The sequence below is a fragment of the Ancylobacter tetraedralis genome, from assembly GCF_014195655.1.
In the GTDB taxonomy this organism is placed as follows: Bacteria; Pseudomonadota; Alphaproteobacteria; order Rhizobiales; family Xanthobacteraceae; genus Ancylobacter; species Ancylobacter tetraedralis.
This window is the reverse complement of sequence record NZ_JACICD010000010.1, coordinates 57,672-110,586: the sequence shown is the minus strand read 5'-3', so window position 1 is coordinate 110,586 and position 52,915 is coordinate 57,672. Positions and strand designations below refer to the sequence as shown.

Here is a 52,915-nt window from a genome sequence, read left to right as displayed (position 1 = left end):
GTCATCCCCAGCACGTCGCGCAGCACCCAAAGCAGAGGCATCTCGGCCGGAACATCAACGCTGTGACGAGCGCCATTGATGGTGAGATCGGTCATTCGCCCCTCTTGACCTGAAATGTTGCGGGAACGCGCGATGTCATCGCTGGCGCAGAAGAAAATATCCGCGCCGGTAAACCGTCACTTTATTGATATGCACGTGGAGGCAGCGCTGATGGCGGCGCCCTTGTTCAATCAAGTTCGCTTGATTTCAAATATTACAGTTTATCAACACAGAGAAATATTCGACGTTCGCGCCATGCGGATCGGCTTTCCGGCCAGAATCGAGACGGATTCGCCCCGCCGTGATACGAAGCCATAGCCCCGCTGAGCCGTTGGACGAGAGAGCCACCGCTCTCGCCGCCCTCTGGATCGCTGGCGCGTGGCAGATTTCATGCCGCCCACGTGTGGGGAGGGCGATGCGCGGATCATTGCAGCCGCGGCGCGCGCCGGACAGGACATACATGTCATTATTCGCGCCATCCGGCTGGCGAAGCGCGGCACCGGCGCCCATCTGCCCGCCGCAGGATGACGAGGAGCGACGATGAGGATCGGTCTGGTCGTAGGCCCGGATTTCCAGATGATCGGACTGTCCGCCATCGCGGCATTCGAGGTCGCCAACAAGCGCGCGGGCCGGGCGCTCTATGAACTCGATGTCGTCTCGGAAGAGGGCGGGATGATCCCGTCGTCCGCCGGGATGCAGGTGCTGACAAAGCGGCTGGACGAGGGCGCGTACGACACCCTGATCGTCAGCGCGGGCCTTGAGATACCGACCGCCTCTCCCGGTCTCGTGAGGCTGCTGCGCTCCTCCGCCCAACATGCGCGTCGGATCGCCTCCATCTGCCTGGGAGCCTTCATCCTGGGAGACGCCGGGCTGCTGAGCGGCCGGCGCGCGACCACGCATTGGCGCTACGCTACCGCGCTGAAGGAGCGCTTCCCGAGCTGCCGGGTCGACATGGACAAGATCTTCATCGAGGACGGCACCATCTGGACCTCGGCTGGAATGACAGCCGGGATCGACCTTGTGGTCGGAATGATCGAACGCGATCAGGGAAGCGAGCTCGCGCGGACAGTGGCCAGGAGCCTGGTCATGTATCACCGCCGATCCGGCGGACAGTCCCAGCATTCCGTCCTTCTGGAGCTGAACGCCCGCGAGGACCGCGTGCAGCGGGCCCTCAACTTCGCCCGGGCCAATCTCAAGGCCCGCCTCGGTATCGAGGAGCTTGCCCTTGCGGCGAGCCTCAGTCCCCGCCAGTTCACCCGCCTTTTCCGGGCCGAAACCGGGACGACCCCGGCGAAGGCCGTCGAATTGCTGCGCGTGGAGGCCGCGAAGCTGATGCTCGAACAGTCGCGCCTGCCCATCGAGGAAATCGCGCGTGAAGTGGGTTTCGAGAACCGGGAACGAATGAGGCTCGCCTTCACGCGGGTCTATGGCGATATCCCGCGATCGGTTCGGAACGATGCCGGCCCGCTCGCCACCCTCTAGCCGTCGTTCAGGAGAGGCGGATGTTCGACAGGTCGATGGAGACCACCAGCGGCTCCGTGCCGAAGCTGTCGTCCGGCTGCCGCGCATAGATGCGCCGGCGGCTCGGGAAGCGGATGCCGGAGACCTCGACATAATCGCCGACGAGGTGAGCCCCGGGCGTGTTGCCAGCGATCTCGACATTATAGTCATGCCGCTTCAGCAGCCCGTCGCCATCGAAATAAAGCGTCTGCAGCGTGCTATGCGTCGCGATGGTCGGGGGAAAACGCACGGCGAGACGGCGCCAGTCGCCGCTGTCGGTCGTCCAGGGCTCCAGTTCCTCCGACTCCACGCCCGGCCAGGCGAGCAGGAACGGCAGGGTCAGATAGGTCCACATCGCGCAGCCGGCAAAATAGGCCAGTTGCAGGTCGGTCCACGGCGTCTGGAGGGTATGGCCGGCAAAGCTCTGCCGCGGCGCCGCCAGTTCCTCCAGCCGCGTGCCGTCCATGCTCTCGAGCGCGACGCGCCCCGGCTCGAAGCGCGAGCGGCGCCGATCGGTCCCGAACGGCGCGTGGGAGGCCCATTCACTGCGGAGACCTACCGTGACATTGGTGCGGCTCAGCGTGTCCGGCTGGCCCTTCAGGCCCCAGAGCACGCCACCCTGGTGAAGGTCCGCCGAGACTTGCTCGAACTCCTGCCAGCGCGGCAGGCCGCCATGGGCGTCTATGACGAAATCTCTGAGGCGGCTCATGGCAGACTCCGACAGAACAGGGCCCTTGGGGCGACGGTCGATGTCGGATATTAAGGGACCGATCCCCGACCGTAGAATGCCATAGATGCCTTGTTTACGGCCATCCGACACAGAACTGCGACGAAGTCTTCTGTCACTGCCAATGTCTCGTAACTAGTCTATTCACGCAAGGTAGCCAGAGGTCCGAATTGCGTAGTCACGGGGATGTCGGCTCTCGGCGCAGCGCCGGCAGCAGCCCTCCTGCTCATCGCCAAGCCGCTCCGTACTCGTCAATCAGGCGTTCGCCCCTCGCCAATTCCACCGAGTGGACGAGCCAGAACCAGCAATCTCTACGGCCGTGAGGGGCCGCATCGAGGAGGCGCCTAACCCCTCGCGGGAGTACGCCTTCAACATGCTCGCGACGTCGTGCAGGTGGTCCGCAGTCACCGATACCGACACTCACTTGAAGTGGCGGTATAGAGGTGCGGAAACCCGGTATGAGGTTGCGTTGCTCCTACCCGCCGCGCCTTGGCAATTCCTCGATCTGAAGCGATGAACCGGTCTGGCATCGGCACGGTCGGCTCGACAGGACCCGCGATCGACGGGCCGGCCTCACCGGCGAGCGCTTCAGCATAGGCAGAGCAACTCCGCTGCAGCGGCACGGGCGGGTACGGGCTTGTCGTCCGACAGCGGGCCGAGCTTCAACTTTGCCATGGTCAGCGCCTGTCGGATTCGAGCACAAGATGGCGTCATGGCGCGTTGCTGGCGGATAAAGCCGGCACGTCTCGGCAGAGCATGGTCCATGCTCTGCGTTTTCGCCGAAGCGCATGGCGACCGCGCGAGAGTCACGGGGCAGGCGCCAACGCTAGGTGTTGTATCGACCGGGTTCCCACCGGCGCCTGGCTTTCCAGTCGCGCGGGAGCGTGCTGAAGCGGGACAGGCCCAGCGCTTCTATCGGCAGCGAGGTGCGGCGGTGCTGCGCCAGCTCGCTGATCGCCAGCCCGGCGCTCGGAGCCATGCCGAAGCCGTGGCCCGAACAGCTTGCGACGATCAGGCCATCGGGATCGGACAGGCGCTCGAGTATGGTCATCTGATCCGGCGTGACCTCCAGCACCCCCGCCCAGCTGCGCAGCAGCGGAATGTCCCGAATGCCGGGCATCAGTTCGGCCAGGCGCCGCGCGATGTTGCGCAGGATCGGGGTGTTCGGCTTGGCAGGTTCCTCGGTGAGTTCGACATCGACCCATTCATGCGGGCCGCCGTTGAAATGGATATTGCCGCGCCGTGTCTGGCGCAGCGACAGGCCGCCGCCGACCATCGCCACGTCGAACAAAGGCGGCAGCGGCGCGGTCACGCAGGCTTCGAGACGCACCGTGGCGGTGGGGACCTCCACATGCGCGAGCGCGGCGACCTTCGAGGTCTGCGCGCCGGCCGCCACCACCACGACGCCGGCGCTTATGTCGCCGGCCGGGGTGGCGACACCTGTCACCTTGCCTCCCGCGACATGGATGCCGGTCACCGGCCGCTCCTCGATGATCGCGCCGCCGCGATCGCGTAGCGCCCAGGCGAAAGCCTGCGTGGTCCGCTGAGGGTTGGCGTGGCCGGAGCGGGGCGTATGGATGCCACCGATCACCGCCGGGCTGAGGCTGGGCGCGATCTCGCGGCACCGCTCGCCGTCAATGCGCTCGAACGGAATGCCGGTATTGAGGAAGCCGCGGTATTTCTCATCGAGGGCGTCACGCTCGTGCTCGCCGAGCGCGACCCATAGCCGCCCCTTCTGCCGCCACTCGGTGGGGTAGCCCAGTTCCTCGTCGAGTGTGTTCCAGAGCCGTTCGGCGGCGAGCGCGAGAGGGGCTTCAAGCGGCTCCTCGCCGCGGAGGCTCAGGAACCCGGTGGCGCGCGAGGACGATTCCTGGGCGGCGCGGCCCTTGTCCAGCACGACGACCTTCGCGCCCGCCTTCGCCAGCCAGTAACCGGCCGAAAGACCGATGATTCCCGCGCCGACGATCACGACATCCGCCGTTTCCATGTTCGTTCCGATGCCCGTTCGTGTGATTCTCGGAAGGTCGGCTCAGTGGCCGGTCTCTTCGGCGACCGGATGCAGCCACACCGGCCAGTCGGCCCGCATCTGCGCGCTCTCGTCCGCCGGCGCGATGACGCCGAGCGGGATCGGCCGCACCGGTATCCGGTAGCTGCCGGTCACCACGTCGGCGAGGTCGACGCCAGCCGCCCGTGCGAGCAACATGGCCGAATGCTCGCGGCAGCGCTTGCCCTGGCAATGGCCCATCCCGGCGCGAGTGAGGCGCTTCAGCGAATCCTGGCTGGGATGGCCATTCACGGTCAGCATCGTGACGGCATCGGGAGCGATCTTTTCCGATGCCCGGAGATAAGCTGGAGGGGCGACCGTGACGAGATCACGGCGCGAGACCTCCTCGCACTGGCACACGAGCACATCCATGCCGCCGCTTGCGGTCAGCGATGACAGCCAGAGATCGGGCGGGAAGTGCGTCGCCGCGCTGGCGGTAGGCCGAGGCGGCGCGTCTGCCGGCGCGGCGCGCAAGCCCTCGCGCATGGCGATCGACGCTGCCGCCCTGTGCGCCTGCGCGACGGCGCCAGCACTGTCCAGGCACCCGGCTTCGCTGACGCCCGCCGCGTCGCCGACGACGAAGATGCCCGGCAGGGTCGTCTCCATGTTCGCGTCGACCATGGGCGCCCAGCCGCTGCGCGCCGGGTCGAAGCCGATCGCGCAGCCGGCCACCGCCGGCAGCTCGACATTCGGCACCATGCCGAAGGCGAGGCAAATCGTATCGCACGGCACATCGATGGTCTGGCCCGGGCGATCGCTGCCGTCATGACCGGCGAGCCTGGCGCCGCTCACCGAGCCCTCGCCGAGGGCGCGCTGGATCGTATGGCCGAGATAGAAGCGCGCGCCCGCCTCTTCCAGCTCGCGCGCGAGCGCGGCATCGCCCTGCACCTGCGGCGCCGGCTCGGCGATGCCGGCAATCGTGAGGCCCGCGGAGAGAGCATCGCGGGCGAAGGCGAGGGCGGCATTGCCGCTGCCCAGGATCAGCAGGCTGCGGCCGCCGAGGGCCTCGTAGCTGCGCAGCAGCATGCTGGCACCCATTACCCCCAGCACGCCGGGCAGTTCCCACCCCGGAAAGGACAGCACGAGGTCGCGCGCGCCGCTGGCGATGACGAGATAGTCGAACGGCAGCATCCAGCTCCGCTCGCGATCGGCAACGCCAACCTGATCGCCCGCGAGGTGGCGGCTGTTGGGCCCCGACCGGAACACTCCCCAGGCGCTGGTGCCCACGAGGACCTCGACACCGGCGTCGAGGCATTCCATCAGCCCCTCATTGGCACCTAGGACGCGGTCGGCGATCTCGCCGTCATTGGACAGCACCGGCGCGAGCCGCGACCCGTAGAAATAGGGCGCGTCGAGGCTCATCGCCGACACCGCCTGCGGATGCTCGTCAACGAGCGTGACGTCAAGACCGTACCCGGCGGCGGCAAGGGCGGCGGCGCAGCCGGCAGGGCCGGCACCGATCACCATGACCTTCTTCGATGCCTCGGACATGGCGCATCACCCCTGCTTGCGAAGTTCGGTCAGGCGTTGAAGAAAAGCCGGCACGACAAGGCGGGCGTCGCCGACGACGCCGAAATGCGCATGGCGGAAGATGACGGCGTTCGGATCGGAATTGATCGCCACGATCGTCTTCGCGCGGGCGAGGCCCGCCATGTGATGCTGCGCGCCGGAGATGCCGATCGCCACATAGAGCTCCGGCGCTATCTTCGCCCCGCTGAAGCCGACCTGCCGCGCGGATGGCGCCCAGCCCATCTCGACGGCCGCTCGGCTCGCGCCGACCGCCGCGTGGAGGGCGGACGCCGCCGCCTCCACAAGCAACCAGTTGCCGGAATCGCCGATGCCAAGCCCGCCCGCGACGACGATCCTCGCATCCTTCAGTTTCGGACCGTCGTCGGCGTCGTTCGCCATATCCGCCAGCCATTCGACGCGCGGCGTGAACAGGGGCAGGGCGAGCGAGACGACTTCGCCCGGCGGCGCTTGCCGTCGTCCTTCCGGCAGCGAGCCGGCGAAGGTGACCATCTGTAGCTCGCCCTCGATCGCATAGCTTGCCTCGATACAGCCGCCGCAAACCGGCTTAACCGCCAGCAGCCGGGCGTTTTCCGCCGAGAGACCGCTGCACGCCGTCACGAGGCCGCAGCCGAGGCCGGCGGCGAGGCGGGGCACCCATTCGGACGTGTCCGTGCTGTGCGGAAAGATCACCAGCCTCGGCTGCACCGCGCCGATGATCGCCTGTGCCGCGGCGATGTAGGCTTCGCTCGTATAGGCGGCCAAAGAGGGGTGTTCGATCAGCATGATCCGATCCGGTCCGCCGGCGGCCCAGATCGCGGCGGCGGCGGACACGTCGCTTCCGACGAGAGCGCCGGCCACCGGCGCGCCGCCGAGCTTGCGGGCCAGTTCGTCAGCGAGGTTGCCGAGCCCCCAGGACGCGGGATCGAGGGCGCCGCCCGCGCCATTGCCGAAGACAAGGATGCCGTTCATCGGACGAACTCCGCTTCCACCAGACGTTCCGCCAGCCGGGCGCCGGCCTCTGCTGGGCTGCCGGCGATGATTTCGATGTCGACGGGCACGTTTTCTCGCGCGGACAGGCGCTGAAGCGTGACGGCCGGCGCTGTTTCGACCGAGAGATCGGCACTGTTCCAGATCGTGAGCGGCGCCTTCTTGGCGGTCATGACACCCTTGAGGCTGGGTGGGCGCGGGGTGTTCGCCTCGTTGGAGACCCCGAGCACGCATGGGAACGCCGACTTCAGGCGCTGCACGCCACGATCGGACAGGCGCTCCACCACGATGTGGTCCTCCGCCGAACTCAGCACGGCGCTGACGGGAAGGATCAGCGGTGCGTCCAGGGCAGCGGCGACGATAGCGGGAACCTGCCCGGCATCGGTGTCCGACGAGGCGCGGCCGCAAAGCACAAGATCGGCCTTCGGAAGGCGCTTCAGCGCGGCCGACAGCAACGCGGCGGTGAAGGTCGCGCCCTGACCAAGGCCGGCAGGCGCGACGACCAGAACGCCGGCATCCGCGCCCAGCGCGAGGGCCCGGCGCACGACGGTGCTGGCCTGTTCCTCGCCGAGGCTGATCGCCGTGACCGAGGCGCCATGGCGCTCCTTGAGCCGTATCGCCTCTTCCAGGGCATTCGCGTCGTAGCCGTTCATCACCGGCGTCAGGCCGGCACCGACCGAGATCGAACGGTGGTCGGCGCCGATCGCGATGCGATCGGGAGGGGTGCTGGGGTCGAAAACTTGTTTCAGCAGGACGACGATATGCAAGGGAGCACCGCTGTTGATGAGCGCCGCATCCATGGGTCATGCCCGTGGATGCCGACGGAAACGCGAGAAGGGCATCGCGGCGACAAGGCCAACGGGGGCTGCAAGTTCGACCGGAACCGCATTCCCGTCGTCACATGGCTACCACTCAATCGCGCCGTTGAGGTATTGCGAAGATCGACCTACAGTGGTTCGTCAGCGAACCACTGGGGGCGGCCTTGGCACAGAGGCGATCGCCAAAGGCGGGAAGCGTCGCGCGGGATGGAGGAGAGGCGGCGCTGCCGCCGCTGAATCTCGTCCGCTCCTTCGAGGCGACCTGTCGGCTGGGGTCGATGCGGCGCGCGGGAGACGCCATCGGCATCAGCCACAGCGTCGTGAGCCGCAACATCCGCTATCTGGAAGACTGGATGGGGGTGAAGCTGCTTCTCGCGGGGCCGCGCGGCATTCACCTGACCCCCGAGGGCCTCTCGCTGTATCAGACGCTGCGCAAGGCGTTCGGCCTCATCGCCGCGACGACCGAGGAACTGAGGGCAGACCGACAAGGCGGGCCGCTGCGCATCGGCGCGGTCGCTGGCCTTGCCGGAAAATGGCTGACCCCGAGGCTGCCGCTCATCCAGGAGATTTTCGGTTGGCCCGAGGTCCGGCTGCGCACGGTCGATCCGATTCCCGCCGCCGATCTGGTCGATATGGACCTGATGATCACCTACGCGACCTTCGACAGGATGCCGGGGGACGTCACGCCGCTCATATCGCCGCGGGTGTTTCCCTTGGTAAGCCGCCGGTGGATTTCCCGGTTCGATGGCATCGACCAGCCTGGCCGGCTGGCCGAAATGCCGCTCATCCACGAGGAGAGCCGCGAGCAGTGGAAACTATGGCTGGAGCAGGTCGGAGCAGGGGGTGACCACCGGCTCACCGGGCCAATCCTGTCGAATGCCACACTGGCCTACGACGCCGCCGACACCGTGCCCAGCCCCGTACTGGCGACGCGCTTCACCCTTCCGGGCGGGGCCGGAGATGGGCGGCTGGTGGAACTGTTTCATACCGACGTCCGGCTCGGCTGGTATGTGCTCTTTGTCGCCCCACGCTTCGCCCAGCATCCGGCTGCCGCCGCCTTCATCGACTGGCTGAAGCAGGAGATGGCCGCGACGGAGGCCACTCAGGATGGAACGCAACGAACGGACCCCGCCGGAGACGGGGCCTGAGGTACTGGTCCGGAACCGTTCGACGCAAAAGGGCCGGACATGCATCCGGCCCTCCGCTTTTCGCGTGTGTTTGCGAGATCTGAAGCCTGCCGTCGGCTGGGCTCACTTGACCATGCGCGGCTCGCCGACGTCGCCGACCTTGGCATCGAAGCCGGCGGCCTGCAGGGCCTTCACGATGCTGCCGTCCGCGTGCTGCTGCGTGATGCTGAGATCGAGCGCCTTGCCGAGGGCGGCATTGCCCTTGGTGTAGAGGATGCCGGCCTGGGCAGGCTGCACCGAGGCCTGAACGCGCTCGTCCGGCTTGGAGAGGACGATGACAACGCCTTTGTAGCCACCGGTCGTCTTCTGCAGGAAGATGCCGGAATTGTAGCCATCGACGCCGGCATCGATGCGGCCGGCTTCCAGATCCTGGGCGAGAGCGATCGGCGTGGGGTAGAGCTTGAGGCTCGGGCCGAACAGCTTCTGCAGTTCGCCGACCCAGAGATAGCCGGTGACGGTGCCGACCGTCTTGCCCTTGAGCGCTTCGACGCTGTCGAAGCCCTCCTTGCTGAAGATGCCCATCGGGTCGAGATAGGTCGGGCCCGAGATGTCGAGCACGGCGGCGCGCTTCTCGGTGCGGTTCCAACTGCCGATCGCGACGTCGGCCTTGCCGGTGATGACCGCCTGGATGGTCGCCGCCGGATCCATGATCATCGGCGCCACTTCGAGGCAGTTCTCCTTGGCGGCCCGTGCGACGATATCGGCGTCGATGCCGCCGATCTTGGTGCCCGGGCCGGTAACGCTGAAGGGCGGATAATCATAGGCCGCGACCGTCAGCTTGCCCTTTTCGACCGTGGGAATGGTCGGCGTGCAGGCCATCGCCTGAGCGATGCCGAGCTGCGCCAAGACAATGACGGCGGCGGTGCTGAGAAGATGTTTCATGGTGAAGTTCCCCTTTAGGTCGATCTCTGTTGTGTTTTTGGTCTAGGCGGTGTGCCGGCTTAGTTCTCGCTCAATTGAAGCCACCGCAAGCGACGCGGGAATGCAGATGGCAGCGTACAGAGCTCCTGCGAGACACAGGATCGGCATGTATCGGAATGTATTCGTTCCGATGATGTAGGCCTGCGACAGCAGTTCAGGCAAAGCGATGGCGAAGCAGAGCGAGGAGGCCTGCAACATGAGAACGGCAAAGCCGAGCAGCGCCGGCGCGGCTATGCGCATCGCTTGCGGCACGATGACGAAGCGCAGTCCGTCGATATGGGTCATGCCGACGGCGACCGCCGCCTCGCGTTGCCCGCGCGGGACCGCCTGCAACCCTGCGCGGATGATCTCGCTGGTATAGGCGCCGGTCGTCCAGGCCAGCGCCATCGACGCGGCCGCGAAGGAAGAAAGGCTGAGGCCGGCGGATGGCAGGCCGAAATAGGCGAACTGGAGGAGGATCAGCGCCGGCGCCCCCCGCCCGATCTCGACGATCGCCAGGGAGGGGTAGCGGATCGACGAGGTAGGCGACTGCACGCCCAGGGCGAGCGCCAGCCCCAGCGGAATCCCCAGGGCCAGCGCTACGCCGGTTATCCGGAGGGTCACCTCCAGCCCGTCCAGCAACTGCGGTACGGAATCGCGCCAGAAGTCGAGCAGATCGATCATTGCGCCACGCGCTCCCTCAGGCGGCTGTCCAGTTGGCGGGACATCGCGGCGATCGGCAGGCTGATGAGAATGTAGACAAGGCCCGCGACGGCGAAGACCTCGAGCCCCTCGAAGGTCCGCCGGGAGATGTAGTTGGCCTGGAACGCGATCTCGCCGACGCCAATGGTCGAGGCGATGGCCGAATCCTTGAGGAGCCCGATGAAGAACGTCACGGAGGACGGAAGCGCCATCCGGCATATCTGTGGCGCGAGGACGTCGCGGAAGCGCGCCCACGGCTTCATGCCGAGGGCGGTGGAGGCCTCCCATTGGCCCGAGTGAACGCCGCGCAGGGCGCCCCGATAGATCTCCGCCATGTTGGCGGCGGTGATCAGCCCGAGCGCTGCCACGGAGGCCTCGACCGGGCCGACCCGGAGAAAGCCCGAGCCGATGCCGAAATAGAGCAGGAACAGCCAGACGATAGGCGGGATCGACCGGAGCAGCATGATGATGGCGACGGCGGCCAGGTGCAGCGTGGACGAGCGCGACACCCGCAGAGCGCACAGCGGGATGCCGAGCACCGCGCCGAGCGCGAAGGCCCCGGCTGTCACCGCAAGTGTCAATGGAATGCCGCTCGCGATGAGCAGGACCGCGTCGAGCGTCATCGGTTCTTCACCGCGTTGAGAAAACGTTGCGCTCGCTCGGTCGTGGGCCGGCGCATGACCTCAGCGCTCGGCCCCTCCTCGATGATCCGTCCGTCGGCCATGATGATGATGCGGTCGGAGACGGTCTCGGCAAAGTGCATCTCGTGCGTGACGACGATCATCGTCATGCCGGCCTCGGCGAGTTCCTGCATCACCGCCAGCACTTCGAGGCCCAGTTCCGGATCGAGCGCCGAGGTCGGCTCGTCGAACAGCATGATCTTCGGATCGAGAGCCAGCGCGCGCGCGATAGCGATGCGCTGCTGCTGGCCGCCGGAGCAGCGGTTGGGATACTGATCGGCTTTCGCCTCCAGCCCGACGCGCGACAGCAGCGCGCGCGACCGCTCGTCGGCCTCCTTCCGGCTGCGTCCGAGCACCCGCTCCTGCGGCAGGCTCACATTTCGCAGCACGCTCATGTGCGGAAAGAGGTTGAAGGACTGGAACACCATTCCGGCAGAGCGCCGCAATTCGGTGAGTTGCTGGCGCGTGGCCGGCTTCGCGGCATCAATGGTGATGCCGGCCAGCGTCACGGAACCCTCGCTCTGCGTTTCCAGCTGGTTGAGGCAGCGGAGCAGTGTGCTCTTGCCGGAGCCGCTGGGGCCGATGATGGCGACAACTTCGCCCGACCTGACCGCAAAGTTGATGTCGTCGAGCGCACGGTGCGGGCCAAATGACTTTCCAAGACCTTCGACGCGCACGTATTCGCGGCGCGACACGAGGGCATCGGCACGCTCTTCCCGTGGAGAGACCGACAACATGGGTCAGTATCCCGCCAGATGGACTTCACGTACGACAGGGCGTCGTGCGTTCGACAGCTTGGATGAGGCCAGCGGATGCAACGCTCAGTTCCTCCTTGATTTCCGGCAGCGCAATTCATGCGACAGACCAATCGGTCTTTTTAACATACCGGCGCGTCCGTATTTGTGCACACTCCGTCGTTCTTGACAAGCGCGGCCAGCGGTCCGCCGGAGGTAAAGTGCCGCGGCGTCGGGGTGACGGCGGCAGGCGGCGCCAGCGCGGTTGCCGTCGACGCGAGAGGGGTGGCGGCCGCCTCTGCCCGCCCGGGGGGCTGCGTCAAACGGCCGGGTCGGCGGGAGGTCGAGAAGTGCGCGAGTACGCAGAGTAGACTTGAGGGTCAGATTATTTATATTGGCGCGAAGTGTGTTGCGGTGCCCGGCCGGGCAAACGGGGTTTACGCATTTCAATGAAGCAGTCGTTTCGCGAGGAGCTGAAGGCCAAGAAGCAGGCCTATGTTCAGGAAGAGATTACCGCTGCGGCCGCGGAGCTTTTCGCCTCCGCCGGGTATCGGGCCGTCACCATCGATGAAATTGCGGCTCGCCTCGGCTACACAAAATCGGTCGTGTATTACTATTTTCAGAATAAGAACGAAGTTCTGTGGACGATTTTCGAGCAGATCAACGAAGCTTGGGCGCATGACATGGATGACATCATTGCCAGTGGTGTCACCCCGCGTGAGATGCTATGGTCTATGGTCCGAAAACACGCCCTGAACGTCCTTGAGAGGACGTCGTGGACAGCGATCTATTTTCGTGAACAGGGCAACCTGACGGACGATCAGATGAAGATCGTGGATGAGCGCAAGAGCGTCTACAATGACCGCTTCCGCGTGGTTTATACGCGCGGTGTGCAGCAGGGTGAGTTCAAGGACATCCCGCTACCGCTGATCGTCGGCGGCATCATCGGCATGTGCAACTGGACGCATGACTGGTTCAAGAAGGGCGGGCCGCTGAAGCCCGAGGAAATCGCCACCCATTTCGCCGATATCGTGGTGAATGGCTGCGTGAAGCGCTGAGCCGGCTCAGCGCCCACGCGACGCGGCCGCTCAGCCCGGCAGGCCCAGATAGTCGCGCTCGTAATCGCCCTGCATGCGGCGGAAGATCACCAGCCGGTTGATGTCGTTGGTGCCTTCGCCGATCGTGTAGAGCAGAGCTTCGCGATACAGGCGCTCGACCGTGTATTCGCGGATGTAGCCGGCGCCTCCATGGATGCGCACGGCATCCTGCACGATTTCGACCGCCATGTCGGATGCGAACATCTTCGCCATGGCGCCGATCATGTCGCTGCGGCGACCGGTCTCCTTCTCCCACGCCGCCTCCATCGCCATCAGCCGCGCGGCGACGAGCTTTGTCGCCATGTCGGCGAGCTTGAGCTGGATGGCCTGGTGGTGGTCGATGGTGACGCCAAAGGTGATGCGCTCCGACGCGTAGCGCCTGGCTTCCGAAAGAGCGTTGGCGGCGAGGCCGACCGCGCTGATGGCGATGGCGATGCGCCCCACCTCCAGCGAATCCATCAGCTGGCGGAAACCGGCGCCTTCCACGCCGCCGAGCAGGTTGGCGCGTGGCACCGCGACGTCGTCCATCTCGATCTGCATCGTGTCGACGAGGTCGAACGCCATCTTGTGGAAGGCGGACGTCACCTGGACGCCGCCGAACGCCTTCTCCACCAGAGCGAGGCTGAAGCGCGGCTTGGTCTCGCCGTCCTGCGCGGGGTGGCGGGCGAGCGTCAGCAGCAGGCTCGCCCGCGCGCCATTGGTGACATAGGTCTTGGAGGCATTGAGCCGATAGCCGTCCGCGTCGGCGCGCAGCGTCCCGCGGATCGACTGCAGGTCCGAGCCGCTGCCGGGTTCGGTGAGGCACAGCGCGCCGCGATGCTCGCCAGTGGCGAGGCCCGGCAGATAGGCGCGCTTCTGCGCCTCGGTACCGTGCGTGGCGATGGCATAGGCGACGGTCGCGTGGCTGTTGGCATAGGCCGCGATGGTCGTCCAGGCGGCGCTCAGCTTCTCGAACACGGCGGCGAAAACGGGCAGGCGCAGCCCCAGGCCGCCATATTCCTCCGGCACCGCGGCACCGAACAGGCCGAGCGCGCCCATCTCGGCGATGAGCTCCTCGGGAACGGTGCCGTTCGTCTCGTAATCCGCGACCTTCGGCCGGACTTTCTCCTCGGCGAAACGCTCGACGGTCCGCACGATCTCGATCTCGACGTCGGTGAAGTTCTCGTAGCGCATGATGTGCGGCGTCCTTGATCGTCCGAACGGCGGGAGAGGGGCGGTTGGCTCAGAGCCGGCTCGACGCTGCGGGGAAGCTCTTGCCGAGGTCGCGCAGGATCTCGCGGGCGGCATTGTGGCCCGGAACGCCGGTCACTCCGCCGCCGGGATGGCAGGCCGCGCCGCACATGTACATGCCCTTCACCGGCGTACGGTAATCGGCGTAGTGGGCGATGGGCCGGCGGAAGAACACCTGGTCGAGGCTCATCTCGCCATGGTGCACGTGGCCGTCCGCCATGGCGAACATCTCCTCGATGTCCCTGGGCGTCAGCACCTGCGCATCGATTATCTCCCGGTCGAAGCCGGGCGCGTAGCGGCAGATCTGGGCGAGCACGATATCGACCAGTTCCTGCTTGGCGGCGGCGTCCCACTCCCGCCCTTCCAGCGTGTAGGGCACATGCCCGCCCATGATCTGGACGACGTGCTTGCCGGGAGGAGCGACCGTGGCGTCGAACGCGCTCGGCGTGGTGATCCACAGATAGGGTCGCGGCGATATCCGGCCCTGCAGGGCGGAGTGGAAGGCGTCTTCCAGTTCCTCGGAATTCTCGGCCAGCACGATGCCGCCGGGATCCGGCGCATTCAGCCGGCGCTGGTCGTAGGCGGTCCAGCGCGGCAGGGCATGGGTGGCGAGGTTGATCTTGAAGGCGATCGACGTGGTCCGATGCCGCTGCACCTGGCCGATGACCTGCCCGGTCAGATGCTCGGGGCCGATGATGTCGAAATAGGTCGCCTTGGCGCCGGCGTTGGAGATGATGACGGGGGCGGCGATCTCCCGGCCGTCGTCGAGCCGGACACCGGCGGCGCGGCCGTCGCGGACCAGCAGCTTGTCGACGGTCCGGCCGGTGATGAGTTCGGCTCCATGCGCGGTGGCCACTTTCAGCATGGCGTCGGAGATGGAGCCCATGCCGCCGCGTACCAGCCCGCCCGGGCCCATGTCCGTGGTGTTCTCGCGCAGGAAGGGGCGCGCCAACACATAGGCCGAACCCGGGCTCTTCGGGCTGAGCATGCCGGCCGAGCCGGAGGCATAGCTGCCGAAGATGGTGAGCACCTTGTCGCTCTCGAACCAGCGCGTGAGGAAGTCATGGGCGCTCAGCGTCAGCAGGTCCCAGATGTCGTAGATGTCCGGTGCCGCCGCGCGGTTGCGCCAGCCCAGTCCCGCGGCCTTCAGGAGATCCCCGAGCGTCATGGTCGAGGGGTCGACCGGGGTCTCGAAGACCAGCCGGCGGATATGCCCCACCAGCCGCTCCATATGCGCCTCATAGGCTGGATAGGCTGCCGCATCGGCGGGGGAAATGCGCTCGATTTCCTCCAGCAGGCGCTTCTGGTCCGGCCAGAAGATCACGCTCTGCCCGTCGTCGAAGGGTTGGAAGGTCGGCGGCACGGGGATGACGTCGACGCCGTTGTTCAGCAGGTCGAGGTCGCGCATGATCTTCGGCTGGAGCAGCGACATCCAGTAGGACGCCACCGACACCTTGTAGCCGGGGAAAATCTCGCGCGAGATCGCCGCGCCGCCGACGAAGGGCTGGCGTTCCACGAGAACCACCTTGAGGCCGGCCTTGCCGAGATAGGCGGCACAGGTGAGCCCGTTATGTCCCGCGCCGATGATGACTGCGTCGTAGGTTTTCCGCATGGGGTGTGTTCCGCAGCCGCCGAATCCTCGGACCGGCATTGTCAGGCCCTGGAGTGCCACGTTGGTAGGTCCGGGCGACGGATGAGCCGTGCAGCGCGGGCCTCAGGGAACCACGCCGATCGCCTCGATCTCGATCCGGAGCCGTGGATCGTAGAGCGCTACAACCTGCACCAGCACGCTGGCCGGCGGCGCATCCGGGTTGAGGTAGCGCGCGCGCACGCGCCGCAGCGTGTCGATCATCGCCGGATCGCTGTCGGTGACGAAGGCGGTCAGGCGTCCGACATGCTCGAACCCAAGCCCACCGGCTTTGAGGGTGTTCCTCAGGTTCTCGAACAGGGCGACGATCTGGTCCTCCAGCGAGGAGGTCACGGGCTCGCCCTGCGCGTCCACTCCGACATGGCCGGTCAGCAGGAAGATGCCGCTGCCCCTGAGCATCGTTCCCTGCGACAGGCCCGGCCAGCTGGCGCCGGGCGGATTGAAGGCGGTGATCGGCGCGGATGTCATGCCGCCATCTCCTCGCTCAGGCTTCCGGCCGGCAGAAGAACATGACCTTCCACTCGCCGTCCTGGCAGACCTCCCCACGCTGGTTGCGCAACTCGACCCAGAAAGTGACGATGCCGCGGCCGCCCTTGGACGTGGGCCGCAGGCCGTCCACGCGCTGATAGACGTGGATCGTGTCGCCGATCCGGATCGGCGCCTTGAGGTTCCAGTTCATCCCAAGGAAGGCGACGGCGGTGCCTTCCTTGATGCCGAGCCGGCTTTCAAGCCCGGTGGCCACTGCAAAGGCTGCGGGGCCATGGAAGATGCGCCCGCCGAACGGGGTGGTCTTGGCGAATTCCTCGTCGGTGTGGATCGGGTTGAAGTCACCGGTGAGACCGGAGAACAGCACCAGATCGGCTTCGGTGATGGTCCGACGCGGGGTGATCCATTCCTCGCCGACGACGAAATCGTCGAAATACCTGGCGTTGGGCCCGATGCCGGCGGCGCGGCTGTCGCTCATTCGATCTCACTCCTGATGTTCCGGTTCCGAACGCCGAGCGCAGCCGGAAGGCACGGTTTCAACAAACGTACTATTGAGTATATTTATCGTACGAGAACGTCAATATCTTCATTCCTGGCGACCCCACCCGCGCGGGCGGGCAGGCGCCCGACCCAGGGCGCGAGGCTCTCCAACTGGGCGGACAGGCGCAGCACGCCGCTTTCGTCGCCAAAGCGGCCGACCAGCTGGATCCCGACGGGAATGCCCGACGCCGTCCAGTGCAGCGGCACGCTGGCGGCGGGCTGGCCGGACGCGTTGATGATGGCCAGGAAGGTGGTGTACCGCCCGACTTTCCGCCGAAACGAGCGGAAATCGTCCGCCATGGAGATCTCCCCGAGCCGGGCCGGGAGCTGCGTCAAGGTCGGCGTCAGGATAAAATCGTAGTCGCTCAGGTAGATGGCGAGCTTGCGGCCGATACTGTGGAAACGATTGATCGCCAGACCATAGGTTTCGGCGCTGATCCGCTTGCCCTGTTCCAGCGCGTCGAAGATCGCCGGCTCCAGAGCCTGGGCCGGATCGATCTCGGGATGGGCGCGCAGATAGCCGTTCACCGTCAATGTGACGCTGGCGGCCATGATATCGATCATCGCGTCGAGAAACCTGGCAAAGCCGAGATCGGGCAGGGGAGCCTCGATCACCTCGTGGCCGAGATCGTCGAGCGCGCGTGTCGCGGCATCGACGGCGGCCAGGCACTCGGGGGCGAGGGCAATGTCGTCAAAGGCGCTCGACCAACGGGCGATGCGCAGCGGCCGATCGAACGGCCGGGGCAGTTCCGCCAGATAGGACGCCGGTCGGGGTGGCGCCGCATAGGGCGCGCCGAGATCCATGCCCGCAATGGCGTCGAGGGCCGCGGCGGTGTCGCGCACCGTGCGCGACAGCACCCCGTCCGAGGCCAGCCCGGCCCAGCCTTCGCCGCGTTGCGGCCCGAAGGGAACGAGGCCGCGCGAGGGCTTGAGCCCGAAGACGCCGCAACAGGAGGCGGGAATGCGGATCGAGCCGCCCCCGTCGCTGCCATGGGCGATCGGCACCACGCCGGTTGCCACGGCGACCGCGGCCCCGCCGCTTGAGCCGCCCGCCGACAGTTCCGGATCCCACGGATTGCGCGTCGGCCCTCCGTTCTGCACCGCCTCCGTGGTCGGAGCCATGCAGAATTCCGGCACGGTGGTGCGCGCGAAGGGCAGGAATCCCGCCGCGAGGAAGCGCGTGGTGAGATGTGCGTCGACGCTCGATCTCATGCCGGCAAACAGCCTCGATCCGACGGAGCCTTGCAGCGCCGTGGAGGCGAGGCCGGTATCTTTCAGCAGAAAGGGAAGTGCGCCGAACGTGCCGTGCGGCCTCGCACCGGCGGCGGCCTCGCGCGCCGCGTCGAAACGGGGGTAGCACAGGATGTTCAGCCTCCGATGGACCTGCTCGGCAAGCCCGATGGCGCAGTCCATCAATTCGCTGGCCGTTACCTGTCCCGCCTCCAGCAACCTCGCCAGCGCCAGCCCGTCTTGGGCTACGAAGTCCTGCTCGTGCATCGCCTATGCCCGCCCGTCGCCGGTGTTAAGCTCGTGCCACCGCCGGCGCAGCGCAGACTTGTCCACCTTGCCGGTTTTGCCGAGCGGGAAGGACGCCTCGAGGAGGATTGCGGCAGGTACCTTGAAGGCCGCCAGCGAACGGCCGGCATGTTCGGCCAGTTCGTCGGCGGTGGCCGTCTTGCCCGCCCGCAGCACCACGAAGGCGACCGGCACTTCGCCGAAGACCCTGTCCGACACGCCGAGCACGGCGGCGTCCTGCACGGACGGATGCGATGTCAGCGCCGTCTCCACCTCGGCCGGGGAAATGTTCGCGCCGCCACGAATGATGATGTCCTTGATGCGGCCGGAAATATAGTAATATCCGTCTACGTCTCGATAGCCGAGATCGCCGGAGCGAAAATATCCGTCGGTCATGACCTGCGCGGTCTGTTCGAGGTTTTTGTAGTAATATTTGAGAGTCGCGGCGCCGCGCACGAGGATCTCGCCTTCCTCGCCCTCGGCGCACGGGCTGCCGTCGGCGCGCACGATGCGGATGTCGGCCAGCGGCGCTGCCCGGCCGATGGCGGCGTCCGGCACCGGGCGCGGATCGTCGTGATAGGCGCCGAAGATCGGCGTCACTTCCGTCATGGCGTAGTAATTGTCGATCCGCTTGCCGAAGCGTGCGGCGAAGCGCTCCTTCAGCTCCGGGCTGAGCGGGGCGCCTGCGGCGACCAGCGCGCGCATGAAGGACAGGTCGAAGGTCAGATCGCGCTGCTCGCTGTATTCCAGCATCATCGAGAACATGGTCGGCACGCCCTGGAAAACCTGAGCGCGCCATTTCACGAAACCTTCCAGGACATCGCGCGGGTGGAAGCGGGGCAGCAGCGCGACGCGCGCGCCGGCCTGAAGGGCGACGGCGCTCGCCGTCGAGAGGCCATAGAGGAAGCCCAGCGGCAGCGCGACGAGCACCGTGTCGGTCTCGCCTATGCCCCACATCCGGGCCAGCGCCTTGGCCGCGTTGGCCTGGCCGCCCTGGGTGAGCATGACCGCCTTCGGCGTGCCGGTCGTCCCCGAGGTGTACATGATGAGGAAGTCGTCATCCGGCGTGACGCTGACGTCGCCCTCGTTTCCGTCCGTGGCGTCCGCGATAGGCTCGGCAAGGGTGTCGATGTGAATCCGCATCGCCGCCGGCACCACCGCACGGGCCGCCTCGCCGACGCTGTCGTCGAAGTAGAGCTTCGAGGCGCCGCTGTGCTGGAGGGTGTAATCCACCTCCGCCGCGGTGAGAGCCGAATTGACCGGCACGAAGATCGCGCCGAGCCGGGCTGCTGCGTAGTAGCCGAACATGATTTCCGGCGAGTTCTGCCCGTACATGGCGACCGCCACCCCCGGGCCGATGCGCGCCGCGCGGAAGTGGGTGGCGGTGCGGTCGACGCCGCCGAGAAAATCGGCATAGGTCAGCGTTCGATCCTCGAAGGTCATCGCAACCTTGTCGGGCTGGCGCGCGACGATTTCGAGAAGGGCGCCGTAGACGGGGGACGGGCGAGCGGTGGTCATGAGCAGTTCCAGCAATATCTGAGGGCGGCGTGCCCGGTCGTCGCGGCGGCCATCGGTTTCGCTAGCCCGAGCCGAGAAGAGGAAGCCGTTGGCGGCGCGCCTCGTCGGCGACGGTGGAGAACCGCACCCCGTCGCTCGCCCGCATATGGCGTATCAGCGCGTCGAGCATGGCGATGCGCGGACCGCGGCCGATGATCTGGGGATGCAGGGTGAGGGTGAAGACGCCGGCGAGGGAATGGCAGAAGTCGAACTCACCCTGCCAAATCTCCAGCACCTCGGCCGGCGCGCGGAGCCCGGAATACATCGGACGATTGAGGAAGGCGAAATAGGGGAAGTCGTCGAGTTCCCAGGCGACGGGGATTTCCACCACGCTCGATGGAGTGCCCGGCTCGAAGCCGTCCTCGTCGGCATGGTGCCCTTTGCGGGCGAGATAGGGGTGGAAGTCGCGCGCCATCATCGAGCTGTCGTAGATCAGCCCCCGCTCCTCGAGCAGCTCGATGGAGGAGGAGGAGAGGTCCCAGGCCGGGGAACGGTAGCCGGCGGGGTGGAAGTCGCGCCCCACGGCGCCGCACAGCTTGTCGATCGACCGATCGAGCAGGCTCGCTTCTTCCTCGCGGCTGAGGCCGACGGGCGTCTCGTGGCAATAGCCGTGCAGCGCGATCTCATGGCCGGCATCGCGTATCGCGGCCAGGGCTGCGGGGAACGAGACGGCACTGTGCGCCGGCACGAAGAAGGTCGCGGGGATGGCGTGGCGGGACAGAAGATCGAGCACGCGCGGAACGCCGACCTCGGCGCCGAACACCCCGCGTGAAACCGGGGTGGCCGTCGTCTGCTTGAAGGAGCTGACCCACAGCGCGACGGCATCGAAGTCGAAGGTGAGGCACACGGTTGTCATGTCTGTGAACCTTGGCGCTCTGCGCGCTCAGCCTATTTCGCGGTCCAACCGCCGTCCGCGGTGAAGTATTGGCCGGTGACGTAGGAGGCCTCGTCCGACAGCAGGAAGCGGATCACGGTGGCGATCTCGGAAGGCGCGGCCTTCCGGCCCATCGGCACCGTGCGCGGCAGCCAGTCCGTGTCGACCCCGACGCCGGCCATCTTCGGCGCGTCGTCGCCGAGCAGGCGGGTCGAGTTCTTGCGGATTTCGGTGGCGATGACGCCTGGGCAGACCGCGTTCACGGCGATGCCCTGGGCGGCATAGGCACATGCGATCTGCTTGGTGAGGCCGATCACCGCGTGCTTGGACGCGGTATAGGAAGGCCCGTCCGCCGCCCCGACCAGCCCGCCGACGGAAGAGACGTTGACGATCCGGCCGGCGCCGGTCGGCACCATGTGGCGCAGCGCCGCCCGGCAGCCGAAGAAGGTGCCGCGCAGGTTCACGTCCAGCACATGGTTCCAGAGCGCGTCGGTAGTCTCCAGGCAGGTGACGAAGCCGTCGAACACGGCGGCATTGTTGACGAAGCCGTCGATCTTTCCATAGGCAGAGGCGGCGGCATCGACGAAGGCATCCACCTCGGCGCTGCTGCGCACGTCGACCTTGTGGAACTCGGCCAGGCCGCCGGCGACCGAGACCGCCGTCATCATCGCCGCCCCTTCGTCTTCCAGAAGACCGCCAACCACGACGCGGGCGCCGCTGGCGGCGAGGAGTTCGACCGTCGCACGGCCGATGCCGGTCTCGCCGCCCGTGATGAGCACGACCTTGCCGCTCATATCCATTGCAGAGTCTCCTGACTGTCGGCGCTCCCGAGCGCCAGATCGAAGGCCGCGAGCATGCCCACCGTTCGTGCCGGCGGGCATGTGCGTTGTCGGGCCGGCGCGCCGGCGCCTCTCACCGCGACGATGTGATTTCCGTCACGACCTTGGACACGCGCGGAAGGTCCGCGCCGAGGTCGTGGAAGGTCTCGAACTTGGCGAGGTCCGCCGGCGTGATGGTCAGGTTGGGATACTTCTTCTTGATGTCCTCCGGCAGCGCCTCCATGGCGATGCGGTTCGGCGTCTTGAAGAACAGGTTGGTCGACACCCAGCCCTGGTTTTCCGGCTCCAGCACGAAGTTGATGAACTTCTCGGCGGCTTCCTTGTGCTCGGAGGCCTTCGGCACGACCATCACGTCGATGTAGAAATCGGAACCTTCCTTCGGCACCACGAAGTGGGCGTGCGGGGTTTCGGCAAGGGCATAGTTGCACCAGCCGTCCCAGGCGTGGACCATCACCGCCTCGCCCGCCACCAGCTTGGAATAGAAGGTGGCGTCGTCATAGGCGAGCAAGGTCTTCTTGGCGGCGATGAGATCCGCCTTGACCTTTTCCAGGTGCTCCGGCGTCACGTCGTTGACCGAATAGCCGTTGGCCAGCTGGCCGGCGGCGAGCAGCCAGCGATCGGTGGAGACCATGGTGATCTTGCCCTTGGCCTCGTCGCTGGGCTTGAGCAGGTCCCACCAACTGGTCGGCGCCTTCGACAGCAGATCGTCACGATAGCACAGCCCGGTCGTGCCCCAGGCATAGGGCACCGTGTAGACGTTGCCGGGATCGAAGCTGAGATTCTTCGCTTCGTCGTAGAGGTTGACGAGGTTCGGCAGGTTGGCGTGATTGACGTCTGTGACTAGATCGAGGTGGCGTAGCGCCTCGGCGAAGGGCGAGGAGACGAACACGACGTCGAAGCCCGCACCGTTGCTGGTGGTCAGGCGCCCCATCGTTTCCTCGTTGGTGCTGGTCGTCACCAGGTCGACCGAGATGCCCGTCTTGTCCTTGAACCGCTGGAGGATGTCCTCCGGCATGTAGTTGGCGAAGTTCAGGACGGTAATGCTCTCGGCGCGTGCCTCGACCGCGGTGAAAAGCGTCAGGGCGCCGATGGCGACGGCCATGGTGCCATGCGTCAAGCTTGAACGGAGCGTCTTCATCGTTCCACCTCTGTTCTGGTTTGTCTTTGGGACTTTGCTCCGCCTCGGCGGAACCGGGATGCCGAACGCGTACCAAGAAGTGTTTTATACGTACTCGTCAGTCTAAGGCCGGGCGCGATACGGGGTCAATACGAGACGTGTGGTGTCGTCGCGTTCGTGCGGGGCGCGGCAGCGGGATCCCGGCTGGGGAGTGTCAGAACACGCTCACCACGTCGCCCGTCTCGACATAGATGCTCTTGATCTCGGTGTAGTGATCGAGCGCGGCGAGCGCGCATTCGCGACCGACGCCGGAGGATTTGACGCCGCCGAACGGCACCTCGACAGGGGCCAGATTGTAGTTGTTGATCCAGCACATGCCGGCTTCCAGCTTGCCGATGACGCGGTGGGCGCGGGCGATGTCCTGGGTGAAGACGCCGGCGGCCAGGCCGAATTCGGTGTCGTTCGCCCGTGCGATCACTTCGTCCTCGCTGTCGAAGGCGAGGATGGACATGACCGGTCCGAATATCTCCTCGCGCGCGATGCGCATCGTGTCGGTGACGCCGGTGAAGATGGTCGGTTCGATCCAGAAGCCGCCTTCCATGCCCTGCATCACCGGCACGCCGCCGCCGAAATGCAGCGTGGCGCCCTCCTGTCGGCCGGCCTCGATGTAACCGAGGACCTTCTCCTGCTGCGCCCGGCTGATGAGCGGCCCCATCGTCACGCTCGGGTCCAGGGGATCGCCGATCTTGATCTTCGCCGCACGTTCCGTCACCCGCGCGACCAGCGCATCGTGGATCGGGCGCTCGACAAACACCCGCGTGCCATTGGTGCACACCTGGCCTGTTGAATAGAAGTTCGCCATCAGCGCCCCGCTCACCGCGTTGTCGAGCGGGGCGTCCGCGAAGATGATGAGCGGCGACTTGCCGCCGAGTTCCATGGTGCCGTGCTTCATCAGCGAGCCGGCGAGGCCCAGCACCTTCTTGCCGGTGGGGACGGAGCCGGTGAGCGAAACCTTGGCGGTGGCGGGATGTTCGACCAATGCCTGGCCGACGTCGCCATAGCCCTGCACGACATTGAACAGGCCGTCCGGCAGGCCGGCTTCCTTGTAGATCTCGGCGAGGATCAGCGCGGAGAGCGGCGAATTCTCCGACGGCTTGAACACCATCGCATTGCCCGCCGCGAGCGCCGGCGCGGATTTCCACCCCGCGCCCTGGAAGGGATAGTTCCACGCGCCGATGCCGACGCACACGCCGAGCGGCTCGCGGCGCGTATAGGCGAAGGCCCCCCCGAGGGCGATCGCCTCGCCATTATAGGCGGGGATGACGCCGGCATAGAATTCCAGCGCTTCCGCCACGGAGACGGCGTCGACATAGAGCGTCTCCGACAGCGCCCGTCCGGTATCGAGGCTCTCGATCCGGGCGATCTCGTCATTGCGGGCGCGCACCAGGTCATGGGCGCGGCGCAGGATGCGGGCGCGCTCGACGGGGCGCAACGCGGCCCAATCGGCCTGTGCCGCCTTGGCCGCCAGCACCGCCCGGATGACGAGTTCCGGCGTCGCCGCGTGCAGCCGCGCGATGATGTCGCCGGTTGCCGGATGGACCACCTCGATGACGCGTCCGGAGGTGTCCTCGACATAGGCACCGTCGATGAAATGGGACGCTTTGGGTTGAGCCTTCACGGGAGCCTCACGGTTCGAGGGCGATGTCGTTGTGTCCACCAGGGTCGCGGTGCCGCGCCGAGTTCGCGTCAGCCGTAGAAGACCGGCGCATCGGAGGGCGGAGGCGGGGGCCGCCGGCGGATGATGTCCGCGGCCTTCTCGGCGATCATGATGGTGGGTGCATTGGTGTTGCCGTTGGTGGGACGGGGCATCACCGAGGCGTCGACCACGCGAAGGCCCTTCACCCCGTGCACGCGCAGCTGGCCGTCGACGACGGCATCCGGCCCTTCGCCCATGCGGCAAGTGCCGGCATAGTGGTAGCCAGACTCGGCATGGGCACGGATATAGGCGTCAAGGCGTGTTTCGTCGTCGATCGCGTCGCCGGGCAGGATTGGCGCGCCCCTGTATTCGGCCAGGGCCGGTTGCTGGAGCACCTCGAGCGATCGGCGGATGGCGTTGCGCGCATCGATCCAGTCCTGCGGCTCGCTCATATAGTTCGGCTGGATGAGCGGGTGATCGCCGGGCCGGGCGGATTTGAGGCTCACCCAGCCACGACTGGCGGGCAGGCCCGGGCTGAGATGGACCTGGAAACTGTGACCGGGCGCCGAGAGCCGGCCGCTATATTCCGCTGCCAGCCCGACAAAATGCAGGTGCACGTCGGGATAGGCTTTTGCGGGATCGGATTTCAGGAAACCACCGGCCTCGAAGAAGTTGGACGCTCCCAGCCCGCGGCGCGCCATCAGCCATTCGGCGCCGATCGCCGCCTGCCGGAGCGGCTTGGTGGCCTCGAAATACGAGACCGGCTTGGTGCAGTGGTAGGAGACGATCCATTCCAGATGGTCGGCGAGGTTGCGGCCGACGCCGGGAAGGTCGACCTTCACGTCGATGCCGTGGCTGCGCAGGTCTTCGGTCGGTCCAATCCCCGACAGCATGAGAATTTGCGGCGACTGGATGGCGCCGGCGCAGACGATGACCTCCTCGCCGACGCTGCCGACATGCTCCACGCCCTCGCTGCGATAGGTCACGCGTTCCGCACGCCCATTTTGCAGGGCGATGCCGCCGACCATGGCGCCGGTGATGACGGTCAGGTTGGTCCGGCTCTTCATCGCCGGATGGAGATAGGCGCGCGAGGCGCTCTCCCGCATGCCGTTGTGGATCGTCGCGTCGAAATAGCCGAATCCGTCCTGCCGATAACCGTTGATGTCGGCGTTGATGTAATGCCCGCCGTCACGGGCGGCCTCGATGAAGCGCTGGTAAAGCGGGCTTTGCGGCTGCCCGCGACTGACGTGCAGCGGGCCGCTGTCGCCCCGGTACGGATCGCCGCCTTCCGAATAGCTTTCCGACCGGCGGAAATAGGGAAGGCAATGGCGGTAGCTCCACTCGTGCAGGCCCGGCTCTTGCGCCCAGCCGTCGAAGTCCATCGCATTGCCGCGCACATAGACCATGCCGTTGATGGTGGACGAGCCGCCCAGCGCCTTGCCGCGGAAGAACGGGATGCGCCGTCCGTTCAACTCCGGCACCGGTTCGGACAGGAATTGCCAGTTATAGGTCGTGCCCTGCAGCGGATAGACCAGCGCGGCCGGCATGGTGATGCGGAAGTCCCAGCGCCGGTCGGGACCGCCGGCCTCCAGAACCAGCACCTTGACGGTCGGGTCCTCGCTCAGCCGGGCGGCAAGGACGCTGCCCGCCGAGCCGGCGCCGATGATGATGTAGTCATAGCGCTCGCGGCTCGACATGGGTTTGCCTCCCGTGCTCACGGCCTAGCGCGTGAGGACGCGGGCGTCCGCGCCGTTCCAGCCCAGCCAGACAGGCGCACCGACACCGATGTCGCGTGTGCCGGGCTGTTGCGCGCCCACCCTGGCGATGGTCGGCTCTGTCTGTCCCGCCAGCCGCACCAGGATGTGCTGGTCCTGACCATGATAGGCGACCTCTTCGATGACCCCCTGAAAGCAGTTCTCGAACGCGTCGTTCTTTGCGGGGGCGACACAGATGCGCTCGGGCCGGATCGAATAAGCCACAGCCCCGGAAGCGGGCAGGGTGCTGGTCAGTTCGCCCAGCCCGGCCACGCTCACCTTGCCCCCGCTCGCGACTCCCTCGAAAAAGTTCGTCTTGCCGACGAAATCGGCCACGAAGCGCGAGACCGGCATCTCATAGAGCTCGGCCGGCGTGCCGATCTGCTCGATTTGGCCGGCCCGCATGAGCGCGATGCGGTCGGCCATCACCAGCGCTTCTTCCTGATCGTGCGTCACGATGATGAAGGTGATGCCCATCTCATGCTGGAGCCGCTTGAGTTCGAGCTGCATCACCTCGCGCAGCTTCTTGTCGAGCGCGCCGAGCGGCTCGTCGAGCAGGAGCACACGCGGGCGCATGACCAGCGCGCGGGCCAGTGCCACGCGCTGGCGCTGGCCGCCGGAGAGCTGGTTGGGCTTGCGCCGGGCGTAATCGGTGAGATGCGTCGTCTCCAGGATGGCGCCGACCCGCTGGCGGATCTCGTCCGCCGGCAGCCGCGCCATCTCCAGGCCGTAGCGCACATTCTGCTCGACGCTCAGGTGCGGGAACAGCGCGTAGGACTGGAACATCATGTTGACGGGGCGCCGACGTGCGGGGATGCCGATCAGGTCCTTGCCATCCAGCAGCATCTGGCCGCTGGTGGGATCGGCAAAGCCCGCCATGATCCGCAGGAGCGAGGTCTTGCCGCAGCCCGAAGGGCCGAGCAGGGCGAAGAATTCGCCCTCGTTGAAGTCGACGCTGATGCCGTGAAGGACCGTCAGCGCGCCGTAGTTGAGGACGATGTCCTTCATCTGGATGACCGGCGTGGTCGACATGGTCAGTTCGTTCCCTGCCTGTTGAAACGCTGCGCGAGAAGGACCAGCAGGAAGCTGAAGCCGATGATGCAGGTGCCGAGCGCGTTGATTTCCGGCGTCACCCCGAAGCGGATCATCGAATAGATCAGCATCGGCAAGGTCTGCGACGAACTGCTCGGCCCGGCGGTGAAGAAGGCGATGACGAATTCGTCGAAGGAGAGGGTGAAGGAGATCATGGCGCCGGCGACGACGCCGGGCGCGATGATCGGGAGCGTCACCCTGCGAAAGGTGGTGAGCCGCGAGGCGCCCAGATCGATCGAGGCCTCGACCAGCGCATGGTCGAAGCCGTTCAGCCGGGTGCGGACCACGGCGCACACGAAGGCGATGCAGAACACGATGTGGGCGATGATGATGGAGTGCAGGCCGAGCGTGAACTTGATGGCGGTGTAGAAGCCCAGCAGCGCCACCGCGAAGACGATGTCGGGAATGATCATCGGCATGAACAGGATGGCGTCGATCTTCGCCGAGGGGCGCATCCGTTCGATGCCCATCGCCAGCAGCGTGCCGAACACCGTCGCCACCAGCGTCGCCACGGTGGCGACCACCACGGTGTTGAGCGTGGGGTAGAGCATCTTCTTGTTGGCGAACAGCGTGGCATACCATTTGAGCGAGAAGCCGCCCCAGACGGTGGGCAGGCCCGAGGCGTTGAAGCTCAGCACCACCAGCACGACGATCGGCCCGTAGAGGAACAGGAAGGTCAGCAGCAGGTGCAGGGTGAGCGGCAGGCTGTTGCGGCGCATCAGGCCTCCACCTTCTCGATCTTGCGGATGCGGTGCGACAGTGTGGTCTGGATGACCAGAAGCACCATCATGATGGCGATGAGCGACAGCGACAGCGCCGCGCCGAACGGCCAGTCGCGGGCGGAGGTGAACTGGTCGTAGATGACGTTGCCGACCATCTTGACCTGGCCGCCGCCCAGCAGGTTGGGCGTGATGAAGTTGCCGATCGACAGCACGAAGACGAAGACCCCGCCGGCCACCACGCCCGGCATCGTCAGCGGCAGCGTCACGCGCAGGAAGGTGCGCCACGGCGCGGCGCCCAGATCCTCGCTCGCCTCCAGCACTTCCGGGTTCAGCCGCTGGATCGAGGAAAACACCGAGAGGATGACGAAGGGCAGGTAGTTGTAGACCAGCCCGACGACGATGGCGGACTCGGTATAGAGAATGTCGAGCGGCGCATCGATGATGCCGAGGCCGCGCAAGCCCTCGTTGATCACGCCGGTTCGATTGAGCAGCACGATCCAGGCATAGGTTCGGATGAGATAGTTCGACCAGAACGGCAGAATCACGAAGAAGAGCGCCGGCAACTGCCATGTGCCGGGCAGCCGGGAGATGGCGTAGGCCGCGGGATAGCCGATCACCAGCGAGACCAGGGCCGCCAGCAGCGCGATCCGCGCCGACGTCAGGAAGATCTCGATATAGACCGCGTCGAATACCCGAACGAAATTGTCGAGCGAGAAGGTGGGCACCACCCCGCCATAGACGCCGCGCGTCATGAAGGCATAGGCCAGAACCAGCGAGCACGGCAGCAGCAGGAACACGCCGAGCCAGGCCGCGCCCGGCAGGATCAGGAGGAAATTCGTCGCCCTGGATTTCATTCCGACATTGGCTCCCGGGGTCCATCGTCCAGACATGCGGGGTCGCGATCCCGATGCGCCGGTGCGGTCGCGGCGAATTGCTAGACTGACCTTTCAGAAAATAATACTCGCCGGACAAAAAATGGGAAGTGCCTTTTTTGCGGGCGTGGCGCCGGATCGGCCTGCGGTTCCCGGAAGGCACCGGCTTCCTGGTCGGCGCGCGCGGGGGCGATGCGTTCCAGGCGGATCCTGCGTCAGACTGTTCGGTATCATTATTTGACGTATCAGGATTTTTTGTTACCCTTTCGGATATCCGTCATCGAGCCTCGCCACGGCGTGCTGGCGTGATGATCCCAGCCTTCCTCCTCATGCGCGTCGCAAAGGGGTTCCGTCGTGTCTCGTCGCATCAATTTCATCAACCCGTTCGGCACGACCGCCTATGACGGGCTCATCCACGAGACGCTGTCGCACTACTGCATGGCCGGCACGACGCTGGACGTGACCCATCTCGATGCCGTCCCGGCGGACATGGATTACTTCTATCCCAAGCATTTCGTGGAGATGGCGCTGTTCGAGGCGGTGCAGCAGGCCGAGGAAGCCGGCTATGACGCGGTCATCAGCGGCTGCTGCTACGATCCCGGCGTGCGCGTGGCGCGCGAACTGACCGACATGCCGGTGATCGGCCCGATGGAAGCCTCGCTCCAGCTTCTCGCCTATCACGGCCGGACGGCGGTCATCGTCACCGACCATGTGAAGGCCTGCTCGCTGATGAAGGACAATGCGCGCCTGTCGGGCGCCGGCGATCTCATCGTCGGCTATGACGTCATCGACTGGTATGTCCGCGATATGGTGAAGGACACCGAGGCGGTCGCCGCCGACGTCATCGAGGTCTCGCGCCGCGCGGTGGAGCGGACCGGAGCCGAGGCCGTCATCCTCAACTGCACCATCATCGCGGCCGCCTATCAGAAATACCTGATGAACGGCGGCACCCCGGCCGAGGTGCCGGTGCTCAATCCCAACCTGATGGCGCTCATGATGGCCGAGGTCACGGCGCATATGCGGCAGGGCGGTATCCTCCAGCTCTCCCGCGCCGGCTTCTACGGCCAGCCACACGACGCCCATTTCCAGAGCATCAGCCGCCAGACGCGCGAGGCGTGGAACGCCACGCTGCCCTCGCGCAAGCAGTCCTTCTGACGGCAGGCCTTCTGACGGCAGGCCGGCTTCAATCCGCGAGCACCCGCCGACGCCGCGCGCGTGTGTCGCTCACCAAGGGATGATCATGACCAAAAGCACCCCGTCGCATTGGATCACCTCAATCAGCGATATCGCCGACGAGGACATCTACATTCGCGGCTACGCAATGCAGGAGCTGGTCGGCCGGCTTTCATTCTCGGGCATCGCCTTTCTCCTCTTGCGCGGACGGGTTCCCTCACCGGGCGAGGCGAAGATGATGGATGTCATCCTCTGCTCGATCCTCGACTACGGCCTGCAGAAATCTGGCACGCTCGCCGCGCGGGCCGTGGTGTCGGTCAATCCGCGGATGACGGCCGGGCTGGCGGCCGGCGTGCTGGGCGCCGGCGACTATGCCGTCTCGCCGGAGGCGACCGGCGTGTTCATCGGCAAGACGCTGGCGCTGTGGAAGGCGAGTACCCAGGATCTTGACGCCTTCGCGGAGAGCCATGTCTCCGAGCTGCGTGCGGCCAAGAAGCGGGTGCCCGGATTCGGCCATCCGGTGTTCCGCCATGTCGACCCCCGCTCGGAGAAGCTGAAGGGTTTCGCCCGTGAATTCGGCGTCTGGGGCGAAGCGAACGAGCTTTACGAAGCCGTGCACCGTGCCTTTCAGCGCGCAGCCAACAAGCCGGACCTCGTGCTGAACGACGTTGGCATGCTCGCGTCCATCATGGTGCAGATGGGCTTCACCCCGCAGGAGATGGAAGGCATCGCGGTCCTGTCGACCTTCCCCGGCCTCATCGCCCACATTTCCGAGGAGCTTCAGTCCGGCGCGATCAATCGCATCGTGCCCGACAGCCACGTCGACTACGCGCGGACACGCCGGGTGCTGGCGGACGATCTGGCCGCGGCCGGCTGGTGAGCGCCGGTATCCGCAATGTTGGGATGGAAGGCACCATGAAGATACTCGTGCCGGTAAAGCGGGTGGTCGACCACAACGTCAAGATTCGTGCGAGGCCCGACGGCTCCGGCGTCGAACTTGCCAATGTGAAGATGTCGATGAACCCGTTCGACGAGATTTCCGTCGAACAGGCGTTGCGACTGAAAGAGGCGGGCAAGGCGAGCGAGGTCGTGGTGGTCTCCATCGGCCCGGCCAAAGCCGAGGAGACGCTTCGCACCGCGCTCGCCATGGGTGCGGATCGGGCGGTCCTGGTCGAGACGGATGCATCGGTCGAGCCGCTCGCCGTCGCCAAGATCCTGCGTGGCGTCGCCGAGGCGGAGCGGCCGGGCCTCATCCTCGTCGGCAAGCAGGCGATCGACGATGATTGCAACCAGACCGGCCAGATGCTGGCCGGGCTGCTTGGCGTGGCGCAGGCGACTTTCGCCTCGAGGGTCGAGATCGAGGATCAGACCGCCCGCATCACCCGCGAGGTCGATGGCGGGCTGCAGACGATCGAGGTGACGCTGCCGGCCGTGGTCACCGTCGACCTGCGGCTGAACGAACCGCGCTACGCCTCGCTGCCGAACATCATGAAGGCGAAGAAGAAGCCGCTGGAGCGCAAGACGCCGGCCGATTTCGGCGTCGACATCGCACCTCGCCTGCGCGTGCTGTGGACGGAGGAGCCGGCCGGCCGAGGTGCCGGCGTGAAGGTCGCCTCGGCGCGCGAACTGGTGGCGGGCCTGCGAAACGCCGGCGTCGTGTGACGTTGCGGCGCAAGAGACGAAGGAACCCATTCGATGCCCATTCTCCTTCTCGCGGAACATGCCGGGCGTAGCCTGTCGGACCAGACGGCCAAGGCGCTCACGGCGGCACTGAAGATCGCCGGCTTCTCCGGCGCCGAGATCCACGTTCTTGTCGCCGGCGCGGATGCCCGGCCCGCGGCGGAGGCGGCGGCGCGGCTGGCAGGGGTGACGAAGGTGCTGCTGGCGCAGGACGCCGCCCTCGCCCACCAACTCGCGGAACCGCTGGCCGATCTCCTCGTCGCGCTGGCCCCGGCCTATGATGTCATTCTCGCTTCGGCCACCGCGTCCGCCCGCAACGTGCTGCCCCGGGTCGCGGCGCGGCTCGACGTGATGCAGGTGTCGGACATCGTCGAGGTGGTGTCGGCGGATACGTTCAAGCGGCCGATCTATGCCGGCAATGCGATCCAGACCGTGCAGTCGAGCGATGCCACCCTCGTGATCACCGTGCGCGCCGCCTCGTTCGCGGCGGCGGCCGAGGGCGGGACCGTGCCGATCGAGGCAATCGCCGGTGGGACATCGACCGGCCTGTCGCGCTTCCTCTCCGATGCACTCGCCGTGTCCGAGCGTCCCGAACTGGCCTCGGCGAGGCGGATCGTTTCGGGCGGGCGGGCCCTCGGTTCGGTGGAAACGTTCCGCGATGTCATCCTGCCGCTTGCCGACACGCTGGACGCGGCGGTCGGCGCCTCGCGCGCCGCGGTGGATGCGGGCTATGCCCCGAACGACTGGCAGGTCGGCCAGACCGGCAAGGTGGTGGCGCCCGAACTCTATATCGCGGTCGGCATTTCCGGTGCCATCCAGCATCTCGCCGGGATGAAGGATTCAAAGGTCATCGTCGCCATCAACAAGGATCCGGAGGCGCCGATCTTCCAGGTCGCCGATTACGGCCTCGTCGGCGACCTGTTCGAGGTCCTGCCGGAGTTCGACAGGGCGCTTCGGAGTTGACGGCCATGGGCGCGGAAGACGACGTGAAGGCGGGCCGGCCGCTGCGCCTGTGGGGCGGCCGCGTCCTGCCCGAGTGGCTGGACTACAACGGCCATATGACCGAGCACCGCTACCTTCAGGTCTTCGGCGAGGCGTCGGATGCCTTCTACGGCCTGGCCGGCGTGGACTTCGCCAATGCAGCGGAGGGCGCGTACTTCACGCTCGAAACGCATCTGCGCCATGTCGCCGAGTGCAAGGTCGGAACGGTGCTGCGCGCGGATACCCAGGTGCTGGCCTATGACGAGAAGCGCCTGCACCTGTTGCATCGCCTTTTCGACGCCGACGCCACTCTTCTCGCCACGGGCGAACATCTGTCGATCCATGTCCGCCGCGGAAAGTCCGCGCCCGCCAGCGAGGCGATGCTGGCGGTGATCGCGCGGGTGTTCGAGGTTCAGAAGAGTCTACCGATGCCCGAGCGCGTCGGCACCGTGCTGACACGCCCGCTTGCCTATCATCGCGCATAAGGCTGGCCGTCCGGAACGCGATCATCTGCGCGTCCTGCACCGCGCCTGCCGCCATCCCCAGGGGGCTCTGCCATGCAATCGACCTATGATTTCATCGTCGTCGGGGCGGGATCCGCCGGCGCGGCGCTCGCCGCCCGCCTGAGCGAGCCGTCTTCCATTTCCGTCCTGCTGCTGGAGGCCGGGCCGGACGATCGCAGCTGGAAGATCGACATGCCGCTCGCCGTCGATCGGTTGCTCAATTCGACGCAATACAACTGGCGATTCGAGACCGAGCCCGAGCCGCATCTCGGCGGCCGGCGCATCGGCCAGCCGCGCGGGCGCGTCATCGGCGGCTCGTCCTCGATCAACGGCATGGTCTACACACGGGGCAATCCTCAGGATTACGAGGAATGGCGCGATGTGCACGGCTGCACCGGCTGGGGCTATGCGGACGTTCTGCCCTATTTCCGGCGGATGGAGACGGCGCCGGGTGGCGCGAACCGCTACCGAGGCGGCGAGGGGCCGATCCGGGTGACGAAGCCCGATCTCTCGGCCCACCCGCTCAATGCGGCGTTCCTCGCCGCCGGTCGGGAACGCGGCTATCCGATCAGCGACGACTACAACGGACCGCAGCACGAGGGTTTCGCGGCGGGCGAACAGTCGATCTGGCAAGGCCGGCGGCAGGGCACGGGGCGGGCCTATCTCACCCCCGAGGTGCGGGCGAGGCATAACCTGACCATCGTTCCGGGCGCTACCGTCGAAAGGGTCCTGTTCGCCGGACGACGCGCCATTGGCGTCGCGTTCAACCGCCAGGGAAAGCGGCAGGACGCGCATGCTGGGCGCGAAATTGTCCTGTGCGCCGGGGCCGTGGGCTCGCCCCACCTGCTCAAGCTGTCCGGCGTCGGCCCGGCCGAGGAATTGCGGCGCTTCGGCGTCGACGTGGTGCTCGACAATCCCATGGTCGGCGCCAACCTGCAGGATCATCCCGACTTGCAGGTGCAGGTCGCCTGCACCCGCCCTGTCACCTTGCGGCGCCACGCAAAATGGCCGGGCCGCCTGTTTGTGGGTCTCGACTGGTTCCTGTTCCATCGCGGCGTCGCTGCAAGCAACCAGTTCGAGGCCGCCGCCTATCTGCGCACGCGGGCGGGGCTGCGCAAGCCGAACATCAAGCTCGAATTCTTCCCGTTGGCGATCTCGCACGCCAGCTACAAGCCTTACGCGATCGATTCCTTCCAGATCCACATGACCATGTTGGACGCGGCCTCGCGCGGCGAGGTCCGGCTGACGTCGGCCGACCCGGCACAGGCCCCGCTATTGAGCGTGAACTACCTCGCCGATGACGGGGACCTGCGAACCTTCCGGGAGGCGGTGGCGATCACGCGCGAGATCGTCGCCGCACCGGCCTTCGACGGGTTTCGTGGCGTGGAGATCGATCCCGGCGCGGCGGTGACGAGCGAGGCGGCGCTGAACGACTGGATGCGCAGCCGGGTCTACACGGCCTATCACCTGAGCTGCAGCTGCCGCATGGGACCGGAAGGGCGGGGTGTGGTCGGGACGGACCTGCGCGTGCACGGCCTTGAGGGGCTGCGCATCGCCGATGCCTCGGTCATGCCGCATGTGGTGAGCGCCAACACGAATGCGACGACCATCATGATCGGCGAGCGCGCCGCCGACTTCTGCCTCGCGCGCGCGCCGCTGCCCCCCGACGATGCGCCCTTCTGGGTCCATCCGAACTGGCGGACCAGCCAACGCTGAGCCCCGGGGGGCGGGCCTTCGCTCGCCTATCTCTGGAACCGCATCAACGCGCGAAAATGGGCTTTGAGGCGTTCCACACCTTCCTGGCATTGCGGAATTCGGCGTCGAAATGCCCGGTCGGCTTCATGTAGAAGCCCTGGCGCGCAACGAAGTACCCGCCGCTCCGATGCAGGTCGGCGAGGCCTTCGGCCATCTTCAGCGCCATGAGGTTGGGGTTGATGATCGGCACCGCGGAAGGCTCGCCACCCTCCATGAGATATTCCTGGTAGATCGCGGCGATGATCGTGCAGCCCATGATCACCGTCTCGGCGCCGAAGCGCTGCGCGGCCTCGCGCGACAGGCGCACCACGTCGTCGGCCACGGCGCGGCGATCATTGATCATGTCCTTGACGAACCAGTCGATGGCGTCGACGCCGCGCACCGTGTGGCCCTGTCCGTTCAGTCGCGCCTCGTCCTGGATATAGGGGACGGCCTTGCGATGGTCGGTCAGCACCATGGTCGAATGGCCGTAATAGGCCGCCATCTGGAAGGACGCCTCGAGCGGGCCGACGACGGGAATGTCGACCAGCTCCCGCGCCACGCGTACGCCCGGATCGTACAGGCACCCGACGATCACCGCATCGTAGCCCTGCTCCTCCGACACCATGACCGCCTCGAATAGCGACTGTTCGATCAGGTGCTTGGAATAGAAGAAGTCGATGTCCGTGGGGCAGTTCTCGAGATGGGTCACCGCCAGCTCGGTATCGCTCGCGCAATAGTGCGACAGCGTCTTGCGGATGATGTCGTCATAGGCCGACGAGCCGAACGGGTTGATGAAGTTGATGCGTTTGACCATTGGCTGCTCGTCGGTTCGACTGACAAGATGATAAAAATGACCAGTGAGTATGTTGGCGCTTGTCCCCCGGTGTCAAGCGTGACCAGGCATGGGGCGATGCCATCCGCGAGGGCGCGGCGTTCTTGACGCGCCGGCATGACGCGCCTAACATACTCAAAGGTCAATTTTACGTTCTTAGTAGTTTGTGCGCTCAGGCGCAGCCGGGATGCCAACGCCGTGAAAACCGCCATTACCGAAATGTTTGCAATCGAAGCGCCGGTCTTCGCCTTCAGCCACTGCCGCGATGTGGTCGTCGCGACGTCGAAGGCGGGTGGCTTCGGCGTGCTCGGCGCGGCATGGATGACGCCGGAGCATCTCGAGCAGGAGCTCAAGTGGATCGACGACCATATCGACGGCAAGCCCTACGGTGTCGACATGGTCTTTACCTCCACCGCCTCCGATATTTCCGGCAGCAAGAATCCTCGGGAAATCCTGCCTAGGGAGCAGGTTGACTACATCAACGGCCTCATGACCCGCGATGGCGTTCCCGAGCTGCCCCAGGAAGAGGTCGACGGCTGGTACCAGGACTATGCCGCCAATCTCAGCTTCACCCAGCCGGAAAGCGAAGCGCTTTTCGAGGTGGCGATGCGCCATCCGGTGAGGTTCGTCGTCAGTGCGCTCGGCATTGCCCCGCCCCATGTCATCCAGCGAGTCCATGACGCGGGTCTGAAGTTCGGCGCCTTGGTGGGTTCTGCGCGGCAGGCGCAGAAGCAGGTCGAGGCCGGTGTCGACGTCATCGTCGCGCAGGGTACGGAGGCCGGCGGCCACACCGGCGACGTCGCCTCCATGGTGCTCTGGCCGGAGGTCGTCGATGCCGTGGCGCCGGTGCCGGTGCTGGCGGCCGGGGGCATCGGCCGCGGCCGTCAGATGGCGGCGGCGCTTGCACTCGGGGCGGAAGGAATCTGGTGTGGAACCATCTGGCTCGGCACGGTCGAGAGCGAGCTGGCCCCCGACATGCGCGACGTGCTCTATGCCGCCCGCTCGGCCGATGCCGTCATCACCTACGGCTACACCGGAAAGCCCTGCCGCGCCCTGCGCAGCAAGTTCACCGAGGCGTGGGCCGCGCAGGAGGCCCCCGAGCCCCTCAAGGTTCCCTATCAGTCGATCCTGTCGGGAGAACCTTTCCGCCGGGCGGAACGCGCGCATCGCAAGGACTGGATGACCTATGCCGCCGGCCAGGTGGTTGGCCAGGTGAACGAGCCGAAGACGGTGAAGCAGGTCATGTACGACATGCTGAACGAATATCTTGAGACGACCGAAAAGCTGAACACGATTCTTGAGGCGTGAAGGAGCAGGGCCGCGGTCCGGGGCCGTTCCAAACTCCTCATGTCAGGCAGGAGTAAGCTCCCGTCCACGATCGACTATAGCCCGATCGGACCTTGAGCATCGTAGTTGCGGGGCAAGGATCGATCGTCCGTTCGCCACCGACGATCGAGTGAGTGCTCCTGACCTAAAGCAGGCGAGTCGGGAAAAATCTCCGCGCAGGAATACGGGAGGGTTCGGATGGGCCGTTTCGTGGAAGGCGCGGATCGATCCCAGCTCTGCCGCCTGCCCCGGTGTCTCGACGACTGGGTGGAGGAGAACCACCCGGTTCACGTGATGGAGGCCTTCGTCGATGCGCTTACGTGCCAGGTCTCGGCTTCGGCGGCGCGCTGCCGGCGAGCACGGGGCGGCCGGTCGACCATCGACGCACCCGACCCGTCGATGCGGCAATCACCCGACCCGCATTTCTCTCTCACCGATCCCGACGCTCGCTCGGTGGCGACGAGCGGCCGGGGCTCCGGCGTCGTGGGCACACTGTGCAGGTCGCCGTCGAGGCGAAGCATGGGATCGTGACCCACGAGGTCGCCAACATCGGCAACGACGGCGCACAACTGGCGCCCATGGCCAAGGCGGCGCAGCCGACGCTCGGTGCCGATGAACTCCATGTCATCGCACATCGCGGCTACTTCGACGGCGAGCGGATCAAGGAATGCGTGGATGCCGGTCTCACCGTGACGCTGCGCAGGTCGCAGACATCGGGCGCGAAGGCGTTGGAACGCTGCGGCAAAGCAGGACTTCGTCTATCTCCCTGACAAGGATGCGTATCGCTGCCCGACGGGCGCTGTCCTGACCTACCACTTGAGCACTGTCGAGACGGCTATGGACTTGCGGCGCTAGGGGTCGACGGCCGCCTGCCTCGCCTGCAGGATCAAGACGCAATTCACCACCGCCAAAGAGCGCCGGATCACGTGCTGGGAGCATGAGCATCTATGCTGGCCAGGGCCGACGCCGACTATGCGAGCAAGGTCGCAACTCTGACCCAGGCGCTGAACCGGCCAGAGGAGAGGCCACAGGCAACGGAAGCTTTGCGGCTGCTGATCGATCGGATCGTGCTGACGCCCGGCAATGAACGAGGCGAGATGTTCGCGGCGCTGCACGGCGAACTGCGCACCATCCTCGAATGGACCGAGCGCCAGGCCATCGGAAAGACCATTAAAGCAACAAAACCCGCAGCCGAGGCTGCGGGTTTGTCGGTATCAGTGGTTGCGGGGGTGCGCAGTCACCGATACCGACACTCACTGGAAGCGGCGGTGTAGCGGTATGGAAAGCTGGGCATGAGGCTGCGTTGCCCAACTATTCGCCCCACAACGATTCCTGGATCAGTAGCGGTCCGCCGCGCACGCCATGGGATATGCAGAGGCGTCTTGGGAGCGGCGCGATGGTGGTCTTGGCCGTGACCGAATGGCCCTGAGTACGGCCTGGATCCTAGGCAGAGCCAATCATCGGCGTCGCCGTTCTGGTCGAATCTGACCCAAAGCGGCCTTCCCGACACGCCGTTGCGAACGCCCGCTTTGCGCCCTCAAAGCAGCCGTTCGTTCAGGTTTAACGGGTCGGCAGCTACGCCTCCCAGATCCCGGCATTTCGAAGTCGGCGCAGCCAGTCTAGAAGCGTGCCTGGCATCACACAGGGCGTCCGCTCCGCCGTCGAACGCTGCCCACCTAGCGTCGACGGCAACGGCTTCGTCGCAACGGTGCGTGCCGCGCTTCCGAAAAGAGCGGGGATCGCCCCAACGCAACTGGTGCAGCTATGCGCAGCCTTCGCCGACACCGCCGAGCCGGACCGCTGGCATCGCCGATGCTGACCGAACCAAGCTCAGCGGATGCGGCTACGGACCTGTTCTAGAAAGTTCTCCCAGAAGTAGCCGGCCGCCCCATCGGCATCGAGAGGCCCTCCGGCCCGCTGTCGGAACATCGCGTTGCCGGCGCCGAAGGCGAGACCCTGCGGCGTATCTTCGATCGGCAGCCAGTCGTTCATCGAATTTCGCGTGCTGGTGGCGGTGTCGTAGCTGAGGCAAAGCGCATTCCGCCACATATCGCCCCCATGCCATATGCTCACCTGGCCGACGCGCTTGCCGCCAAGGTAGACGCTGGCCGCGAACGATCGGCTGTCGATCCGCTCGAAGTCGGTATCGATGCGGGCGTCCGACGCCTTCAACTCGGCGAGCTTCTCCTCGAACAGCGCAGCCGTCGTCATATAACCGGTGCGGAGAAAGCGATCGCGGTCGAGGTCGGTTGGTTTTGCAGCAATACCGAGCAGGCTGGCAGAACCGGTTCGAGGGAGCCGTGCCGCGGCATCATTCGTCGGCGCACTGCCGGCTTCGTCCTGTATTCCATTCCCGTTGTCCACCCTGAGCATGTCCCGGATAGCGCCAACCGCGTTGTCGAATGCGGTGTCGGTATCGGGCCAGCTGATGACCGCCTTGCCGTCCTTGGGCAGCGCGACAAACTCCGACAACGTCTTATCGCTCCCGATGGGCACGCCTTTCCATTGGCAAGGTCGCAAGATAATCGGGATCACACGCACCGTGCCGTCCCGCTGCCGCGCGAACGCCCGCAGCATCTCCTGTTCGTAACAATATTCAGAGGCGATGAAGTCCGCTGATACGAGCAGAATCACGATATCCGACGCCGCTAGCGCAGCTTGCACCGCCGGATCGAGATGTTCGCCCGGGCGAAGCAGCCCGTCATGCCAAAGGTGGATCAAGCCTTCGCGCCGCAACGGCGCGAGGTGACGAATGAGTTGCTCCTTCAGCGCGGTGTCAGCGTGGGTATAGGAAATGAAACCGGTTGTCATGACGGTGGCCTTATCGTGCCGGTCGTAGGGAACGACACGACGTTTTCTGGGAGGTGCGGCAGCAGCTGGCCGGTCAGGCGTGTGAACAGCTCAGGTGCCATGCCGAGATCGGACAGCAGGCGATGGAGACCGATACCTTCTCGTTTCATAAGCCACGCGATGGCCGAATTCAGCAACTCCGGCTCTTCGATGGCGATGTGATCATCATACCGCTCGGTCTTCGCCTGCCCGGTCTTCACTAGCTGGATATTGGCCGTTCGATATTGCGCAGCATCGATCAGTCCCAGATCGAATGCGCGTCGGGCGATCGCGCGAACCGAAACCTTCCAGCGCAGCTTCATCGCGAATAAGGCGTTCCAGTCGAGCACCCGTCGGGTCCGCGGGAACTCCCGTGCAAAGGCGGTGCGCGGGATCAAAAACGCACCAGCGAAGCGGTGAGCTTCTCCTTCAGTGACGCTGTCGCCCGTAATAATGCCCTGATGCATGACCAGATGTGCAGCCTCATGCGCGAGGTCAAAGCGTAATCGGGCACCTGCGGCCTTCGCTGTCGATCGAACCACGATCGGCCGACGCCGGGCCATCGACAACGCGTCAATGCGGTCGGTAAGATCATCGAATTGAACGACGACTGCGCCTGCATTTTCCAAGACGCGGGTCATGCTGGTGATCGGGCCGTCGAGACCAAGTCCCCAATGCAGTCGGGCGTCCGCGGCAACACTCTCGATCGCATCCGACGTTTCCGGGCGCGCGAATTCCGGAAAATTCACGTCTGGCAATCGCACAAGCGCTTCAAGCCCATTCACCAGCACCTCTACCGCTGTCCCCCGCGCCACAGCTTGGGCGACTAACCCCCGTGGGGCGCTCGCCAACCGACGAAAATGGCAATCTTCTTCACGCACGGGATTGACCGCCGGCGTCGAAAAAAAAAGCGGGAGTGACCGTCAGGACCGCGGCTAACGCATCCCGCATTTCGTCCGTCGGTTCTTTTGCACCGGTTTCAAGCCGTAATAGGAGAGTGCTGCAGACGGACTGAACGTCCTCCGCTGAGTCTTTGCGGCAGGGGCTGTTGGCTGAACGCAGGTCTGCTTTCTTAAGGTTGCCAGCCGAAACCTGCCAGTCCGCTCCCGGCCCCAAACCGACCACTCGTCGTCTGCGCAGCGAACGTCTGCCTCTCGCGCGTCGCGGTACATCGCGAGTATCCCTATTTTTCCAGGATGCTCTGCGCACAATCGGCCAAGGCGCGCGCCTTGGAGCTGGCGAGGCACCCCGTGTGATACGGCCCACAGATCGACGGGCGGCAGCGTCCAGTCTTCGAGCACCCGCCGGACTGCGCCGCTCTCCAGCTCAAGGGCGAACGTCCAGGCGGAGTCGAACGTCAGCCCTTATCGTCGAGCGCTGCCGCACGAATGCCCTCCGCAGCGTTCAACCGCACACGTCCTCTGACCAGGCTCGGCCGACTAACAGATCGAGAAAGACTGGCGCTCCTAGGCGAGGCTCCCAGCGAACCTTTCGGCGAGCCTCTTCGCTTTGAAGGCGTCGCCGACCCAGTCGATGAACACCCGGGACTTCGCGGGAAGCAGCGTGCGAGAAGGGTAGTAGATCGAGATCGCCCCTGCGTCGCAGTACCAGCGCGGCACGAGGCGGATGAGGCTGCCGTCCTCCAGCTCCGACAGCACATCCGGCACCACCAGCAGGGCGACGCCGAGGCCGAGCAGGGCCGCCTCGCGCATGGCGGCCGGCTCGTTGACGACGATGCTTTCACGCAGAGTCGCCAGGACCTCCTGACCAGCGACATCGCGCATGGTCCGGCGGAGGATCCGCCCGTTGCGCAGATTGCGCATGACGATGCCGTCGAGGTCGGCGAGCCCTGTCGGATCGGACGGCGGCACACGGCCGCGCATATAGGCCGGCGACGCCACGGCGACGAGGTGAGCCGGGGCCAGGGCACGGGCGACGATGCCGGGCGACAGCTCGAACCCGCCGCCAATGGCCGCGTCATAGCCCTCGGCGATCAGATCGACCGCCCGGTTCTCGAAATGCCATTCCGGCTTGATGCGCGGATAGCGGGCCATGAAGCCCGGCAGAAGCGGCATCAGGTAGGTGAGCCCGAAGGTCGGCGGCAGGCTGACCTTTAGCGTTCCGGCCGGCTCGGCGCCCTCAGTGGAAATACCGGCGATCGCCGCCTGCAACCCTTCGAGCTTGTCACCGATCGACTGCCGGAAGGTTTCGCCGGCCTCGGTCAGGGTCAGCCGGCGAGTGGAGCGGGTGAACAGGCGCACACCGAGATTGCGCTCCAGCATGGCGACGTTGCGGCTCACCGCAGCCGGCGTCAGCGACAGCCGGCGGGCGGCCTCCGAGAAGCTGCCATGCTCGGCACTGCGCATGAACGCTTCGAGATTGGCGAGGGTCTCCATGTGCTTACTTTCAACAATCACTTGCCAATCTGTCAAACTATTCAGGACTAATGGGTTGGGAATTTTCCCGCCATCTTCACCTCAACGAACATCAACGGAGTGAAGATGATGCCCCGCCTTTCCCACCCGCTCACCGGTAAGGTGGCGCTCGTCACCGGCGGCTCGCGCGGCATCGGCGCGGCGATCGTGCGCCGCCTTGCCGAGGACGGCGCCGATGTCGCCTTCAGCTACAGCGCCTCACCGGAGCGGGCGCAGCAGGTTGTCCGCGCGGTGGAGGCGCTCGGCCGCCGGGCGGTCGCCATAAAAGCCGACCAGGCGTCGCCCGCCGACGTTCAGGCGCTTGTGCGTGAGGCGCACGCCGCACTCGGTCGGCTCGACATTCTTGTGAACTCGGCCGGGGTTTTCGTCACGGGCAGGGTCGATGACCCCAAGGTCGATCCCGCCGCCTTCGACCGCCAATTGGACATCAACGTCAAGGGCGTGGCCGTTGCGGTTCGGGCCGCCGTGCCGCTGATGTCCGATGGCGGGCGCATCATCTCGATCGGCACGACGGGCGCGGTCCACATCCGCTTCGCCGGTGCGGCCGACTATGTCGCGACGAAGGCGGCGGTCGCCGCCTATACGCGCGGCTGGGCCCGCGATCTCGGCCCCCGCAACATCACCGTCAATGTCATCCAGCCCGGCGCCATCGACACCGAGATGAACCCGCAGGACGGGCCGTTCGCGGAAACGCTGAACAAGCTGGCGGCACTCGGGCGCTATGGCCAGCCGCAGGATATCGCGGCGGCGGTCGCGTTCCTTGCCGGCCCGGACGCCGGGTACATCACCGGCGCCACGCTCAATGTCGACGGCGGCCAGTCCGCCTGATCCCAACCCGATTATTGGAGAACTGCCATGGCCTCCATCGGCATCATCGGCGCGGGCCAGATCGGCCGCGCCATCGCTACCGCCCTCGCGCGGCACGACATCGAGGCGACGCTGGCCAACAGCCGAGGCCCCGAGAGCCTGGCCGACATCGTTGCGGCACTCGGACCGAGCATCACCGCCGGCACCGTTGAGGAGGCCGCTGCCCGTGCCATTGTCTTCGTCGCGGTCAACTGGTCGAAGCTCCCGGCCGCGCTGGCGGGCCTGCCGGATTTCGGCGGCCGCATCGTGGTCGATGCGAACAACCCCATCGAGGCGCCGCTGTTCAAGCCGGTCGACCTCGGCAGCCGCTCGTCGTCCGAAGTGGTCGGCGACCTGGTGCCGGGCGCGCGAGTGGTGAAGGCGTTCAATCACCTTCGGCCGGATCTGGTGGCGGGCGATCCGGCCAGCGATGGCGGCCGGCGGGTGCTGTTCTATTCCGGCGATGACGCGCGGGCGAAGACGGAGATAGGGGCTATGATCGACCGGCTCGGCTTTTTCGGCATCGATCTCGGACCGCTCGCCCTCGGCAGCCGTCTGGTGCAGTTCCCCGGCGGCCCGCTGCCCGCCCTCAACCTCGTCAAGTTCGGCTGATCGCCCCTCAGACAGAAGGAACGCTCCCATGTCCATTCCGGAACCCGATTACGACCACCTGCTGCGTGCCAATCTCGCGCGCGTCTTCAACGAGCGCGATGCCGACAGGCGCGCGCAGGCGATCCAGGAACTCTTCGTCGCCGATCCCGTGATGTACGAGCCCGATGGCGTCGTCACTGGCCGGGAGGCGATCTCCGCCGTCGCCGGCAAGCTTCTGGATCAGTTCGGCCCCACCTTCCGCTTCACGCCGTCTGGTCGTGGTATCGGCCATCACGGGCTGGGCGTGCTCCGCTGGGAGGCTGGCCCCGAGGGCGGACCCATCGCCGTCACAGGATCGGATGCCGCCCAGATCGTCGACGGCAGGATCGCGCAGCTCTGGGTGCTACTGAACGAACCGGTTGTCCAATGAGGCCTGGGCGCGCACAGGACCTCCGGGTCTGCTTCATGGACGAAGTTCATCGTCCACTTCGGGGTAGTAAGCGGGCGTCGAGATGAGCCCGCTTTACATGGAAGCTATTCGATCCTCGGCACCCAAGGGCGGACCGACCGCAAACGGCCGCTGACCGGTTGTGGCTCGCGCGTTTCCTGCTTGGCCAATCAAGCCGAGGAGAACTCACATGGGCCATTCTCAGTATGATGATGCCAGCCGCGAGCGCGCAGCTTGCTCGGTCACTCCAAGATTGAGAACACCATCCGATATCCTGGTGTCGATATGGAGGATGCGCTGCTCCCGGCGGAGCGAACCGAAATCTGAATTCAAGCGGTCATCCGTCCGTCGCGGATGACCGATTAGAGGCGCAGGATATGCTGCCTGCCGGTCGGCCTTGCCAGCTGGACGGCGGCCTAAGGGGTGGAATCGCAGAAGTGCGGCCGTTCAGCAAATCCGAGAAGCAATGTCTTCGCAAGTTCCCTCGCCTGCGAGGCAAGTTCCTCATCCCGCAGTTCGCCGGCGGTCCAGAACGAGAGAACGCCGCGAAAGGCAAAGGCGAGCTGTTCCGGCAAACAGCGCAGCGCTTTCTCCTTGCCCGCCCCAGTCAAGCCTTCGCCGGGGCCTAGCGCCAGCGACCATAAGGTCGTGGAGTGCGCCAGGACCTTTCCGGGGGAAGGACCGGCCGTGCCGATCCAGCCCATCACAACTCGGTTTATCTCCGGTTCCTCCAGCATCACCTGGACCGCCGTGTCGATCGCCAACAACACCCTGTCGGCAGCATCGGCAGGCGGAGACATCTCGGCAAAGCGCTTGGCCATTGTATCGATCCGGCGCCCCGACAGGGCATGCATGAGCGCGGCCTTGCTCCCGAACTGATTAAACGGTGTCGCGAAACTCACCCCGGCTTCGGCGGCAAGGTCGCGCATCGAGAAATCGGCCTTGCCCCGACGGAGGAGTTGCTCCGCGGCGTCCATCACGCGCTGGCGAACCGGCTCGCCGCGCACGGCCGTCGGAGCTGCCTGGGTCTTGCTTCCTGCCATTTCTCTATCTATATCATGATATAGTTTCAATCATGGCCCAGAGCTATACCATGGCTTCCACCTCCAAGACATTTCTCATCACAGGCGTCAGTTCCGGCCTCGGGCGAGCCTTCGCCCTCGGCGCGCTTGAAACGGGCCACCGTGTGATCGGCACCGTGCGGCGGCGGGGTGATGCCGAGATCTTCGCCGCGCTCGCGCCCGATCGCGCTCACCCGGTCACGCTGGATGTGACCGATTTCGACGCTATCCCGGCGGCGGTCGCCGAAGCCGAACGGCAGGCCGGTCCAATCGACGTGCTGGTGAACAATGCGGGTTATGGACACGAGGGCGTGCTGGAAGAATCGTCCATGGACGATCTTCAGCGCCAATTCGCCGCCAACGTCTTCGGGCCTGTCGCGATGATCAAGGCGGTGCTGCCGGGCATGCGCGAGCGGCGTCGCGGCCACATCATCAACGTCACGTCCATGGGCGGTTTTATCACCATGCCCGGGATCAGCTTCTATTGCGGCAGCAAGTTCGCGCTCGAAGGGCTCTCCGAGGCGCTCGGCAAGGAAGTGGCGAGCTTCGGAATTCGGGTGACTGCGCTCGCGCCCGGTCAATTCCGCACCGATTGGGCCGGGCGCTCGATGGATCGCACGCCGCGCAGCATTGCCGACTATGACGCAGTCATGGACCCGATCCGCGCCGCACGACAGACCAAAAGTGGCAATCAACCCGGCGACCCGGGCAAGGCGGCCCAGGCGTTGCTCGCTCTGGTCGATGCCGAAAACCCGCCGGTGCGGCTGTTTCTCGGCGAGGACGCTCTGGGGCTGGTCGACCAGAAACTCGACCGCATGCGAGACGAAATCAGCGCATGGGAGGCACTTTCGCGCTCAACCAGCTTCGCCTAGTGAGCGATGGATCTATCGCAGCTTATGAAGGCACTCCGCGTGTCTTTCTAGGCTGCTATGGGGGCTTGCGGATCGGCTGCGTCGGACGGGAAGCACCGAAAGCAGCCGCCTTGTTGGGCGGGCTAGAGGTGAGCGCCCCGCGCTGCCCACGCCGTCATCTCCCCGTCGGCGATCGTCAACGACACGCGCCAGCGGTCGCTGCGGCGTAGAATGTAGACGTGTTCCCATTCCGCAATGAGCTCATGTCCTTCGCCAAGCATCCGGTAGGCCATGCGCGCCTCGGCCACGTTCGGGAAGAGTTCGGACGCCGAAAGCAACTGGCCTACAGGATGTAGGACACCCTGCGCTCGATAGAAGTCCATCAGCGTCACGCAGTGATCCCGAAACGTCTCGCGCGGCATGGCGAAGTTGCCGCTGGGCGATGGAAATAGTCCCACCGGTTCCCATAACTCGCTGAGCGCATCAGCATCGTGGCGGCCGAATGCATCCACATAGTCCCCGAAGAACGCTGCGATTTCGTCCTGAAAGGTCATGGTCGTCGTCCTCGTCGGTTCGTCCGGGAGCCGCATGTCAGGCTACGGCGACCGAAGGCAGGTCAACATCGGCCGCCTCGAGCTGCGCCTTGACGATGTCGTTGAACGCCATGGTGGGATTAGCTTCAGCGAGCATGCCGACCTTCATCCAGAACTCTGCTTGCGCGTTGATGGAGCGGCACATGACCGTGCTCGCGCGCCGAACCTGTTCGTGAAGATCGTCATCGATTTTGACGAGGCCCATGCTGCTTCCTTCCTCGAAATATACGAAACGTATATGTTTCATATATTCAAAGGTCAACCTATCTTTGGATGTGCACGTCCGCTGTCGGGCAGCCGCGAATCCTCGGGGATGACGTGGAAGGGGCGGCTGCAGAGCGCCGGCTATCGACACAGCGGCAGTCAAAACCGGACAGTACGCCACCAGCCCCATTGCGGCGTTGCGCTGGTGATGGGATCTCCCGCGGCGATGACCGGCAGGGGGTGGGAAGCCGAATGGCGGGTTTTAGGGAGCAACTCTAGAGAGCTGCCATTCGCTTTTTCACGCAACTTTACAGGCAAGCAGAAAGTGGAGCTTTCCTCAGAGACGCCAGCGAATCGTGCAGAGACGCCTATTTTGCTCGATGGTGCTCGATGGCCGCCACGATCCTCTCTAACAGTAGATCGAACCCCGAAAAATCGATGTTGCCGGCATTGGGCTTCACTACCGAGTTGGCGAAGACCTCCTTGCTGTACTCAGTTTCAGGGTTGATTGTATTCGAGCAATTGAATTTCTTACCATTGAGTTCAATATTCAGCCAGACGTCAGGGAACAGGGACTCGATTGCACTCTTGCCTCCTGCCTCCGGTGTCTTCACCACATACAGATTTTGGATTATGTGGTAGAAGTGGGCGGTGGTCTTCACGTCGATCTTGACCTTGAAGTTGTCCCAGATCGTGCTAGCAACCGACGCGAGACCATCATCATTGTCGAGAACGAGGATTACGGGGTGCGCCAAGGGGGTATGTGCAATGGCACGCGGATCATTCTTGGACGGTTGAAAATTCCGCCGATAGTCCAGCGGAATGGACCTCAGGTTGCCACTGCCGCCGCCGCTGAGGTCCAATATCTCATGAGCGAGCCCCCCATAGTTGAAATACCGGACAGCGTGCTCAAAACGGCCGGCCGTCTTTGCCCCCAGTACGGGATGAAATGCAGTTCTGGCCTTGACGGCCTCCCTGAGATAGACTGGATCTGTCTTGCCTTCTGTCACGATCAGCGGCGCTTGGAGGGCAACGAAGTATTTGTAGAACAGGAACCTGCGATAGAGGCTCCGGATGGCTCGAGGTTTGATCCGTTGTTCTCTGACATCGCGCCGGTCTTCGGTCTGCGTGACGGCGTAGATGTGCCCCAGTACCCCCTCAAGCGGATTAAGATTGCTTGTGAGATCAGGCTCGGGCGCCGATGCTTTCATTGAGGTAAAGTATTGCCCGCTTGAAAAAAGGGCGTCACACATGGCGCGCGCGTTGCGGTAATATTCGCTTGGGATGTTAACCTTCTCATTGACGACGAGGCCCGTCACCGTCTGCCGGCTACCACGGAACTGCACCCTAGTCTTCGCAGGATTCACGGCGAAGCCCGACGCCGTGATCTTGCCCAGCAATTCATCGCTCAGGTGCCAGATCGTTGCATCTGTGGGATCCTGCGAAGCAAGACCCGCGGGGAAGTCCTTCTGGCTCGTTGAGAAGGTAATGTCATCGGCATAGCGACTATAGGTGACGCCGTATTTCTTGGCAAGGCGCACAAGTCGCATATCAAGCACTTGGCCGATGAGTTCCGCGATAATCGGTGAGCAGGGGCTACCCTGTGGAAGGGCCGTGCCATCACAGGCAATCTGCGCAATCGTAGTCGCTACTTCCGGCTGCAGGGCAAATGAGTTGTCCTTCAGAAAGAAACCGCGAACGCGACCGAAATTGAACGATGGAAAGTAATCCGCCAGATCGAGATTGAGCACCCATTTGCGACGCTTGTGCCGCGTGGCGTTGTCTGCGATCCATCGGTCACGCCGGAAACCAAAGGAAAGGGGTTTGGCATCCCGCTCTTTCTCGATCTCATCCAGGCATGCGTATAGCAGATGGGAGAGATGTGATTGCAGCTTTTTCAGCTTGGCATCAGGAGCCTTGATGGTCCGTTTACCGCCGGACTTCTTGTCGATTTCAAAGTTGGTGTAACGGTCTTTGGCGGGGGGGTGGTAAATGATCGCCGTGAGCGCACTCGGCTTGTAGCCCAGGACTGTCGCAAGCTCTTTTCGGTCTTTCGCAGCTTTAAGCTTTTCCAGTTGGGACATGGAAACTCACAGGCAATAAAGGCTTACGGGCACTCTTACGCGATCGTCACGCCGACAAGCCATTCCGCCCAAATCGGCAATACGTTCCATGGTAGCACAAGCGCTCCCCTGGCATTGGTACATATGTCTCGAAACCGGACAACAATTCTGCCCGTAAGCCACCGACTCTACTAGGGCAAAACTTGGGTAATGTAAATACGGGTTCCCGATTGAAGTCATACCGCAATCGATGCACCGGTCTCCTATGCGGTTCTGCCGCATTCGCCGCTACGCTGCGGTGCGCCAAGATAGCTGAGCGGCAGATTTCGGGCGGAGAAGTAAGCATTCCGAACGACCGTAATGATGTCGGCTGCAGAATGGCGGCTATCTGCGCAGTGGCAGCCAAGACCGGTCTGCTCCCGGCCCCAAACCGGCCATTCGTCGTCGTCGCAGCGAACTTCTGCTTCTGGCGCGCTACGCCCATTCAGACGTTATTCGATCACGGCTCCCAACTCGGCGGACTTCCGATAGAAGCCCGCAATGCCTCGGTGAAGGCGCGCACCTTCGCGCTCGGCTGCGGCAGAGCACGCAACAGATAGATTCCTGACGAGTCGTCGTTCCATGGCTCACCGCCGAGCCCCAGCCGCACCAGCTTTCCCACCCTGACATCCGGTCCGACAACCCAGCTCGACAGGAGCGCGACACCCAAGCCCGCCTCAGCCGCCGCGCGCAGGGCCTCGAAATCATCTGACCGGAAGGTCACCGTGCCTTTTCCGGCGTGGCCCGCTGGGCAACCGAGTACCTCGCGCCAACCAAGCAGATCGGCGCCATGTAGCTTGTCGAGCAGCCGATGCGATGACAGATCCGCCGCGCTGTCGGGCGTGCCCGCCCGCGCCAGATAGACCGGGCTCGCGACCAGCAGCCGCGCGAGCGGCGCCAGCCTGGTTGCGATCAGCGTACTGTCGGCCAGCGCGCCCATGCGGATGACAAGGTCGAGACGTTCGGCCACCGGATCGGCCAGCCGTTCCGTCAGGTCTAGCTCGACATGCAGAGCCGGATGCTCGATCTGCAACGCCGCGACGACAGGCAGGACATAGCGCTTGCCGAAGGTCGGGAAGCAGGCGATCCGCAGCGTGCCGGAGACCGAACCGTCGAAGGCGGCGACCTCCGCATGGGTGTCGGCCAGTTCGTCGAGATGCCGCAAGGCCCGCTCATGCAGCCGTTGGCCGGCATCGGTGAGCGTGAGCGCCCGCGTCGAGCGGATGAGCAGGGCGACGCCCAGATCCGCCTCCAACGCGTCGATCTGGCGGACGATCGCCGAAGGCGTCACCGCGCGCCGGCGGGCGGCACCTGAAAAGCTCCCGGCCCGGACGACATCGACGAAGGTGGCGAGATACTCAGCGAAATGGGGTCTCATCTTTGCGATCCAGGCAAAGCCGTTTGCAGCAGGCTCCGGCTTATCGCCGGTCCCGGACACTCGCATATTCGTGGCGCTCACACAGCGGCCGCACCTCATCGGCGTGCACGCATCGCGGCAAATCGGGCAGTCGTTCCATCTCGCAAGCAAGGTCAGCGATCATGGAGATATCGAAATACGCCCAGGCGAGACGTCGCGCATAACCGGTTCCGCATCGATCTTCATCGTATTGGCGTTCGGCCTCCGGGAAGACGGACGCTGATGTCTAATACAAACGTATATCGACAAGGCAGAAGAATGAAAGCCCTCACCGACAAGATCCTTTCACAGTCCGCCTATACCGCGGAAATCGACGTTTCCCTCGAAAAGGTCGACATCGCGGTCTGGCTGTTCACGCTGCCGGAGGCGGAATATCTGCGCTGCTGCCCACCGGACCATATCGGCTCCGGCGTCACCACGACGGACGATGGTCGCCGCATGGTGATCAATGTCGAGATGATCGGCACCGGCCTGGTGATCCAGCACTATGTCGCCGAGGAAGCCACGGCGCACTATTGCCGGATGAATTCGATCTCCGACGTGTTCACACCGGTGGGACGCACGCAGGTCAACGTCATCTGGGAACTGATCGCCGAGTCGATCGAGGGTGGGCGCACCCGCTACACCAACCGCGTCACCTCGCACCCGACCGACGTGTTCATGGACTTCCTTGCTGCACACGGTCAGAGCTTCGAGCAGGCGGCCGTGGCCCGGCAGGAGGCCGGTGGCGACCACAACCGCCGCGAGACGCCGCTCTTCGCCGCCAGCATCGCCCGCCGCGCGGTCGCCAAGGCCGCAGCGAAATGAAAGCGGTCGTGTTCGACGACTTCGGCGAGGCGGATGTCCTTCGCCTCGCCGAAGTGCCTATGCCGCAGGCCCGCCCCGGCGATCTTCTGGTCAAGGTACACGCGACCGGCGTCAACCGCGCCGATCTGTTACAGCGGCAGGGCTATTACGGTCGCCAGAGCTACGGCGATAGCGACCTGCTCGGGCTTGAAGTGGCCGGCGAGGTGGTGGCGGTCGGCGCCGATGTCACCGACATCGGGCCCGGCGAGCGGGTGATGGGAATCGTCGGCGGCGGCGCCTATGCCGAATTTGCCCGCGTCGACCGCGCCATGGCGGTGCGCATTCCCGAGGATCTCGATTATGTCGGGGCGGCGGCAGTGATGGAATCCTTCGTCACCGCCTGGGAAGCCGCCGTGCATCTCGGCGAGACAGCTCGCGGGATGGCCGTGCTCATCCACGCGGCGGCCGGCGGTGTCGGGTCCGCAGGTGTCCAGATCGCCCACGCCTTCGGTGCGCGCGTCTTCGCAACCGCCAATGCCGAGCGCCGCGCCGAGGTGCTGGCGCTGGGTGCCGAGGCGGTGTTCGATTATCGTTCCGAGGACTTCGAGCTTGGGGTGCGTGATGCCACCGGTGGGCGCGGGGTCGATGTGATCGTCGATTTCGTCGGCGGTGACTATCTCGCGCGCAACCTGCGCAGCCTCGCCCCAGGCGGGCGCCTGGTTCAGGTCGGCCTGCTGAGCGGGCAGGACACCGCCAGCATCCCGCTCTCGGTGTTGCTGCACAACCACCTGCGCCTCATCGGCACGGTGATGAAATCGCGCACCGTGGACGAAAAGCGCGCCATGGTGCAGCGCTTCGCGGAAGGCGCGCTTCCGATGTTCGCCGATGGCCGGCTGGAGCCGCTGGTTGGTAAGGTCTTTCCACTCGCGCAGGCCGCCGAGGCGCATCGCGCCATGGAGGCGGGCGGCGGATTGGGCAAGATCGTGCTGAACGTGACCGCGTGAGGCACAGCGGCGCGATCCGCCTCGAGCCGTGACCGTCCATGATTGCAGGATGAGTTTCCGCTCTCGGCGTTCAGCCGACCGCCCGCAGCTGCGCGACCCGGCTCCTTGCGCCCTCGCGCCGGCGGGATGGCGCGGTAAGATCGCGCCATGGGATTCGGCGTTTTCATCCACCGTATTGACTCTATCTACGACGACAGCCCGGCGGATCGGTACCAGTTCCCGGCGCAATATCTCAGCCGCGTCGAGGCCTGCGTTGGCGATTGGATCGTCTATTACGAGCCGCGGAAGGTGGCGGAGACGCGCGGCTATTTCGCCATCGCCAAGGTGGAGCGTGTTGTATCCGATCCGACAGAACCGGGCATGTTTCTCGCGCTGATCGAGCCGGGCAGCTATCTCGACTTCGCCAGCCCGGTGCCGTTCAGCGATGACGATGGTGTCATCGAGCGCGGCGTTCTGAACGAGGATGGGCGGATCTCCGGCCGTGCCCAGGCCGCGGTTCGACCGCTCTCGCCGAGCGATTTCGACCGCATCATCGCGCGCGGCCTCGATGACCGTGCGCCGCTGCTTCCGCGCACGGATGCCGATTTGCCTCCGAACGGATTCCGCGAAGAACAGGCTCCGTTTGCTTTCGAGGAGAGTCGCGAGCGCGT

At 65.3% G+C, this 52,915-nt stretch carries 53 protein-coding genes and 2 pseudogenes (1 of these 55 running past the window's edge); 21 read left to right on the top strand and 34 right to left on the bottom strand.

Features of this window, described 5'->3' with window-relative positions:
• A pseudogene (locus FHS55_RS23605) lies at positions 1–95 on the bottom strand ((2Fe-2S)-binding protein); the annotation flags it as partial.
• 37 nt (positions 96–132) lie between these two features.
• Here FHS55_RS23605 and FHS55_RS20105 point away from each other — a divergent pair.
• On the top strand, positions 133–357 hold the full coding sequence (locus tag FHS55_RS20105) for a hypothetical protein (protein WP_183191574.1): 225 nt from the start codon (positions 133–135) through the stop codon (positions 355–357).
• Between the two features lie 222 nt (positions 358–579).
• Positions 580–1,521, top strand: a complete 942-nt coding sequence (locus FHS55_RS20100) for a GlxA family transcriptional regulator (RefSeq protein ID WP_183191573.1) — start codon at positions 580–582, stop codon at positions 1,519–1,521.
• A 7-nt stretch (positions 1,522–1,528) separates the two neighbouring features.
• Here FHS55_RS20100 and FHS55_RS20095 read toward each other — a convergent pair whose 3' ends face one another.
• From FHS55_RS20095 to FHS55_RS20070, 6 genes are all read right to left on the bottom strand, one after another.
• A complete protein-coding gene (locus tag FHS55_RS20095) occupies positions 1,529–2,248 on the bottom strand; it encodes a hypothetical protein (protein WP_183191572.1) in 720 nt (239 codons plus the stop codon).
• Positions 2,249–2,670: 422 nt separating this feature from the next.
• Positions 2,671–2,889, bottom strand: a complete 219-nt coding sequence (locus FHS55_RS20090; protein ID WP_343056299.1) for a DUF2274 domain-containing protein — start codon at positions 2,887–2,889, stop codon at positions 2,671–2,673.
• 203 nt (positions 2,890–3,092) lie between these two features.
• Positions 3,093–4,253: an NAD(P)/FAD-dependent oxidoreductase gene (locus FHS55_RS20085; protein WP_183191571.1), complete on the bottom strand. Its 1,161-nt coding sequence runs from the start codon at positions 4,251–4,253 to the stop codon at positions 3,093–3,095.
• 42 nt (positions 4,254–4,295) lie between these two features.
• On the bottom strand, positions 4,296–5,801 hold the full coding sequence (locus tag FHS55_RS20080) for an FAD-dependent oxidoreductase (protein ID WP_183191570.1): 1,506 nt from the start codon (positions 5,799–5,801) through the stop codon (positions 4,296–4,298).
• Positions 5,802–5,807: 6 nt separating this feature from the next.
• Entirely contained in the window at positions 5,808–6,788 is a 981-nt protein-coding gene (locus tag FHS55_RS20075; RefSeq protein ID WP_183191569.1) for an electron transfer flavoprotein subunit alpha/FixB family protein, read from the bottom strand.
• Positions 6,785–7,606: an electron transfer flavoprotein subunit beta/FixA family protein gene (locus FHS55_RS20070; RefSeq protein ID WP_183191568.1), complete on the bottom strand. Its 822-nt coding sequence runs from the start codon at positions 7,604–7,606 to the stop codon at positions 6,785–6,787. The genes FHS55_RS20075 and FHS55_RS20070 overlap by 4 nt, the downstream gene beginning before the upstream one ends.
• 182 nt (positions 7,607–7,788) lie before the next feature.
• On the opposite strand from FHS55_RS20070, the gene FHS55_RS20065 reads away from it, so the two are divergent.
• Positions 7,789–8,772, top strand: coding sequence for a LysR family transcriptional regulator (locus FHS55_RS20065; RefSeq protein ID WP_183191567.1), 984 nt, complete (start codon positions 7,789–7,791; stop codon positions 8,770–8,772).
• A gap of 102 nt (positions 8,773–8,874) precedes the next feature.
• On the opposite strand, the gene FHS55_RS20060 is transcribed toward FHS55_RS20065, so the two are convergent.
• From FHS55_RS20060 to FHS55_RS20045, 4 genes are read right to left on the bottom strand one after another with little or no spacing between them, the layout of a single operon-like run.
• The gene (locus FHS55_RS20060) at positions 8,875–9,693 is read right to left on the bottom strand and encodes a substrate-binding periplasmic protein (protein WP_183191566.1); all 819 of its coding nucleotides are present in this window, start codon (positions 9,691–9,693) and stop codon (positions 8,875–8,877) included.
• Positions 9,694–9,735: 42 nt separating this feature from the next.
• On the bottom strand, positions 9,736–10,395 hold the full coding sequence (locus FHS55_RS20055; protein WP_183191565.1) for an amino acid ABC transporter permease: 660 nt from the start codon (positions 10,393–10,395) through the stop codon (positions 9,736–9,738).
• Complete coding sequence (locus tag FHS55_RS20050; protein ID WP_183191564.1) at positions 10,392–11,036, bottom strand: amino acid ABC transporter permease; 645 nt, start codon at positions 11,034–11,036, stop codon at positions 10,392–10,394. Before FHS55_RS20050 ends, FHS55_RS20055 begins: the two co-directional genes overlap by 4 nt.
• On the bottom strand, positions 11,033–11,830 hold the full coding sequence (locus FHS55_RS20045; RefSeq protein ID WP_183191563.1) for an amino acid ABC transporter ATP-binding protein: 798 nt from the start codon (positions 11,828–11,830) through the stop codon (positions 11,033–11,035). Before FHS55_RS20045 ends, FHS55_RS20050 begins: the two co-directional genes overlap by 4 nt.
• 446 nt (positions 11,831–12,276) lie before the next feature.
• On the opposite strand from FHS55_RS20045, the gene FHS55_RS20040 reads away from it, so the two are divergent.
• On the top strand, positions 12,277–12,885 hold the full coding sequence (locus FHS55_RS20040; RefSeq protein ID WP_183191562.1) for a TetR/AcrR family transcriptional regulator: 609 nt from the start codon (positions 12,277–12,279) through the stop codon (positions 12,883–12,885).
• A 30-nt stretch (positions 12,886–12,915) separates the two neighbouring features.
• Here FHS55_RS20040 and FHS55_RS20035 read toward each other — a convergent pair whose 3' ends face one another.
• The 14 genes from FHS55_RS20035 to FHS55_RS19970 form a co-directional block, all read right to left on the bottom strand.
• Positions 12,916–14,097, bottom strand: a complete 1,182-nt coding sequence (locus FHS55_RS20035; RefSeq protein WP_183191561.1) for an acyl-CoA dehydrogenase family protein — start codon at positions 14,095–14,097, stop codon at positions 12,916–12,918.
• A gap of 49 nt (positions 14,098–14,146) precedes the next feature.
• A complete protein-coding gene (locus FHS55_RS20030) occupies positions 14,147–15,766 on the bottom strand; it encodes a phytoene desaturase family protein (RefSeq protein WP_183191560.1) in 1,620 nt (539 codons plus the stop codon).
• Positions 15,767–15,868: 102 nt separating this feature from the next.
• Entirely contained in the window at positions 15,869–16,270 is a 402-nt protein-coding gene (locus tag FHS55_RS20025) for a RidA family protein (RefSeq protein WP_183191559.1), read from the bottom strand.
• 16 nt (positions 16,271–16,286) lie between these two features.
• The gene (locus tag FHS55_RS20020) at positions 16,287–16,766 is read right to left on the bottom strand and encodes a MaoC/PaaZ C-terminal domain-containing protein (protein ID WP_183191558.1); all 480 of its coding nucleotides are present in this window, start codon (positions 16,764–16,766) and stop codon (positions 16,287–16,289) included.
• Positions 16,767–16,849: 83 nt separating this feature from the next.
• The gene (locus tag FHS55_RS20015; RefSeq protein ID WP_183191557.1) at positions 16,850–18,325 is read right to left on the bottom strand and encodes an amidase; all 1,476 of its coding nucleotides are present in this window, start codon (positions 18,323–18,325) and stop codon (positions 16,850–16,852) included.
• Positions 18,326–18,328: 3 nt separating this feature from the next.
• On the bottom strand, positions 18,329–19,861 hold the full coding sequence (locus FHS55_RS20010) for a class I adenylate-forming enzyme family protein (protein ID WP_183191556.1): 1,533 nt from the start codon (positions 19,859–19,861) through the stop codon (positions 18,329–18,331).
• A 61-nt stretch (positions 19,862–19,922) separates the two neighbouring features.
• Positions 19,923–20,756, bottom strand: a complete 834-nt coding sequence (locus FHS55_RS20005; protein WP_183191555.1) for a polysaccharide deacetylase family protein — start codon at positions 20,754–20,756, stop codon at positions 19,923–19,925.
• A gap of 32 nt (positions 20,757–20,788) precedes the next feature.
• Positions 20,789–21,574: an SDR family NAD(P)-dependent oxidoreductase gene (locus FHS55_RS20000; protein ID WP_183191554.1), complete on the bottom strand. Its 786-nt coding sequence runs from the start codon at positions 21,572–21,574 to the stop codon at positions 20,789–20,791.
• A 112-nt stretch (positions 21,575–21,686) separates the two neighbouring features.
• Positions 21,687–22,751 (bottom strand): polyamine ABC transporter substrate-binding protein, encoded by a 1,065-nt coding sequence (locus FHS55_RS19995; protein ID WP_183191553.1) that lies wholly within the window; start codon positions 22,749–22,751, stop codon positions 21,687–21,689.
• Positions 22,752–22,944: 193 nt separating this feature from the next.
• Positions 22,945–24,408 (bottom strand): betaine-aldehyde dehydrogenase, encoded by a 1,464-nt coding sequence (gene betB / locus FHS55_RS19990; RefSeq protein ID WP_183191552.1) that lies wholly within the window; start codon positions 24,406–24,408, stop codon positions 22,945–22,947.
• Between the two features lie 68 nt (positions 24,409–24,476).
• The gene (locus FHS55_RS19985; RefSeq protein WP_183191551.1) at positions 24,477–26,123 is read right to left on the bottom strand and encodes a choline dehydrogenase; all 1,647 of its coding nucleotides are present in this window, start codon (positions 26,121–26,123) and stop codon (positions 24,477–24,479) included.
• 24 nt (positions 26,124–26,147) lie between these two features.
• Entirely contained in the window at positions 26,148–27,212 is a 1,065-nt protein-coding gene (locus FHS55_RS19980) for an ABC transporter ATP-binding protein (protein ID WP_183191550.1), read from the bottom strand.
• A gap of 2 nt (positions 27,213–27,214) precedes the next feature.
• Entirely contained in the window at positions 27,215–27,991 is a 777-nt protein-coding gene (locus FHS55_RS19975) for an ABC transporter permease (protein ID WP_183191549.1), read from the bottom strand.
• Positions 27,991–28,848 carry an ABC transporter permease gene (locus FHS55_RS19970; protein ID WP_183191548.1) on the bottom strand — a complete coding sequence of 286 codons (858 nt, stop codon included), beginning with the start codon at positions 28,846–28,848 and terminating at the stop codon, positions 27,991–27,993. Before FHS55_RS19970 ends, FHS55_RS19975 begins: the two co-directional genes overlap by 1 nt.
• 372 nt (positions 28,849–29,220) lie before the next feature.
• On the opposite strand from FHS55_RS19970, the gene FHS55_RS19965 reads away from it, so the two are divergent.
• From FHS55_RS19965 to FHS55_RS19940, 6 genes are all read left to right on the top strand, one after another.
• Positions 29,221–30,021: an aspartate/glutamate racemase family protein gene (locus FHS55_RS19965; protein WP_183191547.1), complete on the top strand. Its 801-nt coding sequence runs from the start codon at positions 29,221–29,223 to the stop codon at positions 30,019–30,021.
• An 85-nt stretch (positions 30,022–30,106) separates the two neighbouring features.
• Positions 30,107–30,919 carry a citryl-CoA lyase gene (locus FHS55_RS19960; RefSeq protein WP_183191546.1) on the top strand — a complete coding sequence of 271 codons (813 nt, stop codon included), beginning with the start codon at positions 30,107–30,109 and terminating at the stop codon, positions 30,917–30,919.
• Between the two features lie 35 nt (positions 30,920–30,954).
• A complete protein-coding gene (locus FHS55_RS19955; protein WP_183191545.1) occupies positions 30,955–31,701 on the top strand; it encodes an electron transfer flavoprotein subunit beta/FixA family protein in 747 nt (248 codons plus the stop codon).
• A gap of 33 nt (positions 31,702–31,734) precedes the next feature.
• Positions 31,735–32,682: an electron transfer flavoprotein subunit alpha/FixB family protein gene (locus FHS55_RS19950; protein ID WP_183191544.1), complete on the top strand. Its 948-nt coding sequence runs from the start codon at positions 31,735–31,737 to the stop codon at positions 32,680–32,682.
• Positions 32,683–32,687: 5 nt separating this feature from the next.
• Entirely contained in the window at positions 32,688–33,185 is a 498-nt protein-coding gene (locus tag FHS55_RS19945; RefSeq protein WP_183191543.1) for a thioesterase family protein, read from the top strand.
• Between the two features lie 72 nt (positions 33,186–33,257).
• Positions 33,258–34,919 (top strand): choline dehydrogenase, encoded by a 1,662-nt coding sequence (locus FHS55_RS19940; RefSeq protein WP_183191542.1) that lies wholly within the window; start codon positions 33,258–33,260, stop codon positions 34,917–34,919.
• Positions 34,920–34,962: 43 nt separating this feature from the next.
• Here FHS55_RS19940 and FHS55_RS19935 read toward each other — a convergent pair whose 3' ends face one another.
• Positions 34,963–35,754, bottom strand: a complete 792-nt coding sequence (locus FHS55_RS19935) for an aspartate/glutamate racemase family protein (protein ID WP_183191541.1) — start codon at positions 35,752–35,754, stop codon at positions 34,963–34,965.
• A gap of 216 nt (positions 35,755–35,970) precedes the next feature.
• On the opposite strand from FHS55_RS19935, the gene FHS55_RS19930 reads away from it, so the two are divergent.
• The 3 genes from FHS55_RS19930 to FHS55_RS19920 all read left to right on the top strand — a co-directional run bounded on the left by FHS55_RS19930 (position 35,971) and on the right by FHS55_RS19920 (position 38,372).
• Positions 35,971–37,080: a nitronate monooxygenase gene (locus tag FHS55_RS19930; RefSeq protein ID WP_183191540.1), complete on the top strand. Its 1,110-nt coding sequence runs from the start codon at positions 35,971–35,973 to the stop codon at positions 37,078–37,080.
• A 545-nt stretch (positions 37,081–37,625) separates the two neighbouring features.
• A complete protein-coding gene (locus tag FHS55_RS19925; protein ID WP_183191539.1) occupies positions 37,626–37,868 on the top strand; it encodes a hypothetical protein in 243 nt (80 codons plus the stop codon).
• A 177-nt stretch (positions 37,869–38,045) separates the two neighbouring features.
• Entirely contained in the window at positions 38,046–38,372 is a 327-nt protein-coding gene (locus FHS55_RS19920) for a hypothetical protein (protein ID WP_183191538.1), read from the top strand.
• Between the two features lie 556 nt (positions 38,373–38,928).
• On the opposite strand, the gene FHS55_RS19915 is transcribed toward FHS55_RS19920, so the two are convergent.
• From FHS55_RS19915 to FHS55_RS19905, 3 genes are all read right to left on the bottom strand, one after another.
• Positions 38,929–39,909, bottom strand: coding sequence for a toll/interleukin-1 receptor domain-containing protein (locus FHS55_RS19915; RefSeq protein ID WP_183191537.1), 981 nt, complete (start codon positions 39,907–39,909; stop codon positions 38,929–38,931).
• The gene (locus FHS55_RS19910) at positions 39,906–40,712 is read right to left on the bottom strand and encodes an ImmA/IrrE family metallo-endopeptidase (protein WP_210287086.1); all 807 of its coding nucleotides are present in this window, start codon (positions 40,710–40,712) and stop codon (positions 39,906–39,908) included. The genes FHS55_RS19915 and FHS55_RS19910 overlap by 4 nt, the downstream gene beginning before the upstream one ends.
• Positions 40,713–41,393: 681 nt before the next feature.
• On the bottom strand, positions 41,394–42,323 hold the full coding sequence (locus tag FHS55_RS19905) for a LysR family transcriptional regulator (protein WP_183191536.1): 930 nt from the start codon (positions 42,321–42,323) through the stop codon (positions 41,394–41,396).
• Between the two features lie 108 nt (positions 42,324–42,431).
• On the opposite strand from FHS55_RS19905, the gene FHS55_RS19900 reads away from it, so the two are divergent.
• The 4 genes and pseudogenes from FHS55_RS19900 to FHS55_RS23600 form a co-directional block, all read left to right on the top strand.
• Positions 42,432–43,190, top strand: coding sequence for an SDR family NAD(P)-dependent oxidoreductase (locus tag FHS55_RS19900; protein WP_183191582.1), 759 nt, complete (start codon positions 42,432–42,434; stop codon positions 43,188–43,190).
• 27 nt (positions 43,191–43,217) lie between these two features.
• Entirely contained in the window at positions 43,218–43,820 is a 603-nt protein-coding gene (locus FHS55_RS19895; protein WP_183191535.1) for an NADPH-dependent F420 reductase, read from the top strand.
• A 28-nt stretch (positions 43,821–43,848) separates the two neighbouring features.
• Entirely contained in the window at positions 43,849–44,229 is a 381-nt protein-coding gene (locus FHS55_RS19890) for a nuclear transport factor 2 family protein (RefSeq protein ID WP_183191534.1), read from the top strand.
• A gap of 252 nt (positions 44,230–44,481) precedes the next feature.
• A pseudogene (locus tag FHS55_RS23600) lies at positions 44,482–44,574 on the top strand (integrase); the annotation flags it as partial.
• An 89-nt stretch (positions 44,575–44,663) separates the two neighbouring features.
• Here FHS55_RS23600 and FHS55_RS19885 read toward each other — a convergent pair.
• Positions 44,664–45,290, bottom strand: coding sequence for a TetR/AcrR family transcriptional regulator (locus FHS55_RS19885; protein ID WP_183191533.1), 627 nt, complete (start codon positions 45,288–45,290; stop codon positions 44,664–44,666).
• Positions 45,291–45,322: 32 nt separating this feature from the next.
• On the opposite strand from FHS55_RS19885, the gene FHS55_RS19880 reads away from it, so the two are divergent.
• A complete protein-coding gene (locus FHS55_RS19880) occupies positions 45,323–46,180 on the top strand; it encodes an oxidoreductase (RefSeq protein WP_425485840.1) in 858 nt (285 codons plus the stop codon).
• Positions 46,181–46,302: 122 nt separating this feature from the next.
• Here FHS55_RS19880 and FHS55_RS19875 read toward each other — a convergent pair whose 3' ends face one another.
• From FHS55_RS19875 to FHS55_RS19860, 4 genes are all read right to left on the bottom strand, one after another.
• The gene (locus tag FHS55_RS19875; protein WP_183191532.1) at positions 46,303–46,713 is read right to left on the bottom strand and encodes a hypothetical protein; all 411 of its coding nucleotides are present in this window, start codon (positions 46,711–46,713) and stop codon (positions 46,303–46,305) included.
• 37 nt (positions 46,714–46,750) lie between these two features.
• Positions 46,751–46,957 carry a ParD-like family protein gene (locus tag FHS55_RS19870; protein ID WP_183191531.1) on the bottom strand — a complete coding sequence of 69 codons (207 nt, stop codon included), beginning with the start codon at positions 46,955–46,957 and terminating at the stop codon, positions 46,751–46,753.
• Positions 46,958–47,324: 367 nt separating this feature from the next.
• Positions 47,325–49,040 carry a retron Ec67 family RNA-directed DNA polymerase/endonuclease gene (locus FHS55_RS19865; protein ID WP_183191530.1) on the bottom strand — a complete coding sequence of 572 codons (1,716 nt, stop codon included), beginning with the start codon at positions 49,038–49,040 and terminating at the stop codon, positions 47,325–47,327.
• Positions 49,041–49,518: 478 nt separating this feature from the next.
• Entirely contained in the window at positions 49,519–50,436 is a 918-nt protein-coding gene (locus FHS55_RS19860) for a LysR family transcriptional regulator (RefSeq protein WP_183191580.1), read from the bottom strand.
• 297 nt (positions 50,437–50,733) lie between these two features.
• Here FHS55_RS19860 and FHS55_RS19855 point away from each other — a divergent pair, with 297 nt between their 5' ends.
• From FHS55_RS19855 to FHS55_RS19845, 3 genes are all read left to right on the top strand, one after another.
• Positions 50,734–51,282 carry a hypothetical protein gene (locus FHS55_RS19855; protein WP_183191529.1) on the top strand — a complete coding sequence of 183 codons (549 nt, stop codon included), beginning with the start codon at positions 50,734–50,736 and terminating at the stop codon, positions 51,280–51,282.
• A gap of 8 nt (positions 51,283–51,290) precedes the next feature.
• On the top strand, positions 51,291–52,265 hold the full coding sequence (locus FHS55_RS19850) for an NAD(P)H-quinone oxidoreductase (protein ID WP_343056295.1): 975 nt from the start codon (positions 51,291–51,293) through the stop codon (positions 52,263–52,265).
• Between the two features lie 147 nt (positions 52,266–52,412).
• Positions 52,413–52,915, top strand: the 5' portion of a protein-coding gene (locus FHS55_RS19845) for an HNH endonuclease (protein ID WP_183191527.1). The gene runs 397 nt beyond the window's last position; only the first 503 of its 900 coding nucleotides appear in the window; the start codon lies at positions 52,413–52,415; the stop codon falls past the right edge of the window.

Coding starts and splice junctions, on each gene's coding strand:
- FHS55_RS20105 (WP_183191574.1), top strand. CDS start 133: ATGTCATCGCTGGCGCAGAAGAAAATATCCGCGCCGGTAAACCGTCAC.
- FHS55_RS20100 (WP_183191573.1), top strand. CDS start 580: ATGAGGATCGGTCTGGTCGTAGGCCCGGATTTCCAGATGATCGGACTG.
- FHS55_RS20095 (WP_183191572.1), bottom strand. CDS start 2,248: ATGAGCCGCCTCAGAGATTTCGTCATAGACGCCCATGGCGGCCTGCCG.
- FHS55_RS20085 (WP_183191571.1), bottom strand. CDS start 4,253: ATGGAAACGGCGGATGTCGTGATCGTCGGCGCGGGAATCATCGGTCTT.
- FHS55_RS20080 (WP_183191570.1), bottom strand. CDS start 5,801: ATGTCCGAGGCATCGAAGAAGGTCATGGTGATCGGTGCCGGCCCTGCC.
- FHS55_RS20075 (WP_183191569.1), bottom strand. CDS start 6,788: ATGAACGGCATCCTTGTCTTCGGCAATGGCGCGGGCGGCGCCCTCGAT.
- FHS55_RS20070 (WP_183191568.1), bottom strand. CDS start 7,606: ATGGATGCGGCGCTCATCAACAGCGGTGCTCCCTTGCATATCGTCGTC.
- FHS55_RS20060 (WP_183191566.1), bottom strand. CDS start 9,693: ATGAAACATCTTCTCAGCACCGCCGCCGTCATTGTCTTGGCGCAGCTC.
- FHS55_RS20055 (WP_183191565.1), bottom strand. CDS start 10,395: ATGATCGATCTGCTCGACTTCTGGCGCGATTCCGTACCGCAGTTGCTG.
- FHS55_RS20050 (WP_183191564.1), bottom strand. CDS start 11,036: ATGACGCTCGACGCGGTCCTGCTCATCGCGAGCGGCATTCCATTGACA.
- FHS55_RS20045 (WP_183191563.1), bottom strand. CDS start 11,830: ATGTTGTCGGTCTCTCCACGGGAAGAGCGTGCCGATGCCCTCGTGTCG.
- FHS55_RS20040 (WP_183191562.1), top strand. CDS start 12,277: ATGAAGCAGTCGTTTCGCGAGGAGCTGAAGGCCAAGAAGCAGGCCTAT.
- FHS55_RS20035 (WP_183191561.1), bottom strand. CDS start 14,097: ATGCGCTACGAGAACTTCACCGACGTCGAGATCGAGATCGTGCGGACC.
- FHS55_RS20030 (WP_183191560.1), bottom strand. CDS start 15,766: ATGCGGAAAACCTACGACGCAGTCATCATCGGCGCGGGACATAACGGG.
- FHS55_RS20025 (WP_183191559.1), bottom strand. CDS start 16,270: ATGACATCCGCGCCGATCACCGCCTTCAATCCGCCCGGCGCCAGCTGG.
- FHS55_RS20020 (WP_183191558.1), bottom strand. CDS start 16,766: ATGAGCGACAGCCGCGCCGCCGGCATCGGGCCCAACGCCAGGTATTTC.
- FHS55_RS20015 (WP_183191557.1), bottom strand. CDS start 18,325: ATGCACGAGCAGGACTTCGTAGCCCAAGACGGGCTGGCGCTGGCGAGG.
- FHS55_RS20010 (WP_183191556.1), bottom strand. CDS start 19,861: ATGACCACCGCTCGCCCGTCCCCCGTCTACGGCGCCCTTCTCGAAATC.
- FHS55_RS20005 (WP_183191555.1), bottom strand. CDS start 20,756: ATGACAACCGTGTGCCTCACCTTCGACTTCGATGCCGTCGCGCTGTGG.
- FHS55_RS20000 (WP_183191554.1), bottom strand. CDS start 21,574: ATGGATATGAGCGGCAAGGTCGTGCTCATCACGGGCGGCGAGACCGGC.
- FHS55_RS19995 (WP_183191553.1), bottom strand. CDS start 22,751: ATGAAGACGCTCCGTTCAAGCTTGACGCATGGCACCATGGCCGTCGCC.
- FHS55_RS19985 (WP_183191551.1), bottom strand. CDS start 26,123: ATGTCGAGCCGCGAGCGCTATGACTACATCATCATCGGCGCCGGCTCG.
- FHS55_RS19980 (WP_183191550.1), bottom strand. CDS start 27,212: ATGTCGACCACGCCGGTCATCCAGATGAAGGACATCGTCCTCAACTAC.
- FHS55_RS19975 (WP_183191549.1), bottom strand. CDS start 27,991: ATGCGCCGCAACAGCCTGCCGCTCACCCTGCACCTGCTGCTGACCTTC.
- FHS55_RS19970 (WP_183191548.1), bottom strand. CDS start 28,848: ATGAAATCCAGGGCGACGAATTTCCTCCTGATCCTGCCGGGCGCGGCC.
- FHS55_RS19960 (WP_183191546.1), top strand. CDS start 30,107: ATGACCAAAAGCACCCCGTCGCATTGGATCACCTCAATCAGCGATATC.
- FHS55_RS19955 (WP_183191545.1), top strand. CDS start 30,955: ATGAAGATACTCGTGCCGGTAAAGCGGGTGGTCGACCACAACGTCAAG.
- FHS55_RS19950 (WP_183191544.1), top strand. CDS start 31,735: ATGCCCATTCTCCTTCTCGCGGAACATGCCGGGCGTAGCCTGTCGGAC.
- FHS55_RS19945 (WP_183191543.1), top strand. CDS start 32,688: ATGGGCGCGGAAGACGACGTGAAGGCGGGCCGGCCGCTGCGCCTGTGG.
- FHS55_RS19940 (WP_183191542.1), top strand. CDS start 33,258: ATGCAATCGACCTATGATTTCATCGTCGTCGGGGCGGGATCCGCCGGC.
- FHS55_RS19935 (WP_183191541.1), bottom strand. CDS start 35,754: ATGGTCAAACGCATCAACTTCATCAACCCGTTCGGCTCGTCGGCCTAT.
- FHS55_RS19920 (WP_183191538.1), top strand. CDS start 38,046: ATGCTGGCCAGGGCCGACGCCGACTATGCGAGCAAGGTCGCAACTCTG.
- FHS55_RS19915 (WP_183191537.1), bottom strand. CDS start 39,909: ATGACAACCGGTTTCATTTCCTATACCCACGCTGACACCGCGCTGAAG.
- FHS55_RS19905 (WP_183191536.1), bottom strand. CDS start 42,323: ATGGAGACCCTCGCCAATCTCGAAGCGTTCATGCGCAGTGCCGAGCAT.
- FHS55_RS19900 (WP_183191582.1), top strand. CDS start 42,432: ATGCCCCGCCTTTCCCACCCGCTCACCGGTAAGGTGGCGCTCGTCACC.
- FHS55_RS19895 (WP_183191535.1), top strand. CDS start 43,218: ATGGCCTCCATCGGCATCATCGGCGCGGGCCAGATCGGCCGCGCCATC.
- FHS55_RS19890 (WP_183191534.1), top strand. CDS start 43,849: ATGTCCATTCCGGAACCCGATTACGACCACCTGCTGCGTGCCAATCTC.
- FHS55_RS19885 (WP_183191533.1), bottom strand. CDS start 45,290: ATGGCAGGAAGCAAGACCCAGGCAGCTCCGACGGCCGTGCGCGGCGAG.
- FHS55_RS19880 (WP_425485840.1), top strand. CDS start 45,323: ATGGCCCAGAGCTATACCATGGCTTCCACCTCCAAGACATTTCTCATC.
- FHS55_RS19875 (WP_183191532.1), bottom strand. CDS start 46,713: ATGACCTTTCAGGACGAAATCGCAGCGTTCTTCGGGGACTATGTGGAT.
- FHS55_RS19870 (WP_183191531.1), bottom strand. CDS start 46,957: ATGGGCCTCGTCAAAATCGATGACGATCTTCACGAACAGGTTCGGCGC.
- FHS55_RS19865 (WP_183191530.1), bottom strand. CDS start 49,040: ATGTCCCAACTGGAAAAGCTTAAAGCTGCGAAAGACCGAAAAGAGCTT.
- FHS55_RS19860 (WP_183191580.1), bottom strand. CDS start 50,436: ATGAGACCCCATTTCGCTGAGTATCTCGCCACCTTCGTCGATGTCGTC.
- FHS55_RS19855 (WP_183191529.1), top strand. CDS start 50,734: ATGAAAGCCCTCACCGACAAGATCCTTTCACAGTCCGCCTATACCGCG.